Origin of the sequence: Bradyrhizobium sp. 45 (assembly GCF_023073155.1) — a bacterium.
Taxonomy (GTDB): Bacteria; Pseudomonadota; Alphaproteobacteria; order Rhizobiales; family Xanthobacteraceae; genus Bradyrhizobium; species Bradyrhizobium canariense_D.
This window is the reverse complement of sequence record NZ_JADPIX010000155.1, coordinates 1-56312: the sequence shown is the minus strand read 5'-3', so window position 1 is coordinate 56312 and position 56312 is coordinate 1. Positions and strand designations below refer to the sequence as shown.

The following is a 56312-nucleotide window of genomic DNA, read 5'->3' as shown; positions in this document are numbered from 1 at the left end:
GATCGATTTGCCGTTCTCGGTCAGCCCGGTGATTTCGGGCCTCGTCTTCGTGCTGCTGTTCGGCGCGCAGGGCTATTTCGGCGGCTGGCTGCGCGATCACGACATCCAGATCCTGTTCGCGGTGTCGGGCATCGCGCTTGCGACCACCTTCGTGACCTTCCCCTTCGTGGCGCGGGCGTTGATCCCGCTGATGCAGGAGCAGGGCACGCAGGAGGAGGAGGCCGCGATCTCGCTCGGCGCCTCGGGCCTGCAGACCTTCTTCCGCGTCACGCTGCCCAATATCAAATGGGGCGTGCTGTACGGCGTCCTGCTCTGCAACGCGCGCGCGATGGGCGAGTTTGGCGCGGTCTCCGTCGTTTCCGGCCATATCCGCGGCGAGACCAACACGATGCCGCTCCTGGTCGAGATTCTCTACAATGAATATCAGTTCGTCGCGGCGTTCGCGATCGCCTCGCTGCTCGCGATGCTGGCGCTGATCACGCTGGTCGCGAAAACCGTTCTCGAAAATCATCTCGACGAAGGACATGACGCAAGTGAGCATTGAAGTCAGGAATCTCGTCAAGAAGTTCGGCAGCTTCAAAGCTCTCGACGGCGTCGACCTCAAGGTCAATGACGGCGAGCTGCTCGCGCTGCTCGGTCCGTCTGGCTCCGGCAAGACCACGCTGCTGCGGATCATCGCGGGGCTGGACTGGCCCGATTCCGGGGAGGTATCTTTCAACGGCGAGGACGCGCTGGCGCAGGGCGCGCGCGAGCGGCACGTCGGATTCGTATTCCAGCACTACGCGCTGTTCCGCCACATGACGGTGTTCGAGAACGTCGCCTTTGGCCTCCGCGTGCAGCCGCGCGCGATCCGCAAGGACGAAGCGACCATCCGTGCGCGCGTCAAGGAGCTACTCGATCTCGTGCAGCTCGATTGGCTCGCCGACCGCTACCCGAGCCAGCTCTCCGGCGGCCAGCGCCAGCGCATCGCGCTGGCCCGCGCGCTCGCGATCGAGCCACGTATCCTGCTGCTCGACGAACCCTTCGGTGCGCTTGATGCCAAGGTGCGCAAGGAGCTGCGTAAATGGCTGCGCTCGCTGCACCACGAGATCAACGTCACCTCGATCTTCGTCACCCATGACCAGGAGGAGGCGCTCGAAGTCGCCAACCGCGTCGTGGTGATGGACAAGGGCAAGATCGAGCAGATCGGCTCGCCCGATGACGTCTATGAGAGCCCGGCGACCGCCTTCGTCCACAGCTTCATCGGCGAATCCATCGAGCTTCCGGTCCTGATCGCCGACGGCGTCATCAGGCTTGGCGACCGGCCGCTTCAGCTCGCGGCAGATGGGCTTGCGCCTGGCGCGTCAAGACTGTTCGTGCGGCGGCACGACATGCTCGTTGGCCCGCCCGGCAGCGGTGCCTTCGAGGGCGCCGTGCAGCACGTCCGGAATTTCGGTCCCGTGCAGCGGGCCGAGGTGGCATTATCAGGCGGAGAGACCATCGAGATCGACGCTCCGCGGGACAGGGAACTGCGCGCCGGCGACACGATCGGCCTGGAGCCCCGCCGCTACCGGATATTTGGGGGCGCCTGAGCGGGGTCAACCGGTCAATTTTTCCTCAATATTCACCTTTCAGCCACGGTTGGTATGCAACAACGGCGCCTGATTTGGGGGCTCCTGTTCATGCGCGTCGCGGCCGCGATATCAATCCTTTTGCTGCTCGCCGGCTGCGCCGGCAACGAAGCATCGGTCCAGCAGCCCTCGATGTATGCCGATATGGCTGTCCCGGGCGCAAAGCTCGACGCGCAGGCCGCAGCGATCATGATCTCGCAATACCGCCAGAACAACGGGCTCGGCACCCTCGTGATCGACCCCGAACTGATGCGGCTCGCCGAATCTCAGTCCCAGGCCATGGCTGCCGCCAACAAGATGGACCATGACGTCCGCGCGCCGCTGGCCAAGCGCCTCAGCGCCGGCGGCTATCCGGCGACCGTTGCGGTCGAGAACGTCTCGGCCGGCTATCATACGCTGGCGGAAGCGTTTTCCGGCTGGCGCGACTCGCCCCCGCACCGCGCGAACATGCTCAAGAGCGGTGTCACAAAATTGGGCATTGCGGCGGGCTATGCTCCCGGCACCAAATACAAGGTGTTCTGGACCATGATCCTGGCCTCGACGGACTCCCGATAAGCCAGACTTGATCACGGGATGCATTGACGCCGCGGCAGACTGTCGCCACGGTCGCTCGCCATCTGCTACTGTTCCCGCATGACCGATCATAGCCCGGAAGTCGCAACTATCCCCGCGAACGCGCAACGTGTCCTGGTCCTCCAGGGCGGCGGCGCGCTCGGCTCCTATCAGGCCGGCGCCTATCAGTCGCTCTGCCATGCCGGCTTCGAGCCGGACTGGGTCGCCGGCATCTCGATCGGCGCGGTCAACGCCGCGATCATCGCCGGTAACGAAGGGCAGACGCGCGTCAAGCGGCTCAAGGAATTCTGGGAGATGGTCTCCGCGCCGGTGCCGTGGAAGCCGATCGGCAAAAGCGAGCACAGCCGCGAACTGTTCAATTCGACCAGCGCCGCATTGATCGCGACCTTCGGCGTGCCCGGCTTCTTCGTTCCGCGCATGCCGCCCGCGCCGCTCTGGCCGCCCGGCAGCCCCCAGGCCGAGAGCTATTACGATACTGCACCCCTGAAGAAGACGTTGGAGCGTCTGGTCGATTTCGACCGCATCAACGATCTGAAGACGCGGCTGTCGGTCGGTGCAGTCGGCGTTACCTCCGGCAACTTCAAATATTTCGACAATTTCGAGTTCAGGAAGCTCGGCAAGAAAATCGGACCCGAGCACATCATGGCCTCCGGCGCGCTGCCGCCCGGCTTTCCGTCCATCGTGATCGACGGCGAGCATTATTGGGACGGCGGCATTGCCTCCAACACGCCGCTCGACTACGTGCTGGACGCCGAGACCGACCGCGATCTCCTGATCTTCCAGATCGACCTGTTCAGCGCCCGCGGCGATCTGCCGACCTCGCTACTCGAGGCGACCGAGCGCGAGAAGGACATCCGCTTCTCGAGCCGCACGCGGATGAACACCGACAAGAACAAGCAGGTGCACAACGCCCGCAGGGCCGTGCGCGACCTGATTTCCAAATTGCCCGATTATCTCAAGAACGACCCTTCCGTGGAATTCCTTGCCAAGGTATCGCGCGAAAGCACCGTGACTGTGGTGCACCTGATCTACCGCAGCAAGAACTACGAATCCTCGTCCAAGGATTACGATTTCTCGCATGTCGCCATGGTCGAGCATTGGGAAGCCGGCGTGCGTGACGTGCATCTGTCGATGCGCCACAAGGATTGGCTCGAGCGGCCGCAATCCGGCGAGACCATGGTGACCTACGATCTCACGGGGGACGTCACTGCGCCCCCGCCAAGAAGGAGCGAATAATATGGGTAGTCTGTCAGGCAAGAACGCCGTCGTGACCGGGTCGACCAGCGGCATCGGACTTGCCTATGCGCGCGCCTTCGCCGCCGCCGGCGCCAATGTCGTCATCAACGGGTTCGGCTCGCCGGAGGACATCGAGAAGGAGCGCGCCAAGATCGAGTCCGATTTCGGCGTGAAGGCGGTCTATTCGCCGGCCGACATGACCAAGCCGGCCGAGATCGCCGGGATGGTCGCGCTCGGCGAGAAGAGCTTTGGTTCGGTCGATATTCTCGTCAACAATGCGGGCATCCAGTTCGTCTCGCCGATCGAGGAATTCCCGCCGGAGAAATGGGATCAGATCATCGCGATCAACCTGTCCTCGGCGTTCCATGCCATTCGCGCCGCCGTCCCGGGCATGAAGAAGAAGGGCTGGGGCCGCATCATCAATACCGCTTCCGCGCATTCGCTGGTCGCCTCGCCCTTCAAGTCGGCCTATGTCTCGGCCAAGCACGGCATCGCCGGCCTGACCAAGACCGTGGCGCTCGAGGTCGCGACCAGCAAGATCACCTGCAACTGCATCAGCCCCGGCTATGTCTGGACGCCGCTGGTGGAGAAGCAGATCCCCGACACCATGAAGGCCCGTAACCTCACGCGCGACCAGGTCATCAACGACGTGCTGCTCGACGCGCAGCCGACCAAGGAGTTCGTCACCTCCGAGCAGGTCGCAGCCCTCGCGCTGTTCCTGTGCGGCGACGATGCCGCGCAGATCACCGGCACGAATCTGTCGATCGACGGCGGCTGGACCGCGGAGTAGACCGCGATCGCTGGCGAATGGCGGAAGCCGAGCTCCGCCATTTTCGTTCAGTGCGTCCAGGCCAGCGCCGTCTCGAATGCCGAGGACAGGTGCAGCTCCGCGAACATGATCTTGCCGGCGACCACGAACAGCACGCTGGCGAGTGTGAGGCGCAGCACCGTCTCGGGCACGCGCGTCGCGCTAAAGCTGCCGACGACGATGCCGGGCAGCGAGCCCAACAGCAGCACGCCCATCAGCGCCCAATCCACGTCGCCAAGCGCCCAGTGCCCCATTCCGGCGATCAGCGTCAGCGGGACCGCATGGGCGATGTCGGACCCGACGATGGTCGCCACCGGCAGGCGCGGATAGAGCAGCAGCAGAACGGTGACGCCGACCGCGCCGGCGCCGACCGATGAAATCGAGACCAGCACACCGAGCACGATCCCGGTGACGACCGTCGCGATCGCCGTGGCGCGGTCATCGACCTGCTCCAGGCGCCGGCGATAGCGCTCCATGATCGATCTGCGGAAGATCAGCGAGGTCGCTGTCAGCAGCAGCGCGAAGCAGAGCACGAGGTTGACGAGATTGCGCTCGGAATCGCTCTTGAGGTCGAGCTTCCAGAGCACCAGCAGCGTCAGCGCGCTCGCCGGAAGGCTGCCGCAGGCGAGCCGCAGCACCGCCGGCCAGTGCACGCTGCGCGACCAGCCATGCACCACGCTGCCGCCGGTCTTGGTGGCGGCAGCATAGAGCAGGTCGGTGCCGACCGCGGTCGATGGATGAATCCCGAACAGGAGGATCAGCAGCGGCGTCATCAGCGAACCGCCGCCGACGCCGGTCATCCCGACCAGCAGGCCGACGCCGAAACCAGAGGCGACGTAGAGTGGATCGATCATGTCCAGGGAATCTTAGGTTTATCTCGTCAGTTGGGCAATACGACGTAGAATAAACTTTCCCTGCGGTGCAACCGCTTGGGCCAAATAAGAAAAATCGTGCTGTGCCCTTGGCAATAAATAGGTGTTTCGCGTTGTTCCCGGGCATGCTTCGAAGCAGCCGTTCCCCGAGAGCAGCACGCGAAGGCAGTCGGAAGTCTATTTCCCAAACGCCAGCACGTGCAGGCCGAGCCGCTGTCGCACGATCCAGAACAGCAGCACCGTCTCGAAACTGAGCGAGATCGAGGTCGCGGCCGCCGCGCCATGGCCGCCGAAGCGCGGCACCAACGCGATGCAGAGCACCAGGTTCATCGCAAAGGCCAGCGCATAGGCCAGCGCGCAGATCTTCTGCTGGCCGAGCATGTTGAGCAGCCGTTCGACCGGGCCGATCGCGGCACGGACCACGAGGCCAATCGCGGCGACGAACATGATGTCGTAGCCGATCACGAATTGCGGCCCGAACAGCCAGAGCAGGGGCTTGCCGAGCGCGAGCAGCACGATGGTCGCCGCCAGCGACGGCCAGAACGTCCAGTTGATGGCATGCGCCACGTAAGCCGACAGCCGCGCCTTGTCGCCAGCCGCGTTGTATTCGGCGAAGCGATGCGCGGTCGTCGCCGACATCGCGTAGTGGATGAAGGAGACCAGCGCCAGCGTCTTCACCACGGCGAAATAGACGCCGACCTCGTCGGAGGGGCGGAATTGCTGAAGCACCAGCACGTCGGTATAGGACAGCAGCAAATAGAAGCTTTCGACCAGCAGGATCGGCAGCGACACGGCGAGCCAGCCGCCGACGTCGTAGGCCTTGGGGCCCGCCTCGATGTGATCGGCGAGCTTGCGGTTCAGCACCACCATCTGCCCGGTCATCGCGATCCACACCGCGCCTGCGCTCGCGATCATCGCGGCAACCGCGCCGAGATGATAGCCGAGCAGGAAGGCGCAAGCCGTGATGCCGATGATTAGTGTCTGGCGGATGATGAATTGCGGCATCAGGCCGAGTTGCATCCAGTCATGCGAACGGGCGATGCCGTCCTGGGTGTTGGCGACGACGAAAGCGGGCAGCGTCATGCAGCCGATGTAGAGCGGCAGCACTTCGGCGGGATCGATCCAGGGCGAGAGCAATTTGACGATGCCCGCGAGGCCGAGCGAGACCAGCGTGGAGGCGCAAAAGGTCAGCCAGCGGCTGCCCGAGAGAAAGCCGCGCAGCAGCGCATGCTCGCCACGGCTGCGGTATTCCGGAATGATCTTTTGCGCGGAGGCCGAGATGCCAAAGTCCATCATGCTGCCGAGCAGCAGCACCCAGGTCCAGACATAGACATAGACGCCGTAGTCCGACGTCCCCATCCAGCGCGCGAGCAGGACCTGCGAGAAATATGCAAGGCCGGCGCTGATCACGCGGATGAGGAAGATGGTGCCTGCCAGCCGCCGCGTCAGCGACGCTTCGCTCGACCCGCCCGTCAATTTGTCGCGCAGCCGCGCGATGAGGCCGGCAGGTCCGGTCGTTGCGGGTTCTGCATCCATCACGGCCAATTCGAAGGATCCCCGAGGCGCACACGAATGCTGCGGCAGACTTGCCGCAGTAGCCCTGGGGATTAGCAACCATTCGTTAAGATTCGGTTGGATCAAAGATGTCGTCCGGGCGAACGCCAGGACGACCACTCACTCCAGATTGGTATTGAACTCGTACGACTTCTCCGGTCCGACCAGCGTGAACTTCAGCGCTGCGCCGCCGGGCTGGGCGCCCGGCGGCAGGCCGTCGAGTTCGAAAGAAAATCGCTTCACGCCCGGTGGGCTGGGCTCGACCGGCGCCGGGATGGGCAGCGCCCAATCGGGCGTCGGACCTTCCACGAACAGACTGACGGTGCGCGCATCCGGAACGACCACGTCGACCACCACATTCTTGGGCCCATCACGCTTCACGTCGCGGATGGTGAGCGGATTGGGATCGCCGATGGCGGCAGGTTTGGGCACGGTGTCGAGCGCTGCACGCAAATTGGCGTCCTCGGTCGAGGCGACGCTGTTGAAGCCAAGCTCGGCGCGGGCCTCGACGGGAATGCAAAGCTTTTCGCACACCGCATAATTGATCTCGGCGCGCAACGTCACCGGCTTGTCGGCCGCCTTGGCGATGATGCGCAGGGGCAGCACGATCTGGTCGTGATAGCCGATCGAATGGCCGCCCGCGCCGTCGTCGAATTTCTGCGGGGCCGGCCACATCACCGTCACCGCTTCGACATTGTCGGACTTCGAGAAATCGAAGCGCGGCGGAACGCCGGAATCGCCCGGCATGCGCCAATAGGTTTTCCAGCCGGGCTGGATCTGGAAGGCGATACCGCCGAGCAGGACGGCGCCGCTGCGCGATCCTGCCAGCAACCGCACCGCGGAATGTCCGTCGCGCTGCCACGGCGATGCGTCGTCGGCATGGGCCGCAAGCGCCAGCGAGGACGCGAGCAGGGTTGTCGCGACGCCAATCGCCGCACGCCGGGGAACTCTTGTCAGCATGGTACGTCTTTACAGGGTCGCCCGGCGGCAAACCATTGAATTGCTTGTGATGGATGCACTTGAATCAAGTCCCTGAAAGCCTTGATTTGACAGCGGCCCGGCCCGACATCAGGATAGGAATTGAAACCGGAGTGCTTCACCGATGGCTCCCACAGGCAAGAGGACGGGCGAAAGCACCCGCAAGCCAGCCCCCGCGCTCCCGAGTTCGGCGGGCTACCTCGACGGCCAGCTGTTGATCGCCATGCCCGTGATGGGCGACGAGCGCTTCGAGCGCTCGGTGATCTATCTCTGCGCCCACTCCGCCGAAGGCGCGATGGGCATCATCGTCAACCATCCGGCCGGCAGCATCGACTTCCCCGAGCTGTTGCAGCAGCTCGGCATCATCAACAAGGGCGAGCACATCAAGCTGCCGGAGAATGCCGAAAGCATGAAGGTGCTGCGCGGCGGTCCGGTCGATACCGGCCGCGGCTTCGTGCTGCATTCCAGCGATTTCTACATCGAGAATGCGACGCTCCGGATCGACGACGGCGTCTGCCTCACCGCGACCGTCGACATCCTGCGCGCGATCGCCAACGGCTCCGGCCCCAAGCACGCCATCCTGGCGCTCGGCTATGCCGGCTGGGCGCCGGGCCAGCTCGAGACCGAGATCCAGAGCAATGGCTGGCTGCATTGCGACGCGGATTCGGATTTGATCTTCGGCGACGACGTCGACGAAAAATACGGACGCGCGCTGCGTAAGATCGGCATCGATCCTGGCATGCTCTCGAACGAGGCGGGGCACGCGTAGCGCCTCAGTGTCGTCCTGGCGAAGGTCAGGACCCATTACCCCAGGCTGCAATTGTTGAAGCAGGCTGGCAACCACCAGCCTTCGCCGAACTGGACATCGGTGGTAATGGGTCCTGGATCGGCGCTGCTTCGCTCGCTGGTCCAGGACGACTGGAGAACTACTCCGCCGCCTGCTGCTGCACCGTTGGCTCCGTGCCCGCCACCGTCGCGCGGCGCATGTCACGGGGCTGCGACTGGTCGTAGCGGCGGACGCGGTGCATGGTCTGGCGGTTGTCCCACATCACGAGGTCATGCAGCTTCCATTTGTGGACGTAGACGAACTCGCTTTGTGTGGCGTGCTCGTTGAGATCGCGCAGCAGCAGCCTTCCCTCGGGGACGCTCATGCCGACAATCTTGCCGGCATGCGATGAGAGATAGAGCGACTTGCGGCGATGGACCGGGTGGGTGCGCACGAGACGTTGCATCACCGGCTTGAACATCTCCTTCTCCTCGTCGGTGTATTCTGTGAAGCCCAGCGATCCCCGCGAATACATCAGCGAGTGCTCGCAGACGAGATCCTCGATCTCCGCCTTGGTCTCGTCGTCGAGCGCGTCATAGGCCGCCCGCATGTCGGCGAATTCGGTATTGCCGCCCTTCGGGTTGAGCACGCGGGCCGACAGCAGCGAGAATTTTGCCGGGATAGGGCGGAACGAGCTGTCGGAATGCCACAAGCAATTGCCGAGGTTGAACAGGTGCGCGCGGCTGTCCTTTGCCAGCGGCTTGCCGTCCTTGCCGAGATTGGAAACGTCGTTCAGGCCCGATTGGAGCCGGTAGTCCTTCTCCTTCGTGACCGTGCCGCCGCGCGCGTCCTCGCGCTGGCCGAAGTTTAGCGCAAAGGCCATCTGCTGTTCGTCGGTGATGTCCTGGTCGTGGAACACCAGCACTGCATATTTGTCCATGGCGGCTTCGATCTCGCGCGCCTCGGCCTCGGTGAGAGGTTGCCGCAGGTCGAGGCCCGAGACCTCGCCGACAAAATGTTTGTGAAGCTGCCGGATGGCGATCGTCATGACGTTTCTCCCGCGAACCGCGAGCGGTTGGTCCCGCTCTGTCGAGGAAAAAGTTACTCCCGTAACAAGCGATGTCAACGCTGGGCGCGCATAGCTGCCCGTAGCCCGGATGGAGCGAAGCGTAATCCGGGGAGTCTTCCTGCGATGTGAGAACCCCGGATTGCGCTGCGCTCCATCCAGGCTACGCACCTTTGGTGCCGCTTACGCGTTGCGCGCCATCAGGCCGCCGTCGACAGGGATGACCGCGCCGGTGAGGAAGGACGCTGCCGGCAGGCACAGGCTCAGCGTCATGTGCGCGACCTCTTCCGGATCACCGTAGCGGCCGAGTGCCGTGCGGCGCTTGGCGTAGATGGTCTTGTGCTCTTCCGAGATCCGGTCGGTGATGGCGGTGCGGATCGGCCCCGGGCAAATGCAGTTGACGGTGATGCCCTCGCGGCCAAGCTCCACCGCGAGCGAGCGGGTGAGGCTGGCGACGCCGCCCTTCGCCGCCGAATAGGGGCCGTGCAATGCGGTGGCGCCGAGCGCCTCGGTCGAGGCGATGTTGACGATGCGCGGGCTCTTCGACTTGCGCAAGTGAGGCAGCGCGGCGCGGATGATGCGCGGATGCGCCGTCAGCATCACCGCGAGGCCCTTGGCCCAGGCTTCCTCATAGGCGTCGTCGTCGATCGCGACGCGCACGGAGATGCCGGCATTGTTGACGATGATGTCGAGTCCACCGAAATGTGCAGCGACGTCGCCGACCACGCGCTTGATCTTATCGCCGTCGGCAACGTCGAGCTTCCAGGCTTTCGCGGCGCCGCCGCTTGCCACGATCTCCTTCGCGACGGCCAGCGCGCCCTGCTCGTCATAATCGGTGACGGCAACGTTCGCGCCCTCAGTGGCAAACACGCGCGCCGTCGCGCGTCCCATGCCGCTGGCCGCGCCGGTAACGAGAACGGTCAGGCCCTTCACGGACCGGCTGAGTTGTTTGAAATCGGCCATGCTGTTTCCTCTGAGCCCTGCTTGTTCTTGTTGTGATTGACAAGGCTGTCATCGATCCGCAGACAGGTCAAACAAGCAAGACAATGAGGGAGGCCAGCGATGACGAACGAGCTCGATTTCTCAGGCAAGCAGGTGCTGGTTGTCGGCGGATCCAGCGGCATCGGCAACGGCATTGCGCAAGCCTTTCGCGTCAGGGGCGCGCAGGTTGCGGTCTGCGGCACGCGTGCTCACGCGAAGGAATATTCGCAAGCTGAAGGCTCGGATCTCACCGGTCTTTCCTATGCGCAGCTCGACGTCGGCAATGCCGGAGCGGTCGAAGCGTTCAAGCCGTCGTTCGATCGGCTCGATATCCTGGTGCTCGCACAGGGCGCGGTGCTCTATCGCCGCGGCGAGTTCGAGATGGCGGGCTTTCGCAAGGTCGTCGAGGTCAATTTGATGAGCCTGATGGCCTGCGCCACGCGCTTCCATCCCATGTTGCGGGACGCGCGGGGATCGCTGATTATGGTGTCCTCGACCGCGGCCTATCATTCCACCATGGGCAATCCCGCTTACAACGCGTCGAAGACCGGCGCGGTCGGACTAACGCGGACGCTGGGCGAGGCCTGGGCCGAAGATGACATCCGCGTCAACGGCATCGCGCCCGGTCTGGTCGACACCAAGATGACGAAGGTGACGACCGACAATCCCAAGCGGCTCGAAGGTGCACTTTCACGCATTCCGCTGCGGCGATTGGGCACCCCGGCTGACATGGCGGGCGCGGCGCTGTTCCTGGCATCGCCGCTGTCGTCCTACATCATCGGCCAGACATTGGTCGTCGACGGCGGGCTGATTCTCTGAGTCCAATTTCAAGTCAGATGGAACTGCGCCGCTCCTGATCGGTTACTTGGGCTGACCCCCGAGGAGGAGCATCATGGATAAGGATCGGATTGTCGGATCGGCCAAGGAATTCGCCGGACGCGCGGAAGGCGCTATCGGAGATTTGGCTAGCGATACGCAGACACAGGCGTCCGGCAAGGCACGCGAAGCCGCCGGCAGTGTGCAGAATCTTTACGGCCAGGCCAAGGATGCCGTACGTGACGCCACGGACACCGCGGCAAGCTATGCCAAGGACGCCTACGACAAGCCGGCCGAAACCTTGCGTGACGGCTCGCAGGCGATTGCCCAGAAGGTGCAGGACAACCCGATGGGCGCGCTGCTGGTCGCCGGCGGCATCGGCTTTGCACTGGCACTGCTGATGGCGCGGCCTTCGCGCCGCCCGCCGCCGCGCTGGCGCTACTAGGCTAAAGCCAACGCGCGATAAGCATCAGGGCCCCGGACGCAGCGCGGCGCGTACGCCGCGTTGCCGAGCCGGGGCCCATTCTTTTTGTGACTGTCGGACGAGCTGGGTCCCGGCTCTGCGCAGCAGCGTTTCACGCTGCAGCGCGTCCGGGACACGAGAGCTCAGCTTAGAAAATTATCGGAACACTTCCGCCGATCGCCCGACGTTGCCAGGCGGACGCGGGATCGCAGGGTTGGGATTCGGATTGCGCGGCGCCGGCGCCAATTGACGCGGCGGGGGCGGCGGCGAGCCAAAGCCGAAGAAATCGCGCATCGATGGCGCTGCCTGTGCCGGTTGCTGCGGCGCCGGTGGCTTCTTCGGCGCAAGCTTTGGCGGGGCGATCGCCGCGGCCGCACCCGGCGTACCGCCATCGGGTGTCGTCGTGGCGACCGGCGTATCGCCCTTGGCCTGCTCGCGGCCGACTTCGCGGCGCGGCCAGGCATAATCGTCGGCGCGGCCGGCGGGCGCAGCCAGTGGCTCGCCCTTCACCATCGTCTTCGCAGCGAGCGCATCGACGGCGGCAGGACGTGAGCCCGGCCCACCCAGCAATTGATCGGTCGAGATCGAGGCCGCAACCAGCGGCACGATCGGACCGGCCAGCGGCCGCGGCGCGGGCTTGCCGGGTTCGGCACTGGTGTCGGGGGTCGCCGGTTCGCTCGGCAGCGCGATCGGGCCGGAGCGCCCGGCGAGCAGGCGGGTGATCTCGCGCTCGACATAGTGGGCGAGCTTGCGCGCGCCGGGTTTCGTGAAATAGACGCCGTCACCGCTGCGGAGCTGACGGATCTGGCCTTCGAAGTCCGGGCCCTTCTGCAAGAAGCGGCCGGCTTCGTCGACAAAGCCGTCCCAGACGTCGACATAGGTGATGCCGGCCTTGGCCGCGCCTTCGCGATAGAGCGAATCCAGGAACAGCATGTCCGCGGTGCCCTTGGGGCCACGGATGGCGGGCAGGCCGACCCAGAGCACCGGCACGCCCTTGGACTTGAGGACGTTGGCGAGCTCCTCGATCTTCTTGCCGTAGAGCTCGACCCAGCGCTCGTCGCGGAATTCGTAGAGGCCGTTCGGGTTGCGCGCGGTCTTCTCGGGCGCGGCGACCGCCGGTGCGTCAGCGTTGTCGGCATCATCCTGCGGCAGGTCGGCATCGGCCGGCTTGTCATCCGGCTTCGCGGCGGTGTCGCCGGGCTTGGCATCGCCAGGCTTGGCCGGTGGTTTGCCGCGCGCGCCCTTGTCGTTCTTCTTGTCCTTGTCCGTCGCCTTGTCCGATTTATCGGGTGCTGCCGCCTCGCGGATCGCGATGCGGTCGTTGAGGCCGAGCATCACCACGATCACGTCGGGCTTCTCGGTCTCGAGAATGCCTTTCGCAGCAGCGGTCCAGTCCGAGGGCTCGCCCTTGGGCTGGTACTTGATTAGGCCCGACGTGGTCTTGTGCTTGCGGATCACGCCCATGTCGGGCTGCTCGGTGTAGGCGTCCTCCAGGCCGTAGGCGAGCCAGTCAGCCATGGCGTCGCCGATCACCAGCACGTTCCTGTCGGGAATGGTGTCGCGCTTGGCCGGCGCCGGTGCGCGCGAAAAATCCTGGCGCGGCGCTTGCGGCTGTTGCTGCTGGAACGGCGCGAAGAAGTCGCCGCCGAACCATCCGCCGCCTCCGCCTCCGCCGTTGCGCGGCGGCGGCGGAGCCGAGCGCTGCGGCGGGCCGCCGAAGCCGGGGAAGTTGAAGAACTGCGCCGAGGCGGGTCCCGCGACCGACACCAGAATCGCAAGCGCCGTCCCCAGCGCGATCAGCGGGCCGGTCTCGGTCAGCACCTTGAACAGGGACTTCTTCGACATGCGATCTCGGCACGTGCAATAGGGATCAGGACAGGCTCGATATAATAACGGAATCGGGCGCCAAACGGGCAGATTCTCTTTCAGATTCTCTTCAGATCCTTGAGATTCTGGGCCCAGATTCTCGGCCCAGAATTATTGGCCCATACACGGCGAACCGCCGCCCCGGTCAAGACCGCCGGCCAAAATCCCTGTTCAGGGTTACTTTCGGCGCGATTTTACTGCCCCCGCAGCCGATTCAGCGCGTCGGAGGAGGCAAATCCATCCGCGGGGACCCCGATCGAGGCCTGGAAGTTGCGCAGGGCTTCCCGGGTCTGGCCGCCGAACTGGCCGTCGGGGGTGCCCCTGTAGAAGCCGCGCTGGGCCAGCAGCTGCTGGAGTTCCAGCCGCTCGGTCCGGGACAGCTCCCGTTCCTGCCGCGGCCAGGGCTGAACGAACGGCTGGCCGCCGCGGAGGCGATCGGCGAAATGGCCAATCGCCAGCGCATAGGCCTCGGCCGGGTTGTACTTCATGATGACCCGGAAGTTCTGCAGCATCAGGAAGCCGGGCCCTTGGGCACCGGCCGGCGCCAGCAGATAGGCCTTCTCGGCTGGATGCGGGAAGGGCTGGTTGGTCGGGCGCTTGAGGCCGAGCTTCTCCCACTGCGCTACCGTCATCGCCTTGGCGCGGTCGGCCAGCATGTAGTTGAAGCCTTGGGGCACCACGACCTCGTAGCCCCAGGTCTGGCCGGCCTGCCAGCCGTCCTTCTTCAGATTGTTGGCGGTCGACGCAATCAGGTCGGAGGGATTGTCGACGACGTCACGCCGGCCGTCGCCGTCGCCGTCCACGGCAAAGCGCTTGAACGCGGTCGGCATGAACTGGGTCGGGCCGAAGGCGCCGGCCCAGGAGCCGCGCAATTGTTCGGGCCTGAGATCGCCGCGGTTGAGGATCTCCAGCGCGGAGAGGAATTCGTCCTTGAAGTAAGCCTGGCGGCGGCCGATGCAGGCGAGCGTCGCGGTCGATTGCAGCACGCTGCGGTCGCCCATCTGCGTCGAGTAGTTGGACTCGATGCCCCAGATCGAGGCGATGACATAACGATCGACGCCGGTGGCTTTTTCGGTGGCCTCGAACTGCGCCTTGTATTTGGCCAGGACCTCGCGGCCCTTGGCGAGGCGGTTGTCGTTCACGAGGATGTCGAGATAATCCCAAATCGACTTGGTGAACTCGGGCTGCGAATCCATCAGGTCCATGATGCGCAGATCGGGCGCGAGGCCTTCAGTGAAGCGCTGGAAATTTTCCTGCGTGATGTTGCGCCGTGCGGCATCGGGCCACATGCCTGCGACGCAATTGTTGAAGTTACCCGCGGCCTCTCGGATCGCGGCGGCTGTCATCAGCGGATGCCCGGAGGCGCCATCCTCGCCGGTCCAAGGTTGAACTCCCGTTTGAGCGCCGCTGGGCCCGGGCGCTGCTGGCGAAGGCGCCTGGTTCGGGCCGGAGAAAATACCGCCGAACAGATTGGACAAACCGTTCTGAGCCTGCGCGCTGGCGGGAAGTGGGAACAGCAGGGCGGTCGCAATCATCGTCGCACCGGTCACGGACCCGCCCCGTTTTGCCAGCCCTGCCATTGATTGCATCATGTCCACACCTGTCCGGCCAAAATCCGCCATCAGGAGGCCTGGTTACGGTTGCCAACAGCTTAACAAAGGTGAAATTTTGATGGTGGCCTTTTTCTTAACTCTGTGAGGATGAGGCCCCACATCCGCCTTTGTTGGCGGCTGCAAACAAGCTAGCAAGATGCCATTGCTCCCTTCACGTGTTCCTCAGGTATTCGATCAATCCCATGAAAATCCGCAAAGCCGTATTTCCCGTTGCCGGCCTCGGCACCCGCGTCCTGCCCGCCACCAAGGCGATGCCGAAGGAAATGCTGACGATCGTCGACAAGCCGCTGATCCAGTACGTCTATGACGAGGCCCGGGAAGCCGGCATCGAGCACTTCATCTTTGTCACCGGCCGCAACAAAAGTGTCATCGAAGATCATTTCGACCGGATGTTCGAGCTCGATGCGACGCTGGCCGCGCGCGGCAAGAAGACCGAGCAGGACGTTCTGGCGCAGAACCAGCCGGAGGCCGGCGCCGTCAGCTTCACCCGCCAGCAGGCGCCGCTCGGCCTCGGTCACGCGGTCTGGTGCGCACGCGACATCGTCGGCAACGAGCCGTTCGCGGTCGTGCTGCCGGACGAGCTCGTGCTCAATTCGCCCGGCTGCCTGAAGCAGATGATCGACACCGCCAGCAAGCTCGGCGAAAAATCCAATGTCATCGCGGTCGAGGCGGTGCCCGACCATCTGACCCATCAATACGGCATCTGCGGCGTCGGCAAACGCACCGGCAAGATGTTCGAGGTCGACGGCATGGTCGAGAAGCCGGCCAAGGGCACCGCGCCCTCCAACCTCTCGATCACCGGCCGCTACATCCTGCAGCCGGAGATCTTCAAGATCCTGGAGACCCAGGAGCGCGGCGCCGGCGGAGAGATCCAGCTCACCGATGCCATGATCGGCCTCGCCAGATCGCAAAGCTTCTACGGCGTCGAGTTCGAGGGCGAGCGCCATGATTGCGGCTCCAAGCCCGGCTTCCTCCGCGCCAACATCGCCTACGGCCTGAAGCGGCCGGAGCTGCGTGACGGGCTCATTGCGGAAATGAAGAAGTATCTGGGGCAGTAGCGCTCCGCTCGTCATTGCGAGGAGCGAAGCGACGAAGCAATCCAGGCTGTCTTCGCGGAGACAGTCTGGATTGCTTCGCTTCGCTCGCAATGACGGAACGAAACCCTCACGCCACCAGCGACAGCTTCGGCAAGCTTGCGACCACCGACTGGTTGCGGCCGCCGGCTTTTGCGGCGTAGAGCGCCTTGTCGGCGGCGGCGACCAGGATCGGCCAGTCCATGCCGGTGGTGGGAACGAGGCTCGCGATGCCGCAGGACACCGTCGAGCTCGTGTGGTCGTCGGACCATCCCTGCACCTTGGCGCGGATCGTCTCGGCCACCAGGAGGGCGTCCGTGACCGAGGTGCCCGGCAGCAGCACGGCGAATTCCTCACCGCCATAGCGCGCGGCGCAGTCGCCGGCGCGGCTCACCGAATCGGAAATGCAGATGGCGATGCCGACCAGCACCTGGTCGCCGGCCTGGTGGCCGAACGTGTCGTTGTAGGCCTTGAAGTGATCGGCATCGATCATCAAGAGCGCGATCGGCGTCTGCTGCCGCATCGCGCGGCGCCATTCGACGTCGATCACCTGGTCGAACTTGCGGCGGTTCTTCAGGCCGGTGAGCGCGTCGGTCGTCGCCATCTCCTCGAGCTTGCGCTCGGCCTCGGCGCGCCGGCCGATCTCGCGCGCGAGCACCAGCGTCGATGCCAGCATGAACAGGCTGAGCGCCACGACCACGGCGCCGATGCGGTAGGCTTCCCTCTGCCAGAGCTCGAACACGGTGTTCAGTGGCTTACCTGCCACCACGAATAGCGGGCTGGTCCCACCGCTGCGGACATAGAGCCGCGGCGTGCCGTCGATCGGCCCCTGTCCGGCGAATGCGCTGCCGACCTTCAGATTTTCGGCCTTCCAGACCGGCCGGTCGGCCAGATTCGTGCCGATCACGTCGAGATCAAACGGCCGCCGCATCATGACGGTACGGTCGCGCCTGAGCACGGTGATGGTATCGTCGGGATCGAGGCTCAGCCGCTCGAACAATTCGTGGAAATAGCTGAAGCGGATCGATCCGGCGACGACGCCGAGAAAGCCGCCGTCGGTATCGCTGATGCGCCGGCTCAGCACGATCGAATAAGCGCCGCGGAACAGCATGGGACGGCTGATGAAGAGCCCGGCTTGCGGATTGTCCCGATGGGCCTTGAAGTAATCCTCGTCGCCCCGGTTCACGACAACGGGATCGAGCGTCGAGGCGTCAATGGTCAACCGGCCGTCGGCGTCGAACACCTGGATCGCGCCGAAATGCCTCGCCGTGGTCGAATGGTCGAACAGGATGAGGTGACGGATCGGCTTCGAGACCGTGGCGATTTCCGGCAGCAGCATGTTGCTGGCGACCGCCTTAAGGGCCAGATCGTAGATCTCGATGTTGCGGCTGACGTCGGACTCGATGGTCGTCGCCAGGTTTTCCAGCGTCTGGCGGGCGAGCGCCTCCTCGCCGCGGCGCATGTCCAGCATGACGTTGACGCAAATGGCGGAAAAGCCGATCACCGTCACCACGGACGAGATGATCAGCAGCTTCGCCGAAAGCCGCCATGGCCGGCGGGCCGTGACGTCGCGCCATCGAGACAACATCGTTTGCTCCCGACACCAGTGAATGCGCCCGAAAGCTTGAGTAGTGTTTAAGCCGGGACGGCGCTGCCGGAATGAGTTAAAAATTGGTTTCCGCGGCTCACGTTTTTGGGCAAAGCGGAGCTTCGACCAGCGAAGAGGACAGCGGTGAACGACTACGACGCGTTGCGCGATTATCTGATGCGGCAGAAGCAGGCGGAATTCGTGCTGACCTATGAACAGATCGAAGAGATTATCGGCGCGGCCCTGCCGCGCGCGGCGAATCGTGCCTCATGGTGGGACAGCCTGCGCAGCCCGGATATCCAGATGCCGCAACGCGAAGCCTGCCTCGCCGCGGGTTTCAAGGCGATGCGGATGCCGGACGGTGCGAGCGTGCGGTTCACCAAGCTGAAGAGTGACCGGCGCAGGCCTGGGTGAGGCGAAGGGAAAGTCAGCTCGCCGCTTCCAGGCGCACTTCCGTGAGCAGGCGCATCGCGGCGTCGGCATCCATGGGTTCGCCAAAGGCAAACCCTTGCGCGTATTCGCAGCCCATCTGGTAGAGCTCGACCGCGTCGGAATCGGTCTCGGCACCTTCGGCGACCACGTCCATGCCGAGGTCGTGCGCGAGCGCGATGATGGACTTCAGGATCACCGGGCGGGTGCCGCGGTTGGTGGTGCGCACGAAGGACTGGTCGATCTTGATGGTGTCGAACGGGAAGCGCTGCAGATAGGCCAGCGACGAATGGCCGGTGCCGAAATCGTCGAGCGACAGCCCGGTGCCGAGTTCGCGGATGCGCGTCAGCATCTGCGCCGCGTGCTCCGGATTCTCCATCACCAGCGATTCCGTCAGCTCCAGCTTCAGCGTGCCGCGCGCGACCGAGGAGCGCGACAGCACGGTGCGGATGTCGTGGATCAGATCGTGGCGCAGCAATTGGCGCGAGGAGACGTTGACCGATGCGAAGATCGGCTCGCGCGAGCGCATCGCGCGCTGCCAGATCGAGAGCTGCTTGGCGGTCTGGTCGAGCACGAACATGCCGAGGTCGATGATCAGGCCGGTCTCTTCCGCGATGGTGATGAATTCCGAGGGCGCCATGCGTCCGAGCTTGGGATGATCCCAGCGCACCAGCGCCTCGAAGCCGGCGACCGAACGGTCTTCAAGCCGCACGATCGGCTGGTACAGGATCGTGAGCTCCTGCCGCTCGATGGCGCGGCGCAGTTCGCTCTCCAGCGTCAGCCGGTCGGTTTTTCGCGCGCGCATCGCGGACTTGTAGACGTCGATGCGGTCGCCGCCGATGCGCTTGGAGTGATACATCGCGAGCTCGGCGTCCTTGATGATCTCGTCCGTGAGCTGAACTTGCGGATCGGACAAGGCGAGGCCGATCGAGGCCGTGAGAAAGATTTCGCGTTCGTTGAAGGCGATCGGCGCGCGGATGGTCTTGCGGATGGTCTCGGCGAAGGCGGTGATGCGGGCGGGGTCCTGCTCCGAGAGCAGGATCAAGCCGAACTGGTCGCCCGCGAGCCGCGCCAGCGTATCCTGCGGCTTCAGGATGCGGGTGAGGCGGCGGGCCAGCGTCAGCAGGATGGAATCGCCGACCGCGATGCCGACGGAATCGTTGACCTGCTTGAAGCGGTCGAGGTCGATCACCATCAGCGTCGGCCGCAGCGTCGGCATGGTCTTGGCGAAATGCGCGACGGCGCCGAGCCGGTCCATGAACAGCTTGCGGTTGGGCAGGCCGGTGAGATTGTCATGCACCGAATCGTGCAGCAGGCGCTCCTCGGCGTTGCGCAGCTCGGTGACGTCGGTGAGGGTGCCGACCACGCGCGAGACCTCGCCGTCGGAGCCGACCACCGGGCGCGCCTTCAGCGCGAACCACATGAAGTGACCGTCCGGCGTGCGCAGGCGGAAATCCTGCACCAAGCGGCCGCGGCGCTGGTCGAGCACGCTGTCGAGCGCGGCGCGGAAACGGTCCTGGTCGAGCGGGTGCAGCACTTCGAGCCAGGAGGCGGCCGGGCCTTCCAGCGTGCCGCGCTTGAGGCCGAGCAGGGCCTCGGTCTCAGGGCTGGTAAAGACCTTGTCGGCGGACACGTCCCAGTCCCAGATCAAATCGCCGGAACCGGCCAGCGCCAGCGCGCGGCGCTCGATGTCGGAGACGACGCCGGTGGTGGCGCCGCCGCCGGCGAACGCATGCTGCATCACCGTGAAGCCGATCAGCATCACGATCAGCACGAGGCCGCCGAGCAGCGCAGGGCCGACGATGTCGTTGGTGACGGAGCCTGCGACCGTCATGCCGGCCGCGACCACCCAGACCACCAGCAGGAACCAGGTCGGGATCAGCAGCACAGCGCGGTCGAAGCCGTGGGTGGAGAGATAGACGATCAGCGCGAAGCCGGCGAAGGCAATCAGCACCAGCGATATGCGCGCGATGCCGGAGGCCACCGCAGGGTCGAACAGGGCCAGCGCCACCAGTGATCCCAGGAACGCGAGCCAGCCCACGGTGATGTGGGAATAGCGCACGTGCCATCGACTGAGATTGAGATAGGCGAACAGGAACACCAGCAGCGTCGCCGCCAGGATCGCCTCACCCGCCGCGCGCCAGATGCGCTCGGCGTTGTTCGACATGTCGAGCACCTTGCCCCAGAAGCCGAAATCGACGCCGATATAGACCAACACCGCCCAAGCCAGCGCCGCGGCGGCCGGGAACATGATGCTGCCCTTGACCACGAACAGGATTGTCAGCACCAGCGCCAGCAAGCCGGAGATGCCGATCACGATGCCCTGGTACAGCGTGAACGAGTTGACCTTGTCCTTGTAGGATTCCGGCTCCCACAGATAGAGCTGCGGCAGCTTGTCGGTGCGCAGCTCCGCGACGAAGGTGACGACCGCGCCGGGATCGAGGGTGACGCGGAAGACGTCGGCGGTCGGGCTCTCCTGCCGCTCCGGCCGGTCGCCGGTCGAGGGCGTGATGGTCGCGATGCGCGACAGCCCGAGGTCGGGCCACAGCAGCCCCGAGGAGACGATACGGTAATGCGGAGCGACGATCAGGCGGTCGAGCTGGTCGTCGGTGTTGTTGGCGAGCGCGAACACCACCCAGTTCTGGCCGCCTTCGCGGGCGCGCACCTCGATGCGGCGGACGATGCCGTCGGTGCCGGGCGCGGTCGAGACCTGGATGCGGTCGGCGTCGCTGCGCTGATGCTCGAGCACGCCGGTGAGGTCGATCGCGGGCGCGTCACCGCGGACGCTGACAGCGTCCAGCGCGCGCGCCGGGAACGCGCAGACGAGAATCATGAGGCCCAGCGCTATGGGCGCGAGGCACCTGATCAGACGCAAGGTCAGTTCTCCGCGTTCGACGCAAACTCTTCGGTGCAGGCTCTTCGGTGCACGGCGTTTTCCGAACGGAACAAGGTGGTTCGGTGCGTCGCGATAGATGCCACGAAAGCAAGGAAAATCAAAGGGTTTCCCGCTTGCCCTGTGGGCCGTTGGCCTAGACCTCCAACACAATTTTGCCAATATGTGCCGAGGTTTCCATCCGCCGGTGCGCGTCGGATGCCTTTTCCAGCGGGAAAGTGCTGTCCATCAGCGGCTTGACGCGGCCTTCGCGCAAAAGCGGCATCACTTTCGCCTCGATCGCGGCCACCATCGCCGCCTTGTCCGCATTACTACGGGGGCGCAGCGTCGAGCCGGTATGGGTCAGGCGCTTCACCATCACCTTGGCGATGTTGACGGTGACCTTGGGCCCGTTGAGGGTCGCGATCTGCACGATGCGGCCGTCGAGCGCTGCGGCGTCATAGTTGCGATCGACATAGTCGCCGGCGACCATGTCGAGGATCAGATTGGCGCCGGCATTGTTGGTCTCCGCCTTGACCACGGCGACGAAGTCTTCGGTCTTGTAGTTGATGGCACGATCCGCGCCGAGCTTGAGGCAGGCATCGATCTTGTCCTGCGATCCCACGGTGACGATCACCTTGGCGCCGAAAGCTTTTGCGAGCTGGATCGCCATGGTGCCGATGCCGGAAGAGCCGCCGTGGATCAGCAGCGTCTCGCCGGCCTTCAGGGCGCCGCGCTCGAACACATTGTGCCAGACCGTCATCAGTGTTTCCGGCAGTGCGCCGGCTTCCTTGATCGACAGCGACGGCGGCACGCTCATCGCCTGACCGTCCTGCGCGATGCAGTACTGCGCATAACCGCCACCGGCGACCAGCGACATCACCTTGTCACCGATCTTGTGCCGCTTGGCGTTGCTGCCGACGGCCACCACTTCGCCGGCGATTTCGAGGCCGGGCAGGTCGCTGGCGCCGGGCGGCGGCGGATAGGCGCCGGAGCGCTGCGCGACATCGGGCCGGTTGACGCCGGCGGCCTGCACCTTGACCAGGATCTCGTCGGGGCCGGGCTGCGGCAGCGCCCGTTGTTCCGGCACCAGCACCTCCGGTCCGCCGGGTTTCGAGATGGCGACCACGGTCATTTGCGCGGGCAGCTTGTCCATGATGTGTCCTTGAGCAAAGGTGCGGGATGGAACGAGGCCATTGCTTAGCCAGCGCGGTGCAGGCTGGCAACCGCCTCAGCCGCTTGTGAGGCGAACGCAGGAGGAACCAGGATGGCGATGGAAGACGACGACCGCCCGCGCAAGAAGATCAGCCATGACATCGGACAGGATCTCTCACTCTTGTCGGTGGAGGAACTGACCGACCGCATCGCGCTTCTCAAGGGCGAGATCGCAAGATTGGAAGAAGCCGCAACAAAGAAGCGCGCCTCGCGTGATGCGGCCAACAGCGTTTTCAAGAAGTAGCGGATTGGAAGAGGAGCGCCAGCCACTTCCACGGCGTCATGGCCGGGCACGTCCGAAGGACGGCGTCGCTTCCGCTCGCCTATGTCCCGGCCATCACGTTCTTGATCTTTCGCCGAAGGAGAGGACGTGGAAGCCCGGGCATGACGGGCAGTTTGTTCCGCGGGCCCACTCGGCCACTGACCGACATGGCTAACGAACCCTCAAGATAATCGCTCGTTTACTCCACATTAAGCTTTCGAGTTTATGACTGGGAACTGTCCTCGTTTGGACACCGAGTGGCTCCTGTCCACTCTGTTTGACGCCTCCCTGTTATCAACTTTCAAAGCCGCCGGTTTTCCGGCGGCTCTTTTTTTGCGCCCAGCTCCGCCTTTTTGCGTCTCGCCGCGGTTGAATTCCGGGCAAAGACCCGCGGAAACCATATCCGCGCTTGTCACTGGACTCGGCGTCTCGCCCGCGCAATGATTTGTTCATCATAAGCCGGTGCCAAAGCCGGGCGTCAGACAGTTGCGTAAGGGGCGTTAACCATGGAACGTTTGCAAGCCGAAGGCGCTCTCGTTCAACTCAGCGAGCGGTTCACCAATTCTGCGGCGTTCGGCGTCCTCTTCCGCGAGGGCATGGACTTGGTCGAGGAGACCGCCGCCTATCTCGATGGCGCCGGCCGCACCGAGGCCAAGGCGCTCGATCGTGCCGTCAGCCTCACCTATGCGACCGAGAGCATGCGTCTGACCACCCGCCTGATGCAGCTCGCCTCGTGGCTGCTGCTGCACCGCGCCGTGAAGGAAGGCGAGATGACGCTGGGCCAGGCCAATCGCGAAAAGACCAAGGTCAAGCTCTCCGCCGCCGATCCCGGCTCAACCGACACCATCGAGAAGCTGCCGTCGCAGCTCCAGGACCTGATCCATCGCTCGATGAGCCTTCAGACCCGCGTGCGCCGCCTGGACAACACCATCCACACCCCGCCGGTCGATCATTCCTCGATCGGCAACCCGCTGGTGCCGCATCTCAACGCGTTGAAGGCGGCGTTCGAGCGGTAAGCTCCCGTCATCGCGACGAGCGCCCCCAAAACAAAAAACGCCTCCGGCTCTCCGGGGGCGTTTTCGTCTCCAGCCTCGAGGGGCCGGATCAATCCTTTTTGAGAAAGCCAGAAAACTTCTTCTGGAAGCGCGAGACGCGGCCGCCGCGATCCAGCAGCTGCGCGTTGCCGCCGGTCCAGGCCGGGTGCGACTTGGGGTCGATGTCGAGGTTCAGCGTGTCGCCTTCCTTGCCCCAGGTGGAGCGGGTCAGGTACTCGGTTCCGTCGGTCATCACGACCTTAATCGTATGATAGTTCGGGTGAATTTCGGCTTTCATGGCAATTCCTCGGCGCCCCGGCGCCTCACTTGAGTGGCTATCGAATGACGGATTTGGCGGGGTCTATACCCCACGGCCCCCTGTAAAACAAGCCATTGCAAGCCTTTTGAGGGCCTTAGCGGGCCGGGCTGCCCCCTAAGGGACTTCCCGGATTTGCCACTCCCGCTCGCCCGGCCTATTTGGGACGGACCACCTTCTCTTTGTCTTTTGGTCGGATCTCATGAGCGCAGTAGAACGGCTTGAAACCGGGCCCGCGGAAGCCCCGTCGATCGAGGCCGACCTGATCGAGGCGCCGGCGAAGAGCCGCGCGAAGCTGCGGCCGCTGTTGGCGCTCGCGCCCTATGTCGCCCGCTATCGCGGCCGGGCGGCGCTGGCCTTTGTCGCGCTGACGATCGCGGCGCTGACCACCCTGCTGGTGCCGGTCGCGGTGCGCAGGATGATCGATTTCGGCCTGACGCCTGAGGGCATCGAGCTGATCAACAGTTACTTCTCGGTGATGATCGCCGTCGTCGCCGTGCTCGCGCTGGCGAGTGCCGCGCGCTACTACCTCGTAATGACGATCGGCGAGCGCATCGTCGCCGATCTCAGGCGCGACGTCTTCGCCCATCTGCTCTCGCTGTCGCCGGCCTTCTTCGATTCCGCGCGCAGCGGCGAGCTGGTGTCGCGCCTCACCGCCGACACCACGCAGATCAAATCCTCCGTTGGCGCCTCGGTCTCGATCGCGCTGCGCAATCTGATGATGTTCTTCGGTGCCGCGGCGATGATGGTGATCACCAGCCCGCGTCTGTCGGGATTCGTGCTGCTGGCGATTCCCCTGATCGTGCTGCCGCTGGTCGCCTTCGGGCGCTGGGTGCGGCGGCTGTCGCGCAACGCGCAGGACACGCTGGCCGAGGCCTCCGCCTATGCGAGCGAGCTGGTCGGTGCGATCCGTACCGTGCAGGCCTATACCAGCGAGAGCCTCGCCGAGAGGCGCTTCGGCGGCGAGGTCGAGCAGGCCTATGAAGCCGCGCGCACCTCCACGCAGGCGCGTGCCGTGCTCACCGCCATCATCATCTTCATCGTGTTCGCAAGCGTGGTCGCGATCCTCTGGATCGGTTCGCACGACGTGCTGACCGGCACCATCACGCCGGGCCGGCTCGGCCAGTTCGTGCTCTATGCGGCCTTCGCCGCGGCCGGCCTCGGCCAGCTCAGCGAAGTCTGGGGCGAGATCTCGGCGGCATCAGGCGCTGCCGAGCGCCTGTTCGAGATCCTGCATGTGCAGCCCGACATCACCGCGCCCGCGTCGCCGCGCGCGCTGCCGGTGCCGGCGCGCGGCGAAGTCGGCTTCGACCAGGTCAGCTTCGCCTATCCGGCGCGGCGCGACGTCAATGTGCTCGATGCCGTGTCGTTCGCCGTGCGTCCCGGCGAGAAGGTCGCGATCGTCGGTCCGTCCGGCGCCGGCAAGAGCACGATCTTTCATCTCTTGTTGCGCTTCTACGATCCGCGCAGCGGCGCGATCTCGCTCGACGGCGTGCCGGTCAAATCCGCCGATCCCCGTGAATTCCGTTCGCGCATTGCGCTGGTGCCGCAGGAATCCAACGTGTTCGCGGCCAGTGCCCGCGACAACATCCGCTTCGGCCGGCCCGATGCCACCGATGCCGAGGTCGAGCGCGCGGCCGAGCTGGCGCACGCCGCCGAGTTCATCCGCCGCCTGCCCGAAGGTTTCGACACCCCGCTCGGCGAGCGCGGCGTGACGCTGTCCGGCGGCCAGCGCCAGCGCATCGCGATTGCGCGCGCGATCCTGCGCGATGCGCCGCTGCTGCTTCTGGACGAAGCCACCTCCGCGCTCGATGCCGAAAGCGAGACGTTGGTGCAGACCGCGCTGGAAGAGCTGATGCGCCACCGCACCACGCTCGTCATCGCGCACCGCCTCGCAACCGTCTTGTCGTGCGACCGCATCTTGGTGATGGACCAGGGCCGGATCGTCGAGCAGGGCACGCATGCGGAGCTCGTCGCTGCGAACGGGCTCTATGCCAGGCTGGCGAGGTTGCAGTTCGAGGGGGCGTGAGGCGAGGTAGTCTGGACTGCCGCTTCATTCAGGCTGTCATCCCCCGCGCAGGCGGGCGATCCAGTACTCCGAGACGGAAGTGATCAAGCGATAAGCCGCGGCGTACTGGATTCCCCGCCTCCGCGGGGAATGACAGCGGAGCTTTTGGCGAGAGCGTCGCACCACGTGGTCTCCCTTCGTAGCCGGGTCGATAGCGGACATTTGTCGATCTGATCGGCTGCGCGATTCGAATCGGCCACATCGTAAGGTGATCGATGGAAGCGGCGCTGCTGGCTGTCGCAGAACATGGGCGTCGTCGTTTTGATGAGTTTCGGAATGCTCGTCGTTGGCTTCCGGAATTTCGGACAGCGTTGGCGCGCCCGGAGGGAGTGGACGGCCGCGGCTGCTGAAGCTAGGGTTCGGGCCGACCCAGGAGACGCCAAATGCCTTATTCGACAGCCGACCAGACCCGAGGCGAGCGCAACGGCAAGCTTGTCGCCGACGTCTTCTGCGCGCTCTTGCTTGCTACCTTTTCCGTGGTCTTCTTCGGTTGGCTCGGCGGTCTGGCCGCCTTCATTGTCGTCGAAAGTTGCCTGCTCGCAATCGATTGGGTGGTTCCTAGCAAGAACGATGCGGCAGGCGTTGTTCGTTGAGCTGACGGAGTGGACGGTGTTGTGAATGATTGTTCTGATCGGTCCGGTACTGTTCATCCTCCTCATCCTGTTCGCTATTCGACAGCAGATGCGCGGCCTTGCGGGGTGGAAAGCGGCGCTGCTTGTTGTCGCTGGTAGCGGCGTCATCGTTGTGCTGAGTTTCGGATTGCCCATCGTGGGCTTCCGGAATTTCGGATAGGGCAGCCCGCGCCCTGAGCCGAGTGGATGAACCTTGCAGTTCCCCCGGATGTGGCGCCTAATCAGGTATCGCCGGCCAAAGGCTCGTCCGTAGGCGTCGGTGCCTGAGAGATGATTTGTGCTCCCGCCTCAATGGGAGTGCGCCTCATGGCCCCGCCATTCAGCAAGGAAACCCACGAACTTTTGGAGCGGGCGCAGCGAGCGATCGATGAGTCGATCCGGCTTCGCGAAGACAGCCAACGCGCGATCCGCCAAGCCGAAAGCTGGCAGTTCGAGCTTGAACTCCGCTTGAGCCGAGAGCGCACCGCGGCGAGTTGACGGCAGCACTGCTTATCAGCACTTCGGCGACAGCGCCGGCACGTTCGGCCATGGCCAGTTCTTCCAGCTCCCGTCCTCATCAACGCAGGCCGATGGCCCAAGGCCATTCGTCGGAGCACTCGTCGTCTTGACCGGCGTGGCGAGGTGCTGGTCGACATAGCTCGTCGAAACATATCCGGCGACGATGACGCCGAGCAGGACCGAAGACCCCTTGGCCAGATCGCTCAATTTCATCGGTCATCTCCATCCGCTTGCCGGCGCAACTTGCGGGCACAACGACTAGCTGACGTCCTGGGATCCCGACGTGACGGCCGTCACGCGTCCAGAATCAAGATCGCCAGAATCTAAGGTTGCCAAATCATCTTCAGCACCGGACGTCCCGAGGTCGGGTTCACCTCGTCGCCGGCATGCGCGAAGCCTTTGCGCTCGTAGAAGCGGATGGCGCGGCTGTTGTCCTTGTTGACAAGCAGCGTCACGCCCGCCGGTGACAGGCGCTTGGCCTCATCCACCAGCAGCCGCGCCGCGTCCGAGCCCCAGTGCGCGGGATCGACCACGAGCTGGTCGAGATAACCGTCGCCGTCGATGGTGACGAAGCCGGTCAGCGCGCCGTCCTGCTCCGCGACCACGATCGAAGCCTTCGGCACCAGCTCCTTGCGCCAGCGCTCGCGCCACCAGTCCAGGCGGGCCGCGAAGTCGATCTGCGGATAGGCCTGCTGCCAGGTGCGATGCCACAGGTCAATCGAGGCGGCCTCGTCCTCGGGACGGTAACGGCGGAGGTGGAGGGCGCTCACTACCGCTCCGTCAGCTTCAGCTCGATGCGGCGGTTGCGCTTGTAGGCTTCCTCGGTGTTGGCCGTGTCGAGCGGCTGGAATTCGCCGAAGCCGGCGGCGACCAGGCGCTGGGCCGGCACGCCGAGCGAGATCAGGTACTGCACCACGGAGATCGAGCGCGCGGCCGAGAGGTCCCAGTTCGACTTGAAGTTCGGACCGTTGACCGGGCGCACGTCGGTATGGCCGTCGACACGCAGCACCCAGGGGATCTCGTTCGGGATTTTCTTGTCGAGATCGATCAGCGCGGTTGCGAGCGTGTCGAGCTCGGCGCGGCCTTCGGGCAGCAGCACCGCCTGTCCGGTGTCGAAGAACACTTCGGACTGGAATACGAAGCGATCGCCGACGATGCGGATGTCGGGGCGGTTGCCGAGGATGGCGCGCAGGCGGCCGAAGAATTCCGAGCGATAGCGCGACAATTCCTGCACGCGCTGCGCCAGGGCGACATTCAGGCGAGAGCCCAGGTCGGCGATGCGATTTTGCGATTCCTTGTCGCGCTTCTCGCTAACGTCGAGCGCCTCTTCCAGCGCGGCCAATTGCCGCCGCAGCGCGCTGATCTGCTGGTTCAGCACCTCGATCTGCGCCAGCGCCCGGGCCGAAACCGCCTTCTCGGAATCCAGCGCCTTGCCGAGCTCGGAGGACTTGCCTTGCGCATCGTTGCCGGCCGCGGCGAGCCCCTCATAGAGGCCCTTGATGCGGTCGCGCTCGCTCTCGGCCGAAGCGAGGCCGGCTTTCAGTGACGAGACCTGGTCGTCGAGCGTGAGCTTGCCGAGCTTCTCCAGCGACAGTAATTCGTTGAGCTGCGCGATCTTGGCGTTGAGCTGCTCCAGCGCCTTGTCCTTGCCGGTGACCTCCTGCGACAGGAAGAACTGCACGACCAGGAACACCGACAGCAGGAACACGATCGACAGCACCAGCGTCGACAGCGCGTCGACGAAGCCGGGCCAGTAGTTGAAGGAGGTATCGCCGCGGCGACCGCGCGCCAGTGCCATGTCGCTAACCCTTCTCGGGCTGACGCGCGATGCGCTCCAGCAGGCGCCGGATCTCGCGGTTCTGCTCGCCCTGGCCGTCGGCCCATTCGCGGATCATCTGCTGCTCGGTCCGCATATGCGAGACCAGCGCCTGGATGGCTTCGGCGAGGCTCGCCATCGCCGCGGTGGTGCCGCGGCTGCCGCTGCCTTCCTCGAGCACGGAGCGTAAGCGCTCGACGACGGCCTGAAGCTCGCCGCTGGCAATGCCACCGCCAGTGCCGGCAACAGCCACCTCGCCGCTGCCATATTCGCGCACGGTGGTGGCAAGCCAGTCTTCGAGGTCGGTGTAGAAACGGTTCTGCGCCTGGCTCGATTGCAGGTCGAGGAAGCCCAGGATCAGCGAGCCGGCGAGGCCGAACAGCGAGCTCGAGAACGAGATGCCCATGCCGCCGAGCGGGGCGGCCAGCCCCTCCTTCAGCGTGTCGAACAGGGCGCCGGAATCGCCGCCGACCTTGAGCCCGTCGATCACCTTGCCGACCGAGCCGACCGTTTCGATCAGGCCCCAGAAGGTACCGAGCAGGCCGAGGAAGACCAGAAGCCCGGTCATGTAGCGGGAGATGTCGCGGGCCTCGTCGAGGCGGGTCGCGATCGAATCGAGCAGGTGCCGCATGGTGGTCTGGGTGATCGACATCCGCCCGGTGCGCTCGCCGCCGAGGATCATCGCCATCGGCGCCAGCAGCTTGGGGTGGCGGGCGGGCGCAAGGCCGGGATCGGCGATGCGGAAATTGTTGACCCAGGAGACTTCGGGATACAGCCGGATCACCTGGCGGAAGGCCAGGATGATGCCGATGAACAGCACGCCGCCGATCAGGGCATTGAGGCCGGGATTGGCGAAGAAGGCCTGGATGATCTGCTTATAGAGCACCACGCCCACCAGGGTGCAGAGCACCAGGAAGACCAGCATCCGCACCAGGAAGACGCTGGGCGAGGATAGCTTGGTGTATTCGATGTCGAGGGAGGAGCGGGGCGAGGCGCCTGGCGGCATGGCCGGTATCATCCGTTAACTTGCTTGCGGCGCGCACTATGGCACAGCGCCAGCCCAAAAAAAGCGCCGGATGCGCCGATTTCGGGGAGAGCTGGGGAACCCAAGGCTGAAACCGGCTTTGGTAAGGACGTACTTTGCAAATCGTCGGCATTCCACAGGTTCAAGTCGCACTTTTCCCCTGGCGCCAAAACCCGCCGCCCAAGACGGAGTCGTCGCATGAGCGTCGTGTCCGCGATCATCGGGACTGCCGAACGGGTGCCGTTGCCTGATGTCGTGATCCGCGCGGCGATCCAGCGCCTGTGCTCGCGCACGGTGACGCGCCTGTCCGCGCTGGGCGGGGCGGACGATGCCGCCTTCGCCGGGCGGATGATGCTGCGGCCGATCGCCGAGGACGCGGATGCCGAGCACGACGAGGTGCCCGCTTCGTTCTTTGCGAAGGTGCTCGGCCCCAACCGCAAATACTCCTGCTGCTTCTACAAGACCGACGCGACCACCTTGCGGGAGGCCGAGGAGGAGGCGCTGCGTCAGACCGCCGAGCATGCCGCTCTCGCCGATGGTCAGACCATCCTCGAACTCGGCTGCGGCTGGGGCTCGCTGTCGCTGTGGACGGCGCGGCAGTTTCCGCACGCCAAGGTGACGGCGGTGTCGAGCTCGCAGGCGCAGCGCGCCCATATCGAGGAAGAGGCGCGGCTGCGCGGTCTTCTTAATCTGCGGGTGGTCTGCGCGGACATCAACGTGTTCGCGCCCGACGGGCAATTCGACCGCATCGTGTCGGTCGAAATGTTCGAGCATGTGATGAACTGGCGCAAGCTGATGACGCGCTTGCGATCATGGCTCGCGCCGGAGGGGCGGTTCTTCATGCACATCGTCGCCCATCGCTCCGGCTCTCACCTGTTCGACCGGGCCGATCGCGACGACTGGATCGCGCAGCGCGTCTCCACGGGCGGGCTGATGCCGAGCCATCACCTCGTCAGGCAATTCGACGATATTTTCACAGTCGAGAAGGAATGGTGCTGGAGCGGCACGCACTATCAGCGCACCGCCAACGACTGGCTCGCCAATTTCGACGCGCATCGCTGTTTCATCGAAGCGGCCTTGCGCAACATCCATGGCGAGGAGACCGCCCAGCGAATGCGACGCTGGCGCTGGTTCTTTCTCGCGACCTCGGGCCTGTTCGGCTATGCCGACGGAACCGAGTGGGGCGTCAGCCACTACCGCATGAAGGCGGCGGGGTAATTGCGGTCTTCTGACGCAGCACGCGGTGATGGAACCGGACTCACAATCGGGTGAGACGCGAAAAACGCCGTGAACTCAGCACCCTAGGCCGTGTGACATTGGGCCGCCCGCAAGGTGCGTTGCGTCGCAGCACGTCCGCTCTATTTTGACCGCATCAGCCGCGTGCCATGGCCCAGAACGGGCCTCGCGCCGAGCGGGATCGGTTTCAACAATATCGGGGCACCCCATTTCATGTCAGGACTTCGCGCGCGATCGGCATGCGTTGCAATGATGCTCGCGGCCTTTACGCCGCTGTTGGCGGGCTGCGACGAATCCAGCTCCGCCATTTCAGCCGCCCAGCCCAACGACCCCGACGTCAGCATCGTCATCGTCAAGCCGCAGCCGCGTGCCGTGGTGCGCGAGCTGCCGGGCCGCATTGCGCCGACGCGCGTCTCCGACGTGCGGCCGCGCGTGTCCGGCATCGTGGTCGAGCGCCTGTTCCGGCAGGGCAGCGAGGTGAAGGCCGGCGATCCACTGTATCGGATCGATCCGCGTCCGTTCGAGGTCGAGGTGATGGCCAACGAGGCTGCGGTCGCCAAGGCCGAGGCCGCGTTGATGCAGTCCCAGCAGCAGGCGCGCCGCATCGCCACGCTCACCAGCCAGCGCGCCGCGCCCGAAGCCGAGAACGAGAAGGCGATCGCGGCCGAGCGCCAGGCCCATGCCGAGGTCGAGGGCCGCAAGGCCGATCTCGCGCGCGCAAAGCTCAATCTCGACTATGCCACCGTACGCGCGCCGATCGACGGCGTCGTCGGTGCCGCCCTGGTCAGCGAGGGCGCGCTCGCGGTCCAGAACGAGACCAATCTGGCCACCATTCAGCAGCTCGATCCGATCTATGCGGATTTCACCCAGTCGGTGAACGAGCTCAACCAGCTCCGCCGCGCCTTCGAGAGCGGTGACCTCGAGCGCATCGCGCCCGACGCCGCCAAGGTGCATCTCGTGCTCGACGACAACACCCTCTACTCGCTCGACGGCAAGTTGCTGTTTTCGGATGCCAAGGTCGACGCCAATACCGGTCAGGTGACCTTGCGTGGTGAGTTCCGCAATCCGAAGCGCGAGCTGCTGCCGGGCATGTATGTCCGCGTCCGCATCGACCAGGGTCTCGATAGCGATGCGATCGCCGTGCCGCAGCAGGCGATTCAGCGCAATGGCGGCGGCGGCAGCGAGGTGTTCGTCGTCAAGGACGACAATCGCATCTCGGTGCAGCCGGTGCGCACCGGTTCGGTGCAGGACGGCATCTGGTTCGTCACCGACGGCCTGAAGGCTGGCGACAAGGTCGTGGTCGAAGGCTTCCAGAAGTTCGCCGCCGGCGACAAGGTCAAGCCGCAATCCTGGTCGGAAGCGGATGCGACCGCCGACAACCGGCACGCCCAGAAGCTGATGCGGTAATAGACCATGGCGAGCTTCTTCATCGACAGGCCGATCTTCGCCTGGGTCGTCGCGCTGTTCATCTGTCTGGTCGGCGCAATTTCGATTCCGCTGTTGCCGATCGCGCAGTACCCGATCATCGCGCCGCCCTCGATCTCGATCTCGACCAGCTATCCCGGTGCCTCGCCCGAGAACCTCTACAACAGCGTCACGCGGCTGATCGAGGAGGAGCTCAACGGCGCCTCCGGCATCCTCAATTTCGAATCGACCAGCGACTCGCTCGGCCAGGTCGAGATCATCGCCAATTTCGTGCCGGGCACCGATACCAGCGCCGCCTCGGTCGAGGTGCAGAACCGCATCAAGCGCGTCGAGGCGCGGCTGCCGCGCGCGGTGATCCAGCAGGGCATTCTGATCGAGGAAGCCTCCAGCGCGGTGCTCCAGATCATCACGCTGAACTCGACCGACGGCAGCCTGGATGAGGTCGGCCTGGGCGACTTCATGATCCGTAACGTGCTGGGCGAGATCCGCCGCATCCCCGGCGTCGGCCGCGCCACGCTGTATTCGACGGAACGTAGCCTGCGCGTCTGGGTCGACCCGGCAAAGCTGGTCGGCTATGGCCTGACCGCCGACGACGTCAACAAGGCCATTGCCGCGCAGAACGCGCAGGTCGCTTCGGGCAGCATCGGCGCCGAGCCGTCGACCTCGACCCAGCGCACCTCCGCGCTGGTGCTGGTCAAGGGCCAGCTCTCGTCCCCGGATGAATTCGGTACCATCATCCTGCGCGCCAATGCCGACGGGTCGACCGTGCGGCTGCGCGATGTCGCGCGGATCGAGGTCGGCGGCCTCAGCTACCAGTTCAACACCCGTCTCGATGGCAAGCCGACCGCCGGTCTTTCCGTGCTGATGTCGCCGACCGGCAATGCGCTGGCGACCGCGAGCGCCGTCGAAGAGAAGATGAAGGAGCTGTCTCGCTTCTTCCCGGCCAATATCGGCTACGAGATTCCATACAACATCACGCCCGTGGTCGAGGCCTCGATCAAGAAGGTGTTGTCGACGCTGGTCGAAGCCATCGTGCTGGTGTTCGTGGTGATGTTCCTGTTCCTGCAGAACATCCGCTACACCATCATTCCGACCATCGTGGTGCCGGTGGCGCTGCTGGGCGCCTGTACCACGCTGCTGCTCGCCGGCTATTCCATCAACATGCTCTCGATGTTCGGCATGGTGCTCGCCGTCGGCATCCTCGTCGACGATGCCATCGTCGTAGTCGAGAACGTCGAGCGCATCATGGCCGAGGAGGGGCTGCCGCCCAAGGAAGCGACGCGGAAAGCGATGTCGCAGATCACCGGCGCCATCATCGGCATCACGCTGGTCTTGATGGCCGTGTTCGTGCCGATGGCGTTCTTCCCGGGCTCGGTCGGCATCATCTACCGCCAGTTCTCCGTGACCATGGTCGCCGCGATCGGCTTCTCGGCCTTCCTCGCGCTGTCGCTGACGCCGGCACTGTGTGCGACGCTGCTCAAGCCCGTCGCGGCCGGTCATGGCCATGCCAAGAAGGGCGTGTTCGGCTGGTTCAACCGCATGCTCGACGGCAGCAAGGAGGGATATTCCCGCACCGTCGGCTTCTCGCTGAAGCGCACCGGCCGCTTGATGCTGGTCTATGTCGCGCTGCTCGCCGGCCTGTCCTGGGCCTTCGTCAATCTGCCCGGCGGCTTCCTGCCCGTCGACGACCAGGGCTTCGTCACCACCGACGTGCAGACGCCGTCGGACTCGTCCTACGGCCGAACCGAGGCGGTGATCGAGAAAGTGGAGAAATACCTGGCGCAGCGTCCGGGCGTCGACAACGTCACCTTCCTCACCGGCTTCAGCTTCTCCGGCCAGGGCATGAACACCGCGCAGGCCTTCATCACCCTGAAGGACTGGTCGGAACGCGGGCCGAAGGATTCTGCGGCCGCGATCGTCGCCGACATCAACCGCGATTTGTCGTCGTCGATCCGCGACGCAAAAATCTCCGCGCTGCAGCCGCCGCCAATCGACAATCTCGGCAACTCCTCGGGCTTCTCGTTCCGTCTCCAGGACCGCGGCCAGAAGGGTTATCCGGCCTTGATGCGCGCCGCCGATCAGTTGATCGCGGAGGCCAATGCGAGCGCTGTGCTGCAGAAGGTCTATGTCGAGGGCCTGCCCGAGGCCGGCGTGGTCAATCTCGTGATCGACCGCGAAAAGGCGGGCGCCTTCGGCGTCACCTTCGAGGACATCAACAATACGATCTCGACCAATCTCGGCTCGAACTACATCAACGACTTCCCGAACCGCGGCCGCATGCAGCGTGTCGTGGTGCAGGCCGATGCCCGCGACCGCATGCGGACCGAGGACATCCTCAACTACAACGTCAAGAACAGCCGCGGCCAGCTCGTGCCGTTCTCGTCCTTTACCACCGTGGAATGGGCGCGCGGACCGACGCAGATCGCCGGCTTCAATTATTATCCGGCGGTGCGCATCTCGGGCGAGGCGAAACCCGGCTTCACCTCGGGCGATGCCATCGCGGAGATGGAACGGCTTGCCGGCAAGCTGCCGCGCGGCTTCGGCTATGAATGGACCGGGCAGTCGCTCCAGGAGAAGCTGTCGGGCTCGCAGGCGCCGTTCCTGCTCGGGCTCTCGGTATTCGTGGTGTTCCTGTGTCTGGCCGCGCTTTACGAGAGCTGGACCATTCCGCTCGCGGTGCTGCTCACCGTGCCGCTCGGCATCGTCGGCGCGGTGGTCGCGGCGATGCTGCGCGGCCTGCCCAACGACGTCTATTTCACCGTCGGCCTGATCACCATCATTGGCCTTGCGGCCAAGGACGCGATCCTGATCATCGAGTTCGCCAAGGATCTGCGGAAAGAAGGCAAGCCGCTGGTGGACGCCACCATCGAGGCCTGCCGCCTGCGCTTCCGCCCGATCCTGATGACCGGCCTTGCCTTCATCTGCGGCGTGCTGCCGATGGCCATCGCCCATGGCGCCGGCGGCGCCAGCCAGCAGGCGCTCGGCAGTGTCGTGATGGGCGGCATGATCGCGGTAGTGATCCTGGCGCTGCTGATGGTGCCGGTGTTCTTCGTCTCGGTGCAGCGCGTGCTGGGCGGGGATCGGGAGAAGGCGGCGAAGCAGGGCGAGATGTACGGGCCGCCGGCGCCGGCCGAGCTGTAAGGTGAGGTGTCATGCCCCGCGCAGGCGGGGCATGCCGTACCCCGCGGCCTTTCCGTATCCGAGCGGCGTCTCTGGAATACTGGATCATCCGCCTTCGCGGATGATGACCGTCGGGTTTGCGCTGGTGAGAGTCGGCCATTGAACGCCGGATCGGTCGGCTTGATTTCTCGGAGGCCTCAATCCAGACTGCACCCCTGGATTGAAACATCGTATTCGCACCTTACTGCGAATGCGGAGATAGCCCGCCGATTGAGAGCATGTGATGCGTCCGACCGACATTGCGATCTCGAACTATCGCTCCATTCGGCGGCTCTCCATACCCATCCATCCCCTGTCGGTGTTCGTCGGCGAAAATGGAGTCGGCAAGTCCAATCTCTACAAGTCCTTGTCGCTGTTGCGCGACGCGGCGACCGGTCAGATCACCCGCACGATCGCCGATGAAGGCGGTTTGAATTCGGTCTGCTGGTCCGGCATACGCAAGCGAGGCGAAGACGGGCGGCTGCGGCTGTCGGCGACATTCGACGGCATGAGATATTCCATCGAGCTCGGATTTCCCAGCCCGCTTCAGGCGGCATTTTCCGGCGAGCCGATGATCAAGGCCGAAACGATCGAAACGACGCGCGGCAAACGCACGGTCAAGCTGATGGAGCGGATCAATTCGCTCATCAGCGTCCGCGGCGAGAGTGGCGCCTGGAACGCTCACAAGGATGCGGTGCTGCCGTCAGAGACCGCGCTTGCGGCTTTTTCCGATGGCAAGCAATGCCCGGAAATCGACCTGATCAGAAATGCAATGCTGGGCTGGCGATTCTATCATGACTTTCGCACTGATCCGGCGTCACCGATACGAAAGCCTTGTCTGGCGATCGCAACGCCCTCGCTCAGCGCCGATGGCATCGATCTGGCTGCCACCCTGGCGACCCTCTATGTCATTCGGGAAGACGCCGACGACCTGCAGGACGCGATCCAGGATGCATTCCCGGGTGCCGAACTCCGCGCATGGGAAGAAAATGGCAGGTGTGAATTCGATCTGCAATTGCCGGATATGCCGCGGCCGTTCAGGGCTCATGAACTATCCGACGGGACGCTGAAATACATCTGCCTGCTCGCGGTATTCATGGGCTATCGGCTGCCGCCGTTCATTGCGCTGAACGAACCCGAGACCAGCCTGCATCCGTCGCTGCTTGCGCCGCTGGCCCGGCTCATCGCCAAGGCATCGCGCCGCGCCGACATCTGGATTGTCACCCATTCGGAACAGTTGATGGACGCACTGCGAAGCGAGAGTTCGGTCCCGCTCCGCCGGGTGATCAAGTCGAAAGGCGCCACGGCGATCGAGGGCCTGACCATCGGCGGTGAATATCGCGACGACGAAGCCGACGAGGACGATGAGGACGACGATTCCTAACCGTCGTCGATCGAGCCGTCGTGCTGCTGCGGCCTACTTCCGCAAGATCTTCACCAATTCCCCGTGCACGTATTCATTCCCGCACACGACATTGCCTGTCACCAGCGCGTCGCCCGGCGTATCGATGTCGGTGATCGTTCCGCCCGCCTCGCGCAGCATGATCAGACCCGCCGCGATGTCCCAGGATTGCAAATTGCGCTCCCAGTAGCCGTCGAGGCGGCCGGCGGCGACGAAGGCCAAGTCGAGCGAGGCGGCGCCGAAGCGGCGCAGGCCGGCGACGCGCTCCTGCATCGCGGTCATCTCGCGACGGAATTCCTCGTGGTCGCCGCGGCCGATATGAGGCAGGCCGCAGGCCACCACGCATTCGTTGAGCTGACGGCGGCCGGCCACGCGCAGCCGCTGGTCGTTGAGGAAGGCGCCCTTGCCGCGCTCGGCGATGTAGAGCTCGTCATTGGCGGGATTGTAGATCACGCCGGCGATGATCGTGCCCTCGCGCGAAAGCCCGATCGAGATCGCGAATTGCGGGATGCCGTGCAGGAAGTTGGTGGTGCCGTCGAGCGGATCGACGATCCAGGTGTGGCTCTTGTCGGAGCCCTCGCGCGTTCCGCCTTCCTCGCCGATGAAGCCGTAGCCGGGCCGCGCCTTGGCGAGGTCCTGGTAGAGGATCTCCTCGGCGCGCTTGTCGGCCAGCGAGACGAAATTCGCCGGTCCCTTCAGCGAGACCTGGAGATGCTCGATCTCGCCGAGATCGCGCTTGAGGCTGCGGCCGGCGCGGCGCGCGGCCTTGACCATGACGTTGATAGTTGCGGAATATAGCATGAGCTTCCGGTCTTGATCGGGGGAAATGGCGCGAAATCGCGCCTGTTTGAGGGATGGGGTGCCCTGCGGGGGCCTCAACGTCAAGTCATTTGGCCCCGAGCCATTTCCTGGCGGCGGCCTCGGCCTTGGCCCGGTCCTCGGCCGGCAAATCGGACAATTGCTTGTCCAGCTCCGGATCGCCCTTGCCGGAGGTCTTGGCCACCAGATGCCACTTGAAGCCTTCGACCTTGTCCACGGCCGTGCCCATGCCGTTGATCAGCACCCAGGCCAGCCGGTTCTGCGCGATCGCGCTGCCCTGGCGGGACGCCTTGCGGAGCAGGGCGACGGCCGCCGGCTGGTTCTTCGGCGTGCCGGTGCCGTTGAACAGCGCGATGGCGTATTCGACCTCGGCATCGACATTGTCGGTCAGCGTGGCGACCTGGAGCAGACGCACCGCCCGTTCCAAATCCTTCGGCACGCCAGTGCCTTCCTTGTAGAAGGTCGCGAGCGCGTATTGCGCCTCGGGCAGGCCGGCATCAGCCGCCTGGCGCAGCAGCTCGGCGGAGCGCTTGACGTCCTGCGGCAGGGTCTGGCCGTCGAGATAGAGCAGCGCGAGATTATAGGCCGCCTTGGGTTCGCCGAGCTTGGCGGCGGACGCCATCAGCTTGACCGCCTCATTTTTGTCGACCGGGCCGCCGCGGCCGGTCATCCTCAGCATGGCGAGCGCGAACATCGCCTCGCGGTCTCCGGCGTCGGAGGCGCGCTTGTACCATTGCAGCGCCTTGGTGTAGTCGCGTCGGATGCCCATGGCGTTGGAATAGAGCTCACCCAGCATGGTCATCGCTTTGGCATCGCCGGTTTCGGCACGGGCCGTGGCGAGTTCGAAGGCGGTCTTGTACTGGCCGCGCTGATAGGCGCCGTACACCAGATCGACGTTGGGGTTGTCGGTCGGCGGCGCCGGAATCACGGTCGCGGCCGGAGCAGGCTTTGGGGAAGCGGAAGGTTTCGGGGAGGCTGAAGGTTTGGGTGCCGGCGGCGCTTCCTTCTTCTTGGTGATGGTGTGCGGCGTGGCCTTCGGCTTGTCTTTGGTTTTCTCGGCCGAAGCGCCCGGCGTTGCCACCGGCGGCGTGATCTGGAGCTGCGCGGCCGCGGGCGCCGTCAGCAGCAGCGTGGCCAGCATGATGATGCGCGGGAGCTTCATGTCGGGCGCTAGCCGTGCTCCTGGTCTGCAAGCGCAGTCGCATGAGCCTTCTTGATCGCAGCGTCGGCCTCGATCAGCGCAGCCTTGGGTCCGCGCGGATCGGCCCAGATGAAGTCGCCCACCAGCACGAAATCGGCGCCGCTGGCGGCGAATTCGTGGGCCTCCTCCAGCGAGATGGCAAAGCCGACGCAGGGCGGTTCGAACAGCTCGGCCCACCAGTCCAGCCGCTCAGCGATCGCTTGCGACGACGGCCGCTGGCCCTTTGCGTCGGGTTCGCCGAACAGCACGTAATCCGCGCCAATCTCGCCCGCATCCATCGAATGGTGCCGCGTCGTCAGCCCGCCAACGCCCGCGATGCGATCGGGCTTCAGCGATGGCAGCGCCTCTTTCAGCGCGGCGATGCCGGGCAGATGCGCGCCGTCGGCGCCGCCGCGTGCGACGAGCTCAGGATGGCCATCGACAAGCAGCGCCGCGCCCGCTTTCTGAGCCGGCGGCGCCAAGGCCTTGATCCGCGAGATCATGGTGCGCTGATCGGTCTGCTTCAGCCGCAGCAGCACGGCCGCGACATCGGCGGCGGCGAGCAGGCCGGGCAGCTCGGCCAGGAGCGAAGCGGGATCGTCGACGACAGGCGTCGCGAGATAAAGGCGCGGCGCCGGGCGCGGCGGAGGAGATTTGTTCGACAAGATCTAGGCCGCTTTCTGTTCCAGGCTGCTTTGCCATTCGCCTTTGCAGGCGAGGCCATTCATGCGCGCGCGGTGACTGAATGCGCTTTGTCCGGCCGCGACGTTCTCGGCCTTGCCTGACCAGGCCTTCTGCGGCGCGGCCTGGAGTGCGCGACCATAGGAGAAGGTCAGGCCCCAGGGCAGCGGGCCGAGCTTGTGCATGGCGTTGAGATGCGCCGTTGCCTCTTCATCCGATTGGCCGCCGGAGAGGAAGGCGATGCCGGGCACCGCCGCGGGCACGCACGCCTTGAGCAGCCGTATCGTCTTCTCCGCGACCTCCTCGACGCAAGCCTGCTTCGCGCACTTCTTGCCGGAGATGGCCATGTTCGGCTTCAGCACCATGCCCTCGAGCGCGACGCGCTGCACGCGCAATTCCTGAAACGTCTTGTTGAGCACACGGCTCGTCACCTCATAGCAGCGATCGATGTCGTGATCGCCGTCCATCAACACTTCGGGTTCGACGATCGGCACGATCTGCGCGGCCTGGCACAGCGCTGCGTAGCGCGCCAGCGCGTGGGCGTTGACGCTGATCGCAGTCATGGAAGGGATGCCACTGCCGATGTCGATCACCGCGCGCCATTTGGCGAAGCGTGCGCCGCGCTCGTGATATTTCTTCAGCCGTTCGGCGAGCTTGTCGAGCCCGACGGTGACGAGCTCGCCCGGACACATCGGCAGGGCTTGGGTGCCTTCGTCGACCTTGATCCCGGGGATGGCGCCGCTGCTCTCGATCAGCTTGACCAGGGGCGTGCCGTCCTTCGCGTTCTGCCAGATCGTCTCGTCATAGAGGATGACGCCGGAGATGTAGCGGCTCATGGCTTCGTTCGAGCGGAACAGCATCTCGCGATAGTCGCGGCGGTTCTCTTCGGTCGATTCCACGCCGATCGCGTCGAAACGCTTCTTGATGGTGCCGGAGGATTCGTCGGCGGCAAGGATGCCCTTGCCGGGCGCGACCAGGGCGGTCGCGATCCTGTTCAGCTCAGTCAGATTCATCGAGATGTCCTCCCAAAACGATTCTGCCCTTGCCGGTGAAAATAGACCGTTCTCGGGCAAATGCCGAGTTAACGTTCGTCGCAGGGTAAGGGCTGGGGCAGCGTTGGGCCGGCCGGGCGACTCTTCACCTCGCCCCGCTTCGGGGAGAGGTCGGATCGCCCTTGCGATCCGGGTGAGGGGGGTACAGGTCCCGCAGTCATCTCATCTGCCGAGAGAGCCCCTCACCCCAACCCTCTCCCCGCGAAGGGCGGGGAGAGGGGAAGGATAGAGCAGCTTACGCCACCTTCGGGGCGAGCTCGCCCTTGGCGTAGCGCTTGGCCATCTCGGCCGTGGTCAGCACCTTCTTGATCTTGGAGGCTTGGCCCGCGGTATTGAATTCCTGGAGCCGCTGCTTGCACAGCCTGGTCATCGCTTCCATCGCGGGCTTCAGGTACTTGCGCGGATCGAACTCTTCGGGATTGTCCTTGAGCACTTTCCGGATCTGGCCGGTCATCGCCATGCGGTTGTCGGTGTCGATGTTGATCTTGCGCACGCCGTTCTTGATGCCGCGCTGGATCTCGGCAACAGGCACGCCCCAGGTCGGCTTCATCTTGCCGCCATAGGCGTTGATGATGTCCTGGAGGTCCTGCGGCACCGAGGAGGAGCCGTGCATGACGAGATGCATGTTCGGCAGCTTGCGGTGGATCTCCTCGATCACGTTCATGGCGAGGATGTCGCCGTCGGGTTTGCGGGTGAATTTGTAGGCACCGTGAGACGTCCCCATCGCGATCGCGAGCGCGTCGACCTGGGTCTCCTGGACGAACTTCACGGCTTCATCCGGATTGGTCAGGAGTTGGTCGTGGCTGAGCTTGCCCTCGGCGCCGTGGCCGTCTTCCTTGTCGCCCATGCCGGTCTCGAGCGAGCCGAGCACGCCAAGCTCGCCCTCGACCGAGATGCCGCCGAGATGGGCCATGTCGGTTACGGTCTTGGTGACGCCGACATTGTAGCCCCAGTCACCGGGGGTCTTGCCGTCGGCCTTGAGCGAGCCGTCCATCATCACCGAGGTGAAGCCGGCCTGGATCGCGGTCATGCAGGTGGCCGGCTCGTTGCCGTGGTCGAGATGCACGCAGACCGGGATGTGCGGGTAGATCTCGGTCACCGCGTCCATCATGTGCTTGAGCATGACGTCGTTGGCGTAGGAGCGCGCACCGCGCGAGGCCTGGATGATGACGGGCGCGTCGACCTGGTTGGCCGCGTCCATGATCGCCAGCGCCTGCTCCATGTTGTTGATGTTGAAGGCCGGGACGCCGTAATCGTTCTCCGCCGCATGGTCGAGCAATTGACGCAACGTGATCCGAGCCATCTGTGTTTTTCTCCCGTTTGGGCCTGCAAGGCCACTGCTTGAAGGCGGCTGACGACTTGCCGACCGATTACTTGGTGCGCAGAACTTCGACGCCGGGCAGGGGCTTGCCTTCCATCCATTCAAGAAATGCGCCACCGGCGGTCGAGACATAGGTGAACTGACCGGCCACATGGGCCTGGTTGAGAGCCGCGACGGTGTCGCCGCCGCCCGCGATCGAGATCAGCTTCTTGGCCCTGGTGCGCTCGGCGGCATGCTTGGCGGCGGACATCGTGCCGCGGTCGAACGGCTGCATCTCGAAGGCACCGAGCGGTCCGTTCCAGACCAGCGTCGCCGCATCGTCGATCGCGGCATGGACACGTGCGATCGACTGCGGACCGACGTCGAGGATCATGCCGTCGGCCGGGATCGCGTCGAGGCCATAGGCGTGCGACGGCGCGTTGGCCGCGAAATGATAGGCGACGGTAGCGTCGACCGGCAGGATGATGGCGCAGTTGGCGGCTTCGGCCTTTTCCATGATGCGCAACGCGGTCGCGGCGAGATCCTTCTCGGCCAGCGACTTGCCGATGCCGACGCCCTGGGCGTGCAGGAAGGTGTTGGCCATGCCGCCGCCGATCACGAGCGCGTCGACCTTAGTCACGAGGTTTTCGAGCAGGTCGATCTTGGTCGAGACCTTGGCGCCGCCGATGATAGCGATGACAGGCTTGGTCGGTGAGCCCAGCGCCTTCTCCAGCGCGACCAATTCGGCCTGCATGGTGCGGCCGGCATAGGCGGGCAGCTTGTGGCCGAGGCCTTCGGTCGAGGCGTGGGCGCGGTGCGCGGCCGAGAACGCGTCATTGACCCAGATGTCGCCGAGTTTTGCGAGCTCCGCGACAAAGGCCGGATCGTTCTTCTCTTCCTCTTTGTGGAAGCGGGTGTTTTCGAGACAGAGGATGTCACCGTCCTTCAAGCCGGCAACGGCCTTGACCGCGGGCTCGCCGATGCAGTCGTCGGCGAAGGCGACGGGCTTCTTCACCACCTTCGACAGCGCCTCGGCCACGGGCTTGAGCGAGTCCTTGGCATCGCGCCCTTTCGGCCGGCCGAAATGCGCGAGCAGGATGACCTTGCCACCCTTGTCCGAGATTTCGGTGATGGTCGGCGCGACGCGCTCGAGCCGGGTTGCGTCGCTGACGCGGCCGTTCTCCATGGGCACGTTGAGGTCAACGCGCAGCAGCACGCGCTTGCCCTTCACATCGACGTCGTCGAGGGTGCGGAATGATTTCGTCATCGGAGGCCCTTGTCCCGGGCGCACCGCGGCGCGTAGTGCCGCCGTGCAGAACCGGGACCCAAATTGCGGCGAGTCCCGCGGTTAGTTAAACGGGCCCCGGCTCTGCGACGCAGCGCTTCACGCTACGTCGCGTCCGGGACACGAGAGCGGAGTTAGATCACCTTCGACATCGCGACGGCGGTATCCGCCATACGATTCGAGAAGCCCCACTCGTTGTCGTACCAGGACATCACGCGCACCAGCGTGCCGTTCTGCACCTTGGTCTGGTCCATGTGGAATGTCGAGGAGTGCGGGTCGTGGTTGAAGTCGATCGAGACGTTCGGCGCGGTGGTGTAGCCGAGAATGCCCTTGAGCTGCTGCTCGGAGGCACGCTTCATCGCCTCGTTGATTTCCTTCGGATCGGTGGCGCGCTTGGCCACGATCTTGAGATCGACGACCGAGACGTTCGGGGTCGGCACGCGGATCGCGACGCCGTCGAGCTTGCCCTTCAGTTCCGGCAGCACGAGGCCGATCGCCTTGGCGGCGCCGGTCGAGGTCGGGATCATCGACATCGCAGCCGCGCGGCCGCGATAGAGATCCTTGTGCATGGTGTCGAGAGTCGGCTGGTCGCCGGTATAGGCGTGGATCGTGGTCATGAAGCCGGTCTCGATGCCGACGAGGTCGTTCAGCACCTTGGCGATCGGCGCAAGACAGTTGGTGGTGCAGGAGCCGTTGGAGACGACCAGATGTTCCCGGGTCAGCGTGTCGTGGTTGACGCCGTAGACGATGGTGGCGTCGGCGCCGTCGGCGGGCGCAGAAACGAGAACGCGCTTGGCGCCGGCAGTCAGATGCGCGGAGGCCTTGTCCTTCGAGGTGAAGATGCCGGTGCATTCCATCGCGATGTCGATGCCGAGATCTTTCCAGGGCAGCTTCGAGGGATCGCGCTCGGCGGTCACCTTGATCTTGTTGCCACCGAGGCTGATCGTGTCGCCATCGACGGTCACGGTGCCGGGGAAACGGCCATGGACGCTGTCGAAGCGAAGCAGATGGGCGTTGGTCTCGACCGGGCCGAGGTCGTTGATGCCGACGACCTCGATGTCCTTGCGGCCGGACTCAGCGATGGCCCGCAGAATGTTGCGGCCGATGCGGCCAAAACCGTTGATTCCGACGCGGACTGCCATGTTTCGTCTCCTTCAATGACCGTTGTCATCCCGCACAACGCGCTAGCGCGCCTGCGAGGGTTTTTTTAGGGCGGACGCCCGGTTCGGCCGGGCGGGGCTTGATCATATGGGACGTTAGGTAGTCCTTTTTTTCGGTAATCTCAACTCTCAGGAAACGCGTTTCAGAACGGCGTTAACCGCGGCCTCGGCGGTAATGCCAAAGTGCTGGAATACCTTGTTGAGAGGGGCGCTGGCGCCGAAGGAGTGCATGCCGATAAACTCGCCATCCTGGCCGATCACGGCGTCCCAGCCCCAGCGCACGGCGGCCTCGATTGCGACCTTGATGGGGGCATTGCCGATGATCTCGTCGCGGCGCTCCTTTGGTTGCGCTAGCAGGAGCTCGAGCGAGGGAACCGAAACCACCCGGGTCGGAATGCCGCGCTCGGCGAGCTGCTTCTGGGCGGCCACGGCCATCTCCACTTCGGAGCCCGAGGCGAACAGCGTCGCCTTGGCTTCGCCCTGGGCGGCCACCAGCTCGTAGGCACCGAACCGGCAGGGGCTCTCGTTCGGTGCGGTGGTGCGCAGTTGCGGCAGGTTCTGACGGGTCAGCGCCAAGACTGTCGGGCCGTCGATGCGGTTGAGCGCGAGCTCCCAGCACTCGGCAACCTCGATGGAATCGCACGGACGGAACACGCGCATGTTGGGAATGGCGCGAAGTGCTGAGAGATGCTCGACCGGCTGGTGGGTCGGGCCGTCTTCGCCGAGGCCGATGGAATCGTGGGTCATGACATAAACGACCCCGGTCCCCATCAATGCGGCGAGCCGCATCGCGGGCCGCGCATAATCGGTGAACACCAGGAAGGTCGCGCCGTTCGGCGCAAAACCACCGTGCAGGAAGATGCCGTTCATCGCCGCGCACATGCCGTGCTCGCGGATGCCGTAATGGATGAAGCGGCCCTTCGGCGTCTTGGCCGAGAACGCGGTTGCGGACTTCGCCTTGTTGTTGTTGGAGCCGGTGAGGTCGGCCGAGCCCGCCAGAAATTCCATCGGCATCGCGCCGGCAATCACTTCGATCACGGCTTCGGAGGATTTGCGGGTCGCCGCATTCATCGGCTTTTCCAGCAGCTCCTTCTTGTAGGCGCGCACCGCCTTCGCGAGCGCGGCCGGGCGCTCGTGGCGCAGGCGACGCTCGAACTCGGCGCGCTTGCGGCTGCCGAGTTCACCGAGCCTTGCTTCCCATTCCTGTCGTGCCGCCGCGCCGCGGCTGCCGGCCGCGCGCCAGGCCTTGAGCACGTCGTCGGGCACCGAGAACGGCTCCAGCGAAATGCCGAGATTTTCCTTGGCGGCCTTGAGCTCGTCGGCGCCGAGCGCTTCGCCGTGCACCTTGTTGGTGCCGGCCTTATGCGGGGCGCCGAAGCCGATGGTGGTGCGGCAGGCGATCAGCGTCGGCTTGTTTGATTTCTGCGCGCGCGTGATCGCGGCGGCGATTGCGGCCTGGTCGTGGCCGTCGATCTTTTCGGCGGCCCAGCCCGCCGACTTGAACCGCTTCACCTGGTCGACGGAGTCGGAAAGCGAGGTCGGACCGTCGATCGAAATGCCGTTGTCGTCATAGAGCACGATCAGCTTGTTGAGCTTCCAGTGCCCGGCCAACGCGATCGCTTCCTGCGACACGCCTTCCATCAAATCGCCGTCGGAAGCGATCACATAGGTATGGTGATCGACAATCTTCTTGCCGAACTCGGCGGCGAGCATCTTCTCGGCGAGCGCCATGCCGACGGCGGTGGAAATGCCCTGGCCGAGCGGACCGGTGGTGGTCTCGATGCCCTTGGTGTGGCCGTGCTCGGGATGTCCGGGTGTCAGCGATCCCAACTGGCGAAAGTCCTTGAGCTGGTCGATCGTCATCTCTGGGCTGCCGATCAGATACAGCAGCGAATAGATCAGCATCGAGCCGTGCCCGGCCGAGAGCACGAAGCGGTCGCGGTCCGGCCAGTCCAGCGCGGCGACGTCGAATTTCAGGAATTGCGTGAACAGCACGGTCGCCATGTCGGCGGCGCCCATCGGCAGGCCCGGATGACCCGATTTCGCCTTCTCGACGCCGTCCATGGCAAGGCCGCGGATCGCATTGGCCATACGGTTGTGATCGACCTGCGTCATGTCTGAAAATCCGTCTGAAATGAGGCGCTTGTGGCTGGATTTGGCCGCGCCGGAAGGAGCCTTTCGGCCGCTGGGGTCGCGGCTGGGATAGCATCTCGGTTCCGACAGGCCAAGGCAATCAAACGCCGGTTTGGCCGCAAAAGTTGCTTAGCAGTGCATAGGTTTCGCGGCGGCGTTGCGATTCCCTAGCTTGCCACGTAAATTTCTGCTTCTAACCGCTTGCCGAACCGAGTCTTTTGCCGGACGGCAAGCCCCAGGAAAAGCCCAAAGGAAAACTCCAAGGGCAAGGCCACAGGTTCCGCCGCTGACTGCATGAACGATCGCGTATCCAACAGCTCTGCCATGACCGAGTCCTCGGCCGTCGAGATCGAGATCGCGACCCGCAGGCTCATGGCGGCGCTCGACTCGCTCGAAAGCGCGGTGGAGCGGCGGCGCGATGCCGATCGCGACGAGAACGAGCTCGCGGCGCGGATTCAGGCGCTCGGCGCGGACCGCTCGCGGCTTGCCGACGAGCTCGACGGCGCGCTGGTGAAGGCACGCAAGCTCGAGCGCTCCAGCCGCGAGATCTCCGATCGGCTGGATTCCGCGATCGTCACGATACGTTCGGTGCTCGATACCGGAGAGGACGGATGAGCCACATCAACGTCACCATCAACGGCCGGCAATACCGCATGGCCTGCGAGGAAGGCCAGGAGGTGCGGCTGCTCAAGCTGGCTGAAAGCCTGGAGACGCGGATTCAGTCGCTGCGCGGAAAGTTCGGCGAGATCGGTGATGCCAGGCTCACCGTGATGGCGGCGCTGACCGTCTGCGACGAACTGGTCGATGCCGGCAACCGCATCCGGACCATGGAGCAGGAGCTGACCGAACTGCGGGATTTCCGCAACGCCGCCGTCGAGCGCGCCCGGTTGACCCAGACCGCGGTCGTGAACGCACTGAACTCTGCCGCCGAGCGCATCGAGAAGTCGACCCAGGTCCTGAACCGCACCGTCGGCAACGGGATCGCCATCGGCTGACCCTTCACCGGGCTGGCGATTCGTCAGCATCGTTGTTACATTGCCCAAGCGGGGCTGCGACGCGCGTCAGGAGCCATTATCCCCGGGGCCTTATCGATCCTTTAGGGAACTGTCCCTGGCCGGGCCCGTGGGCTCGGACATATGGTGCCCACCTACTTTCGTAGGGAACTCCGGGATCGAGTGCTTCAACGGCGTTCGCGGCTTCGCACTTTTGTTTTTCTTCCTTCTGGTTCGTGCCTGTCGAAATTGCGTCCCCGACACGCTCGCGGTTTGATTTCGGTGTCATGCCCCGCGCAGGCGGGGCATCCAGTACGCCGCGCTGTCGAGGTTTTTGCATTGGCGTCTCTGGAATACTGGATCACCCGCCCCAGTGCGCAAGGGCGCACAAGGCGGGTGATGACGGCGGAGCAAGGCTCAGCCTTCGGAGCAAGCGCGCATGACCAACACCAAAGCCGAACTCCGTGCCAAAGCCCTCGCGGCGCGCGATGCGCTGAGCGAAAAGAAACGCATCGCCGCCGCCGCCAAGCTCGCCAAGCGCGGGCTGCCATTCCAGCTTCTGCCTGGCAGCATCGTATCGGGCTATTCGCCGATCCGCAGCGAGATCGATCCGATGCCGCTGCTGAAGAAGCTCGCCGAGCAGGGTGCCAGGCTTGCGCTGCCTTGCGTCACTGCGCGGGGCCAGGCGCTGATCTTCCGCATCTTCCATCCGAACGATCGCCTGATGCTCGGCCCGCTCGGCATTCCCGAGCCGTCGCCTGGGGCCGCTGAAGTCATTCCCGACATCATGCTGACGCCGCTCGCTGCCTTCGATCGTCTCGGCCATCGCATCGGCTATGGCGCGGGGCACTACGACCACACCTTCGCGCATCTGCGAAAAACCAAGACCATCGTCGGCATCGGGCTCGCTTTTGCAGCGCAGGAGATCAAGGCGGTTCCGGCACTAGCCCACGACGTGGCGCTGGATTATGTGCTAACGGAATCGGACGTATTCGATTTCCGGAGTTCTGAAGTTGCGCATTCTCTTCGTGGGTGATGTCGTCGGCCGTGCCGGGCGCAATGCCATCGCCGAATATCTGCCTGGCATGGTCAAGGACTGGTCGCTCGATTTCGTCGTCGTCAACGGCGAGAATTCCGCCGGCGGCTTCGGCATCACGGAAGCGATCTATCAGGAGTTTCTCGACGCCGGCGCCGACGCGGTGACGCTCGGCAATCACTCCTGGGATCAGCGCGAAGCACTGGTGTTCATCGAGCGCGCGGAGCGCCTGGTGCGGCCGGCGAACTATCCGCGCGGGACGCCCGGCCGTGGCGCCGCGTTGGTCGAGACCAAGAACGGCAAGCACGCGCTCGTCGTCAACGCTTTGGGCCGCGTCTTCATGACCCCGTTCGACGATCCCTTCGCGGCCCTCGAGCGCGAGCTCGGCGCCTGCCCGCTCGGCATTGCCGCGGACGCCATCGTCGTCGACTTCCATTGCGAGGCGACCAGCGAGAAGCAGGGCATCGGCTTCTTCTGCGACGGCCGCGCCAGCCTCGTCGTCGGCACCCACACCCATGTGCCGACCGCCGACCACCAGATCCTGTCGGGCGGCACCGCCTACATGACCGATGCCGGCATGACCGGCGACTACGATTCCATCATCGGCATGCAGAAGGAGGAGCCGTTGCGCAGGTTCACCTCCGGGATCCCCTCAGGCCGCTTCGAGCCGGCAGCGGGCGCTGCGACGCTCAGCGGCGTTGCGGTCGAGACGGATGACGCGACGGGGCTTGCGCTCCGTATTGGGCCGGTGCGCGCCGGCGGCAGGCTGGAGCCGACGACGCCGAAATTCTGGCTGAGCTGAATTGCAGCGGCAGATCCCGCTGCACCTTCTCCCCTTGTGGGAGAAGGTGGCGCGAAGCGCCGGATGAGGGGTCGCTTCCGCGAATTCAAATGCGAGTTGGACGCGTGGAGACAACCCCTTACCCGGCTTCGCTTCGCGAAGCCACCCTCTCCTGCAAGGGGAGAGGGTGCAGCGTCAGTCGGCGCGAGAATTACTCCGCCGTCTGCTCCCGCAACTCCGCAACATCCTTCGCCGTCAGCTTCGAGCCCTTCGCGCCGAACCGCGCTGTCACGTAGTTCGCCACCGCCGCGATCTCGTCGTCGCTATAGGCCTTGCCGAACGCCGGCATCGACAGCGCGCCGTCCGGCGTGTCGCGCTTGGTGCCTGACAGCACGATTTGCGCGACGTTGGTGGCGGCGGGGTCGTTGACGGCCCAGGTGCCGGTCAGCGTCGCCATCGGCGAGACCGGGCTTTCGCCGCTCCAGCCATGGCAACTGGCGCAGGCGCTGGCGAACACCATTTTGCCGCGCGCATCCGCCGTGACGCCGTCCTTGTGCGAGGCGGGTGCGACGGGCGCGGTGATTGCGGGCAGGTCGGGCGAGGGCTGCGGCGGCACGCTGCGCAGATAAGCGACGATGCTGCTTATGTCCTCAGGCGCGAACTGGCTAAAGCTGTGGTCGACCGCTTCGCCCATCGGACCCGACGCCGAGCCGTGGCCCGGCGCATGGCCGAGCGACAGATAGGAGACCAGGTCCTCGTCACGCCAGCTGCCGAGGCCGGTGGCCTTGTCGGAGGAGATGTTGAAGGCGCGCCACCCGGCCGTGATCGCGCCTGCAAATTTCTTGCGGTTGTCCAGCGCAAAGCCGAGATTGCGCGGCGTGTGGCATTCGCCGCAATGCGCCAGCGCCTCCACGAGATAGGCGCCGCGATTCCACTGCGGGCTCTTCGACGTATCGGGCGCAAAGCGCGTGTCCGGATTGAACACGGCCGACCAGACAATCATCGCCCAGCGCTGGTTGAAAGGGAAGGACAGCGTGTTCTCCGGCGGCTTCGCGCGCACCGCAGGCAGGCTGAACAGATAGGCCTTCACCGCCAGCACGTCGTCGTCGGTCATGTAGGTGTAGGACGTGTAGGGCATCGCCGGATAGAGCCGGGCGCCGTCATGGCGCTTGCCGCGCTGGACGGCGTTGAGAAAATCCTGGTCGCTGTAATTGCCGATGCCGGTGTCCGTGTCCGGCGTAATGTTGGTGGAATAGAGCGTGCCGAACGGCAGCTTGAAGCCGAGCCCGCCGGAATAGTCCGTCTCGCCGGGCTTGGTGTGGCAAACCATGCAGTCGGCCGCCTTCGCCAGGTATTCGCCGCGTTCGACCAGGCTCGCCTTCTCCAACTTTGCCGGCACGCCGGCCGGTTTGCCGGCACGGTAATCCGCCAGCGCCACCTTGGTGCCGCCGGCGAAGTCGAGCGGGCCGGGCCCGCGGATGATCCAGACGCCGAGCGCCACGACGACAATGGCGATCACGACGATGCCAGTGAGGATACGCATCTTGCCGCTCATGCCTTTTTCCCCGCAGCCAGCAGTTTCCGATCGATCGGCAGGCGCCGCAGCGCCACGCCGGTTGCTGCGTAAATGGCGTTGCGCAGCGCCGGCGGGCCGGCGTTGACGCCGGCCTCGCCGATGCCGCCGGGCGCTTCGCCGCTCTTGACGACGACGACCTCGATCTTCGGTGTCTCATTGATGCGCATCATGCGGTAGTCGTGGAAGTTCGACTGCTGCACGCGGCCCTTCTCGATGGTGATCTCGCCATAGAGTGCGGCGGTGAGGCCGAACACCAGGCCGCCTTCGATCTGCGCCTTCACCGTGTCGGGGTTGACCGCGATGCCGGTGTCGACCACCGAGACGATACGGCGGAGCACGATCTCGCCGATATCGTCGATCTCCGCTTCCACCACGGTGGCGAGGAAGCTTGCAAACGACGGCTGGACGCAGACGCCGCGGCCGACGCGCGGTGGCAGCGGTTGGCCCCAGCCAGATTTCTCGGCGGCAAGATTGAGCACCGCGAGCATGCGCGGATTCTTCGTCAGCATCGAGCGGCGGAATTCGACCGGATCCTTGCCGGCCTTGCGCGCGAGCTCGTCCATCGCGCATTCGACCGCAAACACGTTGTTGTTCGGACCGACGCCGCGCCAGAAGCCGGTGGGCACCGCCGGCGGTTCGGCGCGGACATATTCGACATGGAAGTTGGTGAAGTCGTAGGGTGCATCCACGGCGGCATCGACCGCGTCGATGTCGATACCCTTCTGGAACGCCGGCGGCAGCCAGCGCGCCAGCACGGCGGAACCGGCGACCTTGTACTTCCAGGCCGCGACCTTGCCGTCGACCAGCGACGCCGTGACCTGGTCGCGATAGACCGGACGGTAGACGTCGTGCTGGATGTCCTCCTCACGGGTCCATATCACCTTGACGGGATAGTCGACCTGCTTTGCGATCTTCACGGCGGCCACCACCATATCCGGCTCGAGCTTGCGGCCGAAGCCGCCACCGAGCAGATGCTGGTTGACAATCACCTTGTCGACCGGGAGGCCCGCAGCCTTCGCCGCCTCCGACTGCACGCGCGTCATGATCTGCGTGCCGGTCCAGATCTCGCAGGCATCCGGCCTGACGTGAACGGTGGCGTTGATCGGCTCCATCGAGGCATGCGCAAGGAACGGCAGTTCGAAGCTTGCCTCGAACCTGTCGCCGCTGGCGAGCCCCTTGGCGATGTCGCCGACCGATTTCGCGACCACGCCGTCCTTCTCGCTGGCGGCGCGCAGATGCTGCCAGACGTCCTTCGTGCTGAGCTTCGCGTTCGGTCCCTCGTTCCACTCGATCTTGAGCGCATCGAGGCCCTTCTTTGCGGCCCACATGTGATCGCCGATCACCGCGACCGCATCCTCGAGCACCACGACCTTGCGTACGCCCGCAATTTTGACCGCCGCGCTGTCGTCGACCTTGCCGACCTTGCCGCCAAAGACCGGGCAATTGGCGATCGCGGCGATCTTCATGCCGGGCAGGATCGCGTCGATGCCGTAGACGACCTTGCCATTGACCTTGTCCGGCGTGTCGAGCCGCTTCAGCGGCTGGCCGATGATGACGAAGTCCTTGGGGTCCTTCACCCGGACGTCCTTCGGCGGCGTTTGGCCCTGTGCGGCCAGTGCCAGTTCGCCATAGCCGAGCTTGCGGCCGCTTGCGGCATGCACGACCTCGCCTTTCGATGTCGTGCAGCTTGCCGGCTCGACCTGCCATTGCGCCGCTGCGGCCTGCACCAGCATCGCCTTCGCGCTGGCGCCGGCGGCGCGCAACGGATTCCACCAGGCGCGGATCGAGGTCGAACCACCCGTGGCCTGCAGGCCGAACGCCGGATTGGCGTAGAGCTTGTCGTTGGGCGGCGCGTGCAGCACCGCAACCTTTGCCCAATCCGCGTCGAGCTCTTCGGCCAGGATCATCGCAATCGAGGTATAGACCCCCTGGCCCATCTCGACTTGCGGCATCAGGAGCACGGTGCGGCCGGTGTCTTCGACCCGGATGAAGGCGTTCGGCGCGAATTTGCCGTCGGTCGTGTCCTTCGGCTGCTCCGGCTCGTTGACGGCGGCGCGGAGCGGCAGATGGAAGGCGAGCAGGAAGCCGGTGGCGAGACCGCCGGTCAGAACCGCACGGCGGGAGACGTCAGGAAGAGTCTTGTCGGTGATCATGGCGGACCTCACGACTGACGGCCGGAGGCGGCTTGCTTGATGGCCTCGCGGATGCGCACATAGGTGCCGCAGCGGCAGATGTTGCCGGCCATCGCGGCGTCGATGTCGGAATCGTCAGGGCTGGGCGTTGCCGCCAGCAGTGCCGCGGCCGACATGATCTGGCCGGACTGGCAGTAGCCGCACTGGATCACTTCGGCATCGAGCCAGGCCTTCTGCACCTTTGCGCCCGCTGGCGTGCTGCCGACATGCTCGATCGTGGTGATGGCGCGGTTCGCGACCGCGCTGACCGGCAAGACGCAGGAGCGGACTGCCTTGCCGTCGACGTGCACGGTGCAGGCGCCACACTGCGCAATCCCGCAGCCGAACTTGGTGCCGGTCATCCCAAGGACGTCGCGCAGCACCCACAGCAGCGGCATGTCAGGTGGCGCGTCGAACGATTTCGTTTCGCCGTTGATGGTGAGAACAGTTGCCATATGCATCCCCTTGCTCGCTCGATCGCTTGCGGCGATCTAGTCAGCGAATTTGCGCGCACAATAATCATATCGATGCGAAACGATGAAGCGTCGACATGTCCGGCAATGCATTTTTGCGCAGTGAGCGCGTTAGGCCATGACGTTCACGAATTTGTGCGGCGATCACTGCAGTAATTTTGGGCTAATTGATATGATAATCGTCATTTTCTGACGCATTTTGCTCACAAGCGTCATTGATGGCCACAGAAGATCGTGCGAATGCGCAAAATCATGCGATGACGAAACTCGTGCGATTGTGGAAGTCGATCGACGGCGCGATCAATTGCCGCGACTCATTGTTGTGCCCTCTCCCCTTGTGGGAGAGGGCAGCGAGGCCGGTAGACGCAGGCTCATTCGGGTGAGGGGTCCGTCTCCGCGTACGGGCGCCGTTTTGGATCAAGCGACAAAGGGAAGCCTGATCGCGAACGAGGCACCGCCATGCTCCCGATTGCTCGCTGATATGAACCCGTTGTGTGCTTCGATAATGGTGCGCGCAATGGACAAGCCCATGCCCATGCCTTCCGCTTTACTGCTGTAAAACGGCTCGAAAACCTGTTTCAATTTGTCTTCTGGAATGCCGGGTCCGCGATCTGACACGGATAGCTCGGCGAATTGCTCGACGCGCGCGGTCCGGATGCTGATAGTGCGGCTTTCGTGAGACGTGTCCTTCATAGCCTCGACCCCGTTCAGCACAAGGTTCAAAATGACTTGTTGAAGCTGAATGCGATCGCCGAGGATCGGTAGCGCATCTGGCGTGATCACGTTGACCATTTCGAATTTTCGGCTGACGGTTAGCGCCGAAAGAAATCTGACCGTCTCTTGCACAACCTCATTGAGGTCCAGTTGCTTCAATTCGAACGGCGCCTTCTTTAGGAGGCTGCGCATCCTGCGAATGACCTCGGTGGCACGCCGGTCATCCTGTAAAATATCGTTCACAATTTCCCTGAGTTCAACGACATCGGAAAGTGCAGCGATATCGGGACGCTGCGATTGCAGGATCGCGGCTGCGGTTTCGGCGTTCGTCAGAATAGACCCAAGCGGCTGGTTGATCTCGTGAGCAATCGAGGCGGTCAGTTCGCCAGCGGTCGCGAAGCGATTAACGTGGGCCAGTTCAGTCATGCGCTGTCGCGACTGTACTTCGGCGAATTGACGACGGCGATGCTCACGTAGCAGGATAGCAATAAGCCCGGCTTGTATGAGAAAAACCGCGACGACGGATGCGATCAGCCATAAATACCGTTCCCACACCGATGGCTCGCGGAAGTAGACCGTGCTGCCGGGCGGCAGGTGGCTGTCGCTGATCCCGAACCGCTGCATTTGCCGCCAATCGAACCTTGGCAGCTCGAATTGGCTGGGTGCGACCTTTACGTCGCCAGCTTTTTCACCGTTTAGAATACGGATTGCCGCCGCGGCTGCGATAGTCATGCCCTTCTCGATCGAATGCATAGAGCCGCCGACAATCGAGCCATCAAAAAATCCGTCAAGATAGGAAAAGATGGGAGCATCGGCGGCAGCCGAGAGCCTGTGCAAGGCGGCAGTGCCCTCATGTGTAACACCCGCCGCATCAACGCTCATCAGATGCCAGAAGATGGCGCTGTGAGGTGGAAGATGTGCCGCGTCTTTCAGGATATCTTCAAATGACAGCTTGTTATACCATCGTAGTTCAACCCGCCCGCTGAACGGTGCGAGTTCTCGCTCCAATACCCCTTGCCAAAATGTTTCATTGGGCGAAGCCCCATTCACGACGGCGATCACTTTCGTGTCGGGCAACACCTTCAGAATAGTTTCGATGGCGGCAGGAAAATTATGAGCCGCAGCGGCCACGGTGTCATACTCGGTCAGCTTGTCGTATTGGACCCGTCGCGCCTCGACGGAAGTAAACATCATTGGTGTCTTGGGGAAAAGCTGAGCGCGATACCGCTGCACAAACTCGGCAGCTGGCGCACCGAGGGCGACAATGAGGTCGGGAGGTTTGGCCCCGTACAATGCTTGGAGGTAACCGATAAAGGGTGCGAGCGCCTTGTCGTCGTCCACAAGGGCGCTTAGCAGCGAGTGGTCCTGAAAGTCGATTGGGACTTTCGATTGCTTGATCATTTGAGGGCGAAGAAACTCAGCGAAATCGGTCCACGGTTTGAAGCGGAGGCCGAATGATTGCAGCATCAAAACGCGCTTGGGCTCAGGATCAGCCGCCCGACCCGGCCCCAGTGTTGCCAGCAACAATGCGACGACCAGCGGGGCGGCGAAGGTCCGCCTGCAAAAGGATCGCCAGGATAGTGAGAACAGGCAAAACCGCATTGCCATCCTAGCATTACAGTTGCTTTTTTGATTTGAAGTGGGCGCGTTGAGCGGCAGCCTGGTGAGCTCTGCGCCAGAAGGACCATGCGATGATGTGTGCGGGTTG

At 64.5% G+C, this 56312-nt stretch carries 52 protein-coding genes and 1 other RNA gene (1 of these 53 running past the window's edge); 25 read left to right on the top strand and 28 right to left on the bottom strand.

From position 1 onward, the window contains the following. The 5 genes from cysW to IVB42_RS40570 all read left to right on the top strand — a co-directional run. Positions 1-544, top strand: partial view of a sulfate ABC transporter permease subunit CysW gene (cysW, locus tag IVB42_RS40590; protein ID WP_018454644.1) — the 3' portion only. Its footprint begins 368 nt before the window's first position; only the last 544 of its 912 coding nucleotides appear in the window; the start codon falls outside the window, past its left edge; it ends in the stop codon at positions 542-544. Continuing rightward, entirely contained in the window at positions 534-1571 is a 1038-nt protein-coding gene (locus IVB42_RS40585; RefSeq protein WP_026232778.1) for a sulfate ABC transporter ATP-binding protein, read from the top strand. Before cysW ends, IVB42_RS40585 begins: the two co-directional genes overlap by 11 nt. 90 nt (positions 1572-1661) lie before the next feature. Continuing rightward, entirely contained in the window at positions 1662-2165 is a 504-nt protein-coding gene (locus tag IVB42_RS40580; RefSeq protein ID WP_026232777.1) for a CAP domain-containing protein, read from the top strand. 78 nt (positions 2166-2243) lie between these two features. Then, positions 2244-3419 (top strand): patatin-like phospholipase family protein, encoded by a 1176-nt coding sequence (locus IVB42_RS40575; protein WP_018454641.1) that lies wholly within the window; start codon positions 2244-2246, stop codon positions 3417-3419. Between the two features lies 1 nt (position 3420). Then, positions 3421-4209: a 3-hydroxybutyrate dehydrogenase gene (locus tag IVB42_RS40570; protein WP_018454640.1), complete on the top strand. Its 789-nt coding sequence runs from the start codon at positions 3421-3423 to the stop codon at positions 4207-4209. A gap of 47 nt (positions 4210-4256) precedes the next feature. Here IVB42_RS40570 and IVB42_RS40565 read toward each other — a convergent pair whose 3' ends face one another. From IVB42_RS40565 to IVB42_RS40555, 3 genes are all read right to left on the bottom strand, one after another. Beyond that, positions 4257-5081 (bottom strand): sulfite exporter TauE/SafE family protein, encoded by an 825-nt coding sequence (locus tag IVB42_RS40565; RefSeq protein ID WP_018454639.1) that lies wholly within the window; start codon positions 5079-5081, stop codon positions 4257-4259. 195 nt (positions 5082-5276) lie between these two features. Then, positions 5277-6635, bottom strand: coding sequence for a flippase (locus IVB42_RS40560; protein WP_018454638.1), 1359 nt, complete (start codon positions 6633-6635; stop codon positions 5277-5279). A gap of 138 nt (positions 6636-6773) precedes the next feature. Continuing rightward, entirely contained in the window at positions 6774-7613 is an 840-nt protein-coding gene (locus IVB42_RS40555; RefSeq protein ID WP_018454637.1) for a protein-disulfide reductase DsbD domain-containing protein, read from the bottom strand. Between the two features lie 142 nt (positions 7614-7755). Between IVB42_RS40555 and IVB42_RS40550 the strand changes: the two genes are divergently transcribed. After that, positions 7756-8400, top strand: coding sequence for a YqgE/AlgH family protein (locus IVB42_RS40550; RefSeq protein WP_018454636.1), 645 nt, complete (start codon positions 7756-7758; stop codon positions 8398-8400). Between the two features lie 157 nt (positions 8401-8557). Here IVB42_RS40550 and IVB42_RS40545 read toward each other — a convergent pair whose 3' ends face one another. After that, positions 8558-9445, bottom strand: a complete 888-nt coding sequence (locus tag IVB42_RS40545) for a TauD/TfdA family dioxygenase (protein WP_018454635.1) — start codon at positions 9443-9445, stop codon at positions 8558-8560. 201 nt (positions 9446-9646) lie between these two features. Further along, the gene (locus IVB42_RS40540; protein WP_018454634.1) at positions 9647-10426 is read right to left on the bottom strand and encodes an SDR family NAD(P)-dependent oxidoreductase; all 780 of its coding nucleotides are present in this window, start codon (positions 10424-10426) and stop codon (positions 9647-9649) included. Positions 10427-10525: 99 nt separating this feature from the next. Between IVB42_RS40540 and IVB42_RS40535 the strand changes: the two genes are divergently transcribed. Further along, positions 10526-11263 carry an SDR family oxidoreductase gene (locus IVB42_RS40535; RefSeq protein ID WP_018454633.1) on the top strand — a complete coding sequence of 246 codons (738 nt, stop codon included), beginning with the start codon at positions 10526-10528 and terminating at the stop codon, positions 11261-11263. 73 nt (positions 11264-11336) lie between these two features. After that, the gene (locus IVB42_RS40530; RefSeq protein ID WP_018454632.1) at positions 11337-11705 is read left to right on the top strand and encodes a CsbD family protein; all 369 of its coding nucleotides are present in this window, start codon (positions 11337-11339) and stop codon (positions 11703-11705) included. A 174-nt stretch (positions 11706-11879) separates the two neighbouring features. Here IVB42_RS40530 and IVB42_RS40525 read toward each other — a convergent pair whose 3' ends face one another. Both IVB42_RS40525 and IVB42_RS40520 read right to left on the bottom strand, forming a co-directional pair. Then, positions 11880-13568 (bottom strand): SGNH family hydrolase, encoded by a 1689-nt coding sequence (locus tag IVB42_RS40525; protein ID WP_018454631.1) that lies wholly within the window; start codon positions 13566-13568, stop codon positions 11880-11882. A gap of 215 nt (positions 13569-13783) precedes the next feature. Continuing rightward, positions 13784-15181: a lytic murein transglycosylase gene (locus IVB42_RS40520; protein ID WP_198293349.1), complete on the bottom strand. Its 1398-nt coding sequence runs from the start codon at positions 15179-15181 to the stop codon at positions 13784-13786. Between the two features lie 203 nt (positions 15182-15384). On the opposite strand from IVB42_RS40520, the gene IVB42_RS40515 reads away from it, so the two are divergent. Further along, positions 15385-16260 (top strand): UTP--glucose-1-phosphate uridylyltransferase, encoded by an 876-nt coding sequence (locus IVB42_RS40515; RefSeq protein ID WP_026232775.1) that lies wholly within the window; start codon positions 15385-15387, stop codon positions 16258-16260. Positions 16261-16366: 106 nt separating this feature from the next. On the opposite strand, the gene IVB42_RS40510 is transcribed toward IVB42_RS40515, so the two are convergent. Beyond that, positions 16367-17863, bottom strand: a complete 1497-nt coding sequence (locus IVB42_RS40510) for a diguanylate cyclase (protein ID WP_247294148.1) — start codon at positions 17861-17863, stop codon at positions 16367-16369. Positions 17864-18007: 144 nt separating this feature from the next. Between IVB42_RS40510 and IVB42_RS40505 the strand changes: the two genes are divergently transcribed. Continuing rightward, positions 18008-18277, top strand: a complete 270-nt coding sequence (locus IVB42_RS40505; RefSeq protein ID WP_018454627.1) for a hypothetical protein — start codon at positions 18008-18010, stop codon at positions 18275-18277. A gap of 13 nt (positions 18278-18290) precedes the next feature. Here IVB42_RS40505 and IVB42_RS40500 read toward each other — a convergent pair whose 3' ends face one another. Beyond that, a complete protein-coding gene (locus IVB42_RS40500) occupies positions 18291-21167 on the bottom strand; it encodes an EAL domain-containing protein (RefSeq protein ID WP_026232774.1) in 2877 nt (958 codons plus the stop codon). Between the two features lie 154 nt (positions 21168-21321). After that, complete coding sequence (locus IVB42_RS40495) at positions 21322-22320, bottom strand: NAD(P)H-quinone oxidoreductase (protein ID WP_018454625.1); 999 nt, start codon at positions 22318-22320, stop codon at positions 21322-21324. A 111-nt stretch (positions 22321-22431) separates the two neighbouring features. Here IVB42_RS40495 and IVB42_RS40490 point away from each other — a divergent pair, with 111 nt between their 5' ends. Next, entirely contained in the window at positions 22432-22623 is a 192-nt protein-coding gene (locus IVB42_RS40490; protein ID WP_018454624.1) for a DUF1192 domain-containing protein, read from the top strand. 524 nt (positions 22624-23147) lie between these two features. Then, positions 23148-23657 (top strand): DUF1465 family protein, encoded by a 510-nt coding sequence (locus IVB42_RS40485; protein ID WP_018454623.1) that lies wholly within the window; start codon positions 23148-23150, stop codon positions 23655-23657. A gap of 88 nt (positions 23658-23745) precedes the next feature. Here IVB42_RS40485 and rpmE read toward each other — a convergent pair whose 3' ends face one another. Beyond that, positions 23746-23973 carry a 50S ribosomal protein L31 gene (rpmE, locus tag IVB42_RS40480; protein WP_018454622.1) on the bottom strand — a complete coding sequence of 76 codons (228 nt, stop codon included), beginning with the start codon at positions 23971-23973 and terminating at the stop codon, positions 23746-23748. A gap of 220 nt (positions 23974-24193) precedes the next feature. On the opposite strand from rpmE, the gene IVB42_RS40475 reads away from it, so the two are divergent. The 4 genes from IVB42_RS40475 (at position 24194) to IVB42_RS40460 (ending at position 27168) form a co-directional block, all read left to right on the top strand. Next, positions 24194-26020 carry an ABC transporter ATP-binding protein/permease gene (locus IVB42_RS40475; protein ID WP_018454621.1) on the top strand — a complete coding sequence of 609 codons (1827 nt, stop codon included), beginning with the start codon at positions 24194-24196 and terminating at the stop codon, positions 26018-26020. Positions 26021-26442: 422 nt separating this feature from the next. Next, positions 26443-26652, top strand: coding sequence for a hypothetical protein (locus IVB42_RS40470; RefSeq protein WP_018454620.1), 210 nt, complete (start codon positions 26443-26445; stop codon positions 26650-26652). Between the two features lie 25 nt (positions 26653-26677). Next, positions 26678-26851 (top strand): hypothetical protein, encoded by a 174-nt coding sequence (locus tag IVB42_RS40465; protein ID WP_018454619.1) that lies wholly within the window; start codon positions 26678-26680, stop codon positions 26849-26851. Positions 26852-26997: 146 nt separating this feature from the next. Beyond that, positions 26998-27168, top strand: coding sequence for a hypothetical protein (locus IVB42_RS40460; protein WP_157642917.1), 171 nt, complete (start codon positions 26998-27000; stop codon positions 27166-27168). Between the two features lie 15 nt (positions 27169-27183). Here IVB42_RS40460 and IVB42_RS40455 read toward each other — a convergent pair whose 3' ends face one another. From IVB42_RS40455 to IVB42_RS40440, 4 genes are all read right to left on the bottom strand, one after another. Continuing rightward, complete coding sequence (locus tag IVB42_RS40455) at positions 27184-27402, bottom strand: hypothetical protein (protein ID WP_018454617.1); 219 nt, start codon at positions 27400-27402, stop codon at positions 27184-27186. Positions 27403-27512: 110 nt separating this feature from the next. Next, the gene (locus IVB42_RS40450; RefSeq protein ID WP_018454616.1) at positions 27513-27959 is read right to left on the bottom strand and encodes a GNAT family N-acetyltransferase; all 447 of its coding nucleotides are present in this window, start codon (positions 27957-27959) and stop codon (positions 27513-27515) included. Further along, positions 27959-28987, bottom strand: a complete 1029-nt coding sequence (locus IVB42_RS40445) for a peptidoglycan -binding protein (RefSeq protein WP_018454615.1) — start codon at positions 28985-28987, stop codon at positions 27959-27961. Before IVB42_RS40445 ends, IVB42_RS40450 begins: the two co-directional genes overlap by 1 nt. Before the next feature lie 4 nt (positions 28988-28991). Next, on the bottom strand, positions 28992-30011 hold the full coding sequence (locus tag IVB42_RS40440) for a flagellar motor protein MotA (RefSeq protein WP_018454614.1): 1020 nt from the start codon (positions 30009-30011) through the stop codon (positions 28992-28994). Between the two features lie 216 nt (positions 30012-30227). Here IVB42_RS40440 and IVB42_RS40435 point away from each other — a divergent pair, with 216 nt between their 5' ends. From IVB42_RS40435 to IVB42_RS40420, 4 genes are all read left to right on the top strand, one after another. Then, complete coding sequence (locus tag IVB42_RS40435) at positions 30228-31247, top strand: cyclopropane-fatty-acyl-phospholipid synthase family protein (RefSeq protein WP_247472150.1); 1020 nt, start codon at positions 30228-30230, stop codon at positions 31245-31247. A gap of 231 nt (positions 31248-31478) precedes the next feature. After that, positions 31479-32672, top strand: coding sequence for an efflux RND transporter periplasmic adaptor subunit (locus IVB42_RS40430; RefSeq protein WP_085351844.1), 1194 nt, complete (start codon positions 31479-31481; stop codon positions 32670-32672). A gap of 6 nt (positions 32673-32678) precedes the next feature. After that, positions 32679-35831 (top strand): efflux RND transporter permease subunit, encoded by a 3153-nt coding sequence (locus IVB42_RS40425; RefSeq protein ID WP_018454611.1) that lies wholly within the window; start codon positions 32679-32681, stop codon positions 35829-35831. Positions 35832-36093: 262 nt separating this feature from the next. Then, entirely contained in the window at positions 36094-37233 is a 1140-nt protein-coding gene (locus tag IVB42_RS40420) for an AAA family ATPase (RefSeq protein WP_018454610.1), read from the top strand. Between the two features lie 33 nt (positions 37234-37266). Here IVB42_RS40420 and IVB42_RS40415 read toward each other — a convergent pair whose 3' ends face one another. The 9 genes from IVB42_RS40415 to IVB42_RS40375 all read right to left on the bottom strand — a co-directional run bounded on the left by IVB42_RS40415 (position 37267) and on the right by IVB42_RS40375 (position 47187). Then, on the bottom strand, positions 37267-38052 hold the full coding sequence (locus IVB42_RS40415) for an inositol monophosphatase family protein (RefSeq protein WP_018454609.1): 786 nt from the start codon (positions 38050-38052) through the stop codon (positions 37267-37269). Between the two features lie 85 nt (positions 38053-38137). Beyond that, positions 38138-39232: a tetratricopeptide repeat protein gene (locus IVB42_RS40410; protein WP_018454608.1), complete on the bottom strand. Its 1095-nt coding sequence runs from the start codon at positions 39230-39232 to the stop codon at positions 38138-38140. An 8-nt stretch (positions 39233-39240) separates the two neighbouring features. Continuing rightward, entirely contained in the window at positions 39241-39915 is a 675-nt protein-coding gene (locus IVB42_RS40405; protein ID WP_018454607.1) for a thiamine phosphate synthase, read from the bottom strand. Positions 39916-39918: 3 nt separating this feature from the next. Next, complete coding sequence (locus IVB42_RS40400; RefSeq protein ID WP_018454606.1) at positions 39919-40944, bottom strand: class I fructose-bisphosphate aldolase; 1026 nt, start codon at positions 40942-40944, stop codon at positions 39919-39921. 274 nt (positions 40945-41218) lie between these two features. Next, entirely contained in the window at positions 41219-42286 is a 1068-nt protein-coding gene (gene fba, locus IVB42_RS40395) for a class II fructose-bisphosphate aldolase (protein ID WP_018454605.1), read from the bottom strand. 67 nt (positions 42287-42353) lie between these two features. Beyond that, positions 42354-43550, bottom strand: coding sequence for a phosphoglycerate kinase (locus IVB42_RS40390; protein WP_018454604.1), 1197 nt, complete (start codon positions 43548-43550; stop codon positions 42354-42356). A 152-nt stretch (positions 43551-43702) separates the two neighbouring features. After that, positions 43703-44710 carry a type I glyceraldehyde-3-phosphate dehydrogenase gene (gene gap, locus IVB42_RS40385; RefSeq protein ID WP_018454603.1) on the bottom strand — a complete coding sequence of 336 codons (1008 nt, stop codon included), beginning with the start codon at positions 44708-44710 and terminating at the stop codon, positions 43703-43705. A gap of 147 nt (positions 44711-44857) precedes the next feature. Then, positions 44858-46843, bottom strand: a complete 1986-nt coding sequence (gene tkt / locus IVB42_RS40380) for a transketolase (RefSeq protein WP_018454602.1) — start codon at positions 46841-46843, stop codon at positions 44858-44860. 185 nt (positions 46844-47028) lie between these two features. Next, positions 47029-47187 carry a hypothetical protein gene (locus IVB42_RS40375; protein WP_018454601.1) on the bottom strand — a complete coding sequence of 53 codons (159 nt, stop codon included), beginning with the start codon at positions 47185-47187 and terminating at the stop codon, positions 47029-47031. On the opposite strand from IVB42_RS40375, the gene IVB42_RS40370 reads away from it, so the two are divergent. The 5 genes from IVB42_RS40370 to IVB42_RS40350 all read left to right on the top strand — a co-directional run bounded on the left by IVB42_RS40370 (position 47186) and on the right by IVB42_RS40350 (position 49691). Beyond that, positions 47186-47476 (top strand): DUF4164 domain-containing protein, encoded by a 291-nt coding sequence (locus IVB42_RS40370; protein ID WP_007599949.1) that lies wholly within the window; start codon positions 47186-47188, stop codon positions 47474-47476. The two genes, IVB42_RS40375 and IVB42_RS40370, sit on opposite strands and share 2 nt — an antisense overlap. Then, positions 47473-47856, top strand: coding sequence for a cell division protein ZapA (locus IVB42_RS40365; protein WP_007599950.1), 384 nt, complete (start codon positions 47473-47475; stop codon positions 47854-47856). The genes IVB42_RS40370 and IVB42_RS40365 overlap by 4 nt, the downstream gene beginning before the upstream one ends. Before the next feature lie 48 nt (positions 47857-47904). Continuing rightward, positions 47905-48064: non-coding RNA, 6S RNA (ssrS, locus tag IVB42_RS40360), on the top strand. 228 nt (positions 48065-48292) lie between these two features. Further along, entirely contained in the window at positions 48293-48889 is a 597-nt protein-coding gene (locus tag IVB42_RS40355) for a 5-formyltetrahydrofolate cyclo-ligase (RefSeq protein WP_018454600.1), read from the top strand. Then, a complete protein-coding gene (locus IVB42_RS40350; protein ID WP_018454599.1) occupies positions 48867-49691 on the top strand; it encodes a TIGR00282 family metallophosphoesterase in 825 nt (274 codons plus the stop codon). Before IVB42_RS40355 ends, IVB42_RS40350 begins: the two co-directional genes overlap by 23 nt. Positions 49692-49881: 190 nt before the next feature. Here IVB42_RS40350 and IVB42_RS40345 read toward each other — a convergent pair whose 3' ends face one another. From IVB42_RS40345 to IVB42_RS40330, 4 genes are all read right to left on the bottom strand, one after another. Continuing rightward, on the bottom strand, positions 49882-51225 hold the full coding sequence (locus IVB42_RS40345) for a cytochrome c (protein WP_018454598.1): 1344 nt from the start codon (positions 51223-51225) through the stop codon (positions 49882-49884). Then, positions 51222-53399 (bottom strand): molybdopterin cofactor-binding domain-containing protein, encoded by a 2178-nt coding sequence (locus IVB42_RS40340; protein ID WP_026232772.1) that lies wholly within the window; start codon positions 53397-53399, stop codon positions 51222-51224. Before IVB42_RS40340 ends, IVB42_RS40345 begins: the two co-directional genes overlap by 4 nt. A gap of 8 nt (positions 53400-53407) precedes the next feature. Beyond that, entirely contained in the window at positions 53408-53872 is a 465-nt protein-coding gene (locus tag IVB42_RS40335) for a (2Fe-2S)-binding protein (protein WP_018454596.1), read from the bottom strand. Positions 53873-54307: 435 nt separating this feature from the next. Further along, the gene (locus IVB42_RS40330; RefSeq protein ID WP_247472209.1) at positions 54308-56206 is read right to left on the bottom strand and encodes an ATP-binding protein; all 1899 of its coding nucleotides are present in this window, start codon (positions 56204-56206) and stop codon (positions 54308-54310) included. Positions 56207-56312: the final 106 nt, after the last annotated feature.

Coding starts and splice junctions, on each gene's coding strand:
- IVB42_RS40580 (WP_026232777.1), top strand. CDS start 1,662: ATGCGCGTCGCGGCCGCGATATCAATCCTTTTGCTGCTCGCCGGCTGC.
- IVB42_RS40575 (WP_018454641.1), top strand. CDS start 2,244: ATGACCGATCATAGCCCGGAAGTCGCAACTATCCCCGCGAACGCGCAA.
- IVB42_RS40570 (WP_018454640.1), top strand. CDS start 3,421: ATGGGTAGTCTGTCAGGCAAGAACGCCGTCGTGACCGGGTCGACCAGC.
- IVB42_RS40565 (WP_018454639.1), bottom strand. CDS start 5,081: ATGATCGATCCACTCTACGTCGCCTCTGGTTTCGGCGTCGGCCTGCTG.
- IVB42_RS40560 (WP_018454638.1), bottom strand. CDS start 6,635: ATGGATGCAGAACCCGCAACGACCGGACCTGCCGGCCTCATCGCGCGG.
- IVB42_RS40555 (WP_018454637.1), bottom strand. CDS start 7,613: ATGCTGACAAGAGTTCCCCGGCGTGCGGCGATTGGCGTCGCGACAACC.
- IVB42_RS40550 (WP_018454636.1), top strand. CDS start 7,756: ATGGCTCCCACAGGCAAGAGGACGGGCGAAAGCACCCGCAAGCCAGCC.
- IVB42_RS40545 (WP_018454635.1), bottom strand. CDS start 9,445: ATGACGATCGCCATCCGGCAGCTTCACAAACATTTTGTCGGCGAGGTC.
- IVB42_RS40540 (WP_018454634.1), bottom strand. CDS start 10,426: ATGGCCGATTTCAAACAACTCAGCCGGTCCGTGAAGGGCCTGACCGTT.
- IVB42_RS40535 (WP_018454633.1), top strand. CDS start 10,526: ATGACGAACGAGCTCGATTTCTCAGGCAAGCAGGTGCTGGTTGTCGGC.
- IVB42_RS40530 (WP_018454632.1), top strand. CDS start 11,337: ATGGATAAGGATCGGATTGTCGGATCGGCCAAGGAATTCGCCGGACGC.
- IVB42_RS40525 (WP_018454631.1), bottom strand. CDS start 13,568: ATGTCGAAGAAGTCCCTGTTCAAGGTGCTGACCGAGACCGGCCCGCTG.
- IVB42_RS40520 (WP_198293349.1), bottom strand. CDS start 15,181: ATGATGCAATCAATGGCAGGGCTGGCAAAACGGGGCGGGTCCGTGACC.
- IVB42_RS40515 (WP_026232775.1), top strand. CDS start 15,385: ATGAAAATCCGCAAAGCCGTATTTCCCGTTGCCGGCCTCGGCACCCGC.
- IVB42_RS40510 (WP_247294148.1), bottom strand. CDS start 17,863: ATGTTGTCTCGATGGCGCGACGTCACGGCCCGCCGGCCATGGCGGCTT.
- IVB42_RS40495 (WP_018454625.1), bottom strand. CDS start 22,320: ATGGACAAGCTGCCCGCGCAAATGACCGTGGTCGCCATCTCGAAACCC.
- IVB42_RS40490 (WP_018454624.1), top strand. CDS start 22,432: ATGGCGATGGAAGACGACGACCGCCCGCGCAAGAAGATCAGCCATGAC.
- IVB42_RS40485 (WP_018454623.1), top strand. CDS start 23,148: ATGGAACGTTTGCAAGCCGAAGGCGCTCTCGTTCAACTCAGCGAGCGG.
- rpmE (WP_018454622.1), bottom strand. CDS start 23,973: ATGAAAGCCGAAATTCACCCGAACTATCATACGATTAAGGTCGTGATG.
- IVB42_RS40475 (WP_018454621.1), top strand. CDS start 24,194: ATGAGCGCAGTAGAACGGCTTGAAACCGGGCCCGCGGAAGCCCCGTCG.
- IVB42_RS40470 (WP_018454620.1), top strand. CDS start 26,443: ATGCCTTATTCGACAGCCGACCAGACCCGAGGCGAGCGCAACGGCAAG.
- IVB42_RS40465 (WP_018454619.1), top strand. CDS start 26,678: ATGATTGTTCTGATCGGTCCGGTACTGTTCATCCTCCTCATCCTGTTC.
- IVB42_RS40460 (WP_157642917.1), top strand. CDS start 26,998: ATGGCCCCGCCATTCAGCAAGGAAACCCACGAACTTTTGGAGCGGGCG.
- IVB42_RS40455 (WP_018454617.1), bottom strand. CDS start 27,402: ATGAAATTGAGCGATCTGGCCAAGGGGTCTTCGGTCCTGCTCGGCGTC.
- IVB42_RS40445 (WP_018454615.1), bottom strand. CDS start 28,987: ATGGCACTGGCGCGCGGTCGCCGCGGCGATACCTCCTTCAACTACTGG.
- IVB42_RS40440 (WP_018454614.1), bottom strand. CDS start 30,011: ATGCCGCCAGGCGCCTCGCCCCGCTCCTCCCTCGACATCGAATACACC.
- IVB42_RS40435 (WP_247472150.1), top strand. CDS start 30,228: ATGAGCGTCGTGTCCGCGATCATCGGGACTGCCGAACGGGTGCCGTTG.
- IVB42_RS40430 (WP_085351844.1), top strand. CDS start 31,479: ATGTCAGGACTTCGCGCGCGATCGGCATGCGTTGCAATGATGCTCGCG.
- IVB42_RS40425 (WP_018454611.1), top strand. CDS start 32,679: ATGGCGAGCTTCTTCATCGACAGGCCGATCTTCGCCTGGGTCGTCGCG.
- IVB42_RS40420 (WP_018454610.1), top strand. CDS start 36,094: ATGCGTCCGACCGACATTGCGATCTCGAACTATCGCTCCATTCGGCGG.
- IVB42_RS40415 (WP_018454609.1), bottom strand. CDS start 38,052: ATGCTATATTCCGCAACTATCAACGTCATGGTCAAGGCCGCGCGCCGC.
- IVB42_RS40410 (WP_018454608.1), bottom strand. CDS start 39,232: ATGAAGCTCCCGCGCATCATCATGCTGGCCACGCTGCTGCTGACGGCG.
- IVB42_RS40400 (WP_018454606.1), bottom strand. CDS start 40,944: ATGAATCTGACTGAGCTGAACAGGATCGCGACCGCCCTGGTCGCGCCC.
- fba (WP_018454605.1), bottom strand. CDS start 42,286: ATGGCTCGGATCACGTTGCGTCAATTGCTCGACCATGCGGCGGAGAAC.
- IVB42_RS40390 (WP_018454604.1), bottom strand. CDS start 43,550: ATGACGAAATCATTCCGCACCCTCGACGACGTCGATGTGAAGGGCAAG.
- gap (WP_018454603.1), bottom strand. CDS start 44,710: ATGGCAGTCCGCGTCGGAATCAACGGTTTTGGCCGCATCGGCCGCAAC.
- tkt (WP_018454602.1), bottom strand. CDS start 46,843: ATGACGCAGGTCGATCACAACCGTATGGCCAATGCGATCCGCGGCCTT.
- IVB42_RS40370 (WP_007599949.1), top strand. CDS start 47,186: ATGACCGAGTCCTCGGCCGTCGAGATCGAGATCGCGACCCGCAGGCTC.
- IVB42_RS40375 (WP_018454601.1), bottom strand. CDS start 47,187: ATGGCAGAGCTGTTGGATACGCGATCGTTCATGCAGTCAGCGGCGGAA.
- IVB42_RS40365 (WP_007599950.1), top strand. CDS start 47,473: ATGAGCCACATCAACGTCACCATCAACGGCCGGCAATACCGCATGGCC.
- IVB42_RS40355 (WP_018454600.1), top strand. CDS start 48,293: ATGACCAACACCAAAGCCGAACTCCGTGCCAAAGCCCTCGCGGCGCGC.
- IVB42_RS40345 (WP_018454598.1), bottom strand. CDS start 51,225: ATGAGCGGCAAGATGCGTATCCTCACTGGCATCGTCGTGATCGCCATT.
- IVB42_RS40340 (WP_026232772.1), bottom strand. CDS start 53,399: ATGATCACCGACAAGACTCTTCCTGACGTCTCCCGCCGTGCGGTTCTG.
- IVB42_RS40335 (WP_018454596.1), bottom strand. CDS start 53,872: ATGGCAACTGTTCTCACCATCAACGGCGAAACGAAATCGTTCGACGCG.
- IVB42_RS40330 (WP_247472209.1), bottom strand. CDS start 56,206: ATGCGGTTTTGCCTGTTCTCACTATCCTGGCGATCCTTTTGCAGGCGG.